Source organism: Pseudomonas sp. NPDC087690, assembly GCF_044743175.1.
Taxonomy (GTDB): domain Bacteria; phylum Pseudomonadota; class Gammaproteobacteria; order Pseudomonadales; family Pseudomonadaceae; genus Aquipseudomonas.
In genome coordinates, this window is sequence record NZ_JBIUVX010000017.1 from 35,073 (window position 1) to 92,743 (window position 57,671).

Annotated in this window: 41 protein-coding genes and 1 pseudogene (1 of these 42 only partly in view); 23 read left to right on the forward strand and 19 right to left on the reverse strand. The window is 59.6% G+C overall.

Annotation, left to right across the window (positions count from 1 at the left end; all coding sequences use genetic code 11):
- Nucleotides 1-573: 573 nt before the first annotated feature.
- From ACIPIZ_RS17295 to ACIPIZ_RS17305, 3 genes are read left to right on the forward strand one after another with little or no spacing between them, the layout of a single operon-like run.
- Nucleotides 574-1,680, forward strand: a complete 1,107-nt coding sequence (locus tag ACIPIZ_RS17295) for a diguanylate cyclase (RefSeq protein ID WP_064391847.1) — start codon at nt 574-576, stop codon at nt 1,678-1,680.
- On the forward strand, nt 1,673-2,608 hold the full coding sequence (locus ACIPIZ_RS17300; RefSeq protein WP_122662898.1) for an iron-sulfur-binding ferredoxin reductase: 936 nt from the start codon (nt 1,673-1,675) through the stop codon (nt 2,606-2,608). The genes ACIPIZ_RS17295 and ACIPIZ_RS17300 overlap by 8 nt, the downstream gene beginning before the upstream one ends.
- Nucleotides 2,609-2,636: 28 nt before the next feature.
- Nucleotides 2,637-3,386 (forward strand): enoyl-CoA hydratase-related protein, encoded by a 750-nt coding sequence (locus ACIPIZ_RS17305; RefSeq protein WP_064391843.1) that lies wholly within the window; start codon nt 2,637-2,639, stop codon nt 3,384-3,386.
- 179 nt (nt 3,387-3,565) lie between these two features.
- Here ACIPIZ_RS17305 and pyk read toward each other — a convergent pair whose 3' ends face one another.
- The gene (gene pyk / locus ACIPIZ_RS17310) at nt 3,566-5,017 is read right to left on the reverse strand and encodes a pyruvate kinase (protein WP_034153448.1); all 1,452 of its coding nucleotides are present in this window, start codon (nt 5,015-5,017) and stop codon (nt 3,566-3,568) included.
- 172 nt (nt 5,018-5,189) lie between these two features.
- On the opposite strand from pyk, the gene ACIPIZ_RS17315 reads away from it, so the two are divergent.
- From ACIPIZ_RS17315 to ACIPIZ_RS17340, 6 genes are all read left to right on the forward strand, one after another.
- A complete protein-coding gene (locus tag ACIPIZ_RS17315) occupies nt 5,190-5,576 on the forward strand; it encodes a tol-pal system YbgF family protein (protein WP_064391841.1) in 387 nt (128 codons plus the stop codon).
- Nucleotides 5,577-5,804: 228 nt separating this feature from the next.
- Entirely contained in the window at nt 5,805-6,164 is a 360-nt protein-coding gene (locus tag ACIPIZ_RS17320; protein ID WP_401166272.1) for a PilZ domain-containing protein, read from the forward strand.
- 308 nt (nt 6,165-6,472) lie between these two features.
- Complete coding sequence (locus ACIPIZ_RS17325; protein ID WP_401166275.1) at nt 6,473-10,588, forward strand: hypothetical protein; 4,116 nt, start codon at nt 6,473-6,475, stop codon at nt 10,586-10,588.
- A gap of 275 nt (nt 10,589-10,863) precedes the next feature.
- Nucleotides 10,864-15,471 carry a Tc toxin subunit A gene (locus tag ACIPIZ_RS17330; RefSeq protein ID WP_241091060.1) on the forward strand — a complete coding sequence of 1,536 codons (4,608 nt, stop codon included), beginning with the start codon at nt 10,864-10,866 and terminating at the stop codon, nt 15,469-15,471.
- A 2-nt stretch (nt 15,472-15,473) separates the two neighbouring features.
- Nucleotides 15,474-20,000, forward strand: coding sequence for a neuraminidase-like domain-containing protein (locus tag ACIPIZ_RS17335; RefSeq protein ID WP_401166278.1), 4,527 nt, complete (start codon nt 15,474-15,476; stop codon nt 19,998-20,000).
- Complete coding sequence (locus ACIPIZ_RS17340; protein WP_401166281.1) at nt 19,997-23,569, forward strand: Ig-like domain-containing protein; 3,573 nt, start codon at nt 19,997-19,999, stop codon at nt 23,567-23,569. Before ACIPIZ_RS17335 ends, ACIPIZ_RS17340 begins: the two co-directional genes overlap by 4 nt.
- Here ACIPIZ_RS17340 and ACIPIZ_RS17345 read toward each other — a convergent pair.
- The 6 genes from ACIPIZ_RS17345 to ACIPIZ_RS17370 all read right to left on the reverse strand — a co-directional run bounded on the left by ACIPIZ_RS17345 (nt 23,566) and on the right by ACIPIZ_RS17370 (nt 30,401).
- Nucleotides 23,566-24,897: a DUF58 domain-containing protein gene (locus tag ACIPIZ_RS17345; protein ID WP_401166284.1), complete on the reverse strand. Its 1,332-nt coding sequence runs from the start codon at nt 24,895-24,897 to the stop codon at nt 23,566-23,568. The two genes, ACIPIZ_RS17340 and ACIPIZ_RS17345, sit on opposite strands and share 4 nt — an antisense overlap.
- Nucleotides 24,898-25,000: 103 nt before the next feature.
- Entirely contained in the window at nt 25,001-26,002 is a 1,002-nt protein-coding gene (locus ACIPIZ_RS17350; protein WP_064391832.1) for a MoxR family ATPase, read from the reverse strand.
- A complete protein-coding gene (locus tag ACIPIZ_RS17355) occupies nt 25,999-27,162 on the reverse strand; it encodes a DUF4350 domain-containing protein (RefSeq protein ID WP_401166288.1) in 1,164 nt (387 codons plus the stop codon). The genes ACIPIZ_RS17350 and ACIPIZ_RS17355 overlap by 4 nt, the downstream gene beginning before the upstream one ends.
- Complete coding sequence (locus tag ACIPIZ_RS17360; RefSeq protein ID WP_401166290.1) at nt 27,159-28,715, reverse strand: DUF4129 domain-containing protein; 1,557 nt, start codon at nt 28,713-28,715, stop codon at nt 27,159-27,161. The genes ACIPIZ_RS17355 and ACIPIZ_RS17360 overlap by 4 nt, the downstream gene beginning before the upstream one ends.
- Entirely contained in the window at nt 28,702-29,679 is a 978-nt protein-coding gene (locus ACIPIZ_RS17365; RefSeq protein WP_105707256.1) for a stage II sporulation protein M, read from the reverse strand. Before ACIPIZ_RS17365 ends, ACIPIZ_RS17360 begins: the two co-directional genes overlap by 14 nt.
- Nucleotides 29,676-30,401 carry an RDD family protein gene (locus ACIPIZ_RS17370; protein ID WP_401166293.1) on the reverse strand — a complete coding sequence of 242 codons (726 nt, stop codon included), beginning with the start codon at nt 30,399-30,401 and terminating at the stop codon, nt 29,676-29,678. Before ACIPIZ_RS17370 ends, ACIPIZ_RS17365 begins: the two co-directional genes overlap by 4 nt.
- Before the next feature lie 181 nt (nt 30,402-30,582).
- On the opposite strand from ACIPIZ_RS17370, the gene sbcB reads away from it, so the two are divergent.
- Entirely contained in the window at nt 30,583-32,013 is a 1,431-nt protein-coding gene (gene sbcB / locus ACIPIZ_RS17375) for an exodeoxyribonuclease I (protein WP_105707047.1), read from the forward strand.
- 98 nt (nt 32,014-32,111) lie between these two features.
- Here the strand turns inward: sbcB and mvaT are convergent, their stop codons facing one another.
- Complete coding sequence (gene mvaT, locus ACIPIZ_RS17380; protein ID WP_064391821.1) at nt 32,112-32,489, reverse strand: histone-like nucleoid-structuring protein MvaT; 378 nt, start codon at nt 32,487-32,489, stop codon at nt 32,112-32,114.
- A 338-nt stretch (nt 32,490-32,827) separates the two neighbouring features.
- On the opposite strand from mvaT, the gene purU reads away from it, so the two are divergent.
- Both purU and ACIPIZ_RS17390 read left to right on the forward strand, forming a co-directional pair.
- Nucleotides 32,828-33,676, forward strand: coding sequence for a formyltetrahydrofolate deformylase (purU, locus tag ACIPIZ_RS17385; RefSeq protein WP_007912774.1), 849 nt, complete (start codon nt 32,828-32,830; stop codon nt 33,674-33,676).
- Between the two features lie 84 nt (nt 33,677-33,760).
- Nucleotides 33,761-33,937: a hypothetical protein gene (locus tag ACIPIZ_RS17390; RefSeq protein ID WP_163024097.1), complete on the forward strand. Its 177-nt coding sequence runs from the start codon at nt 33,761-33,763 to the stop codon at nt 33,935-33,937.
- 100 nt (nt 33,938-34,037) lie between these two features.
- Here ACIPIZ_RS17390 and ACIPIZ_RS17395 read toward each other — a convergent pair whose 3' ends face one another.
- The 5 genes and pseudogenes from ACIPIZ_RS17395 to ACIPIZ_RS17415 form a co-directional block, all read right to left on the reverse strand.
- The gene (locus ACIPIZ_RS17395; protein ID WP_401166298.1) at nt 34,038-35,033 is read right to left on the reverse strand and encodes a YbhN family protein; all 996 of its coding nucleotides are present in this window, start codon (nt 35,031-35,033) and stop codon (nt 34,038-34,040) included.
- Entirely contained in the window at nt 35,030-35,806 is a 777-nt protein-coding gene (locus ACIPIZ_RS17400) for a DUF2334 domain-containing protein (RefSeq protein WP_401166301.1), read from the reverse strand. The genes ACIPIZ_RS17395 and ACIPIZ_RS17400 overlap by 4 nt, the downstream gene beginning before the upstream one ends.
- Nucleotides 35,799-36,920: a glycosyltransferase family 4 protein gene (locus ACIPIZ_RS17405; protein WP_401166304.1), complete on the reverse strand. Its 1,122-nt coding sequence runs from the start codon at nt 36,918-36,920 to the stop codon at nt 35,799-35,801. Before ACIPIZ_RS17405 ends, ACIPIZ_RS17400 begins: the two co-directional genes overlap by 8 nt.
- Before the next feature lie 280 nt (nt 36,921-37,200).
- The gene (locus ACIPIZ_RS17410; RefSeq protein WP_371043227.1) at nt 37,201-37,965 is read right to left on the reverse strand and encodes a methyl-accepting chemotaxis protein; all 765 of its coding nucleotides are present in this window, start codon (nt 37,963-37,965) and stop codon (nt 37,201-37,203) included.
- A 93-nt stretch (nt 37,966-38,058) separates the two neighbouring features.
- Nucleotides 38,059-39,090: pseudogene (locus tag ACIPIZ_RS17415) on the reverse strand (cache domain-containing protein); the annotation flags it as partial.
- A gap of 188 nt (nt 39,091-39,278) precedes the next feature.
- Between ACIPIZ_RS17415 and ACIPIZ_RS17420 the strand changes: the two are divergent.
- Complete coding sequence (locus ACIPIZ_RS17420) at nt 39,279-40,766, forward strand: helicase HerA-like domain-containing protein (RefSeq protein WP_105707252.1); 1,488 nt, start codon at nt 39,279-39,281, stop codon at nt 40,764-40,766.
- A gap of 108 nt (nt 40,767-40,874) precedes the next feature.
- Here ACIPIZ_RS17420 and ACIPIZ_RS17425 read toward each other — a convergent pair whose 3' ends face one another.
- Nucleotides 40,875-41,330 (reverse strand): DUF721 domain-containing protein, encoded by a 456-nt coding sequence (locus ACIPIZ_RS17425; protein ID WP_401166307.1) that lies wholly within the window; start codon nt 41,328-41,330, stop codon nt 40,875-40,877.
- A gap of 308 nt (nt 41,331-41,638) precedes the next feature.
- Here ACIPIZ_RS17425 and secA point away from each other — a divergent pair, with 308 nt between their 5' ends.
- The 4 genes from secA to ACIPIZ_RS17445 all read left to right on the forward strand — a co-directional run bounded on the left by secA (nt 41,639) and on the right by ACIPIZ_RS17445 (nt 47,449).
- Entirely contained in the window at nt 41,639-44,374 is a 2,736-nt protein-coding gene (secA, locus tag ACIPIZ_RS17430) for a preprotein translocase subunit SecA (RefSeq protein WP_401166310.1), read from the forward strand.
- Nucleotides 44,375-44,496: 122 nt separating this feature from the next.
- Complete coding sequence (argJ, locus tag ACIPIZ_RS17435; RefSeq protein WP_401166312.1) at nt 44,497-45,714, forward strand: bifunctional glutamate N-acetyltransferase/amino-acid acetyltransferase ArgJ; 1,218 nt, start codon at nt 44,497-44,499, stop codon at nt 45,712-45,714.
- Nucleotides 45,715-45,872: 158 nt separating this feature from the next.
- A complete protein-coding gene (locus tag ACIPIZ_RS17440; RefSeq protein WP_401166314.1) occupies nt 45,873-46,505 on the forward strand; it encodes a glutathione S-transferase family protein in 633 nt (210 codons plus the stop codon).
- Nucleotides 46,502-47,449, forward strand: coding sequence for a Nudix family hydrolase (locus ACIPIZ_RS17445; protein WP_122662879.1), 948 nt, complete (start codon nt 46,502-46,504; stop codon nt 47,447-47,449). The genes ACIPIZ_RS17440 and ACIPIZ_RS17445 overlap by 4 nt, the downstream gene beginning before the upstream one ends.
- A gap of 120 nt (nt 47,450-47,569) precedes the next feature.
- Here the strand turns inward: ACIPIZ_RS17445 and ACIPIZ_RS17450 are convergent, their stop codons facing one another.
- Genes ACIPIZ_RS17450 through ACIPIZ_RS17460 form a run of 3 tightly spaced genes read right to left on the reverse strand, consistent with a single transcriptional unit; the run spans nt 47,570 to nt 51,157 of the window.
- Nucleotides 47,570-48,154: a cob(I)yrinic acid a,c-diamide adenosyltransferase gene (locus ACIPIZ_RS17450; protein WP_401166316.1), complete on the reverse strand. Its 585-nt coding sequence runs from the start codon at nt 48,152-48,154 to the stop codon at nt 47,570-47,572.
- A 3-nt stretch (nt 48,155-48,157) separates the two neighbouring features.
- The gene (locus ACIPIZ_RS17455) at nt 48,158-50,194 is read right to left on the reverse strand and encodes a PAS domain-containing sensor histidine kinase (protein ID WP_105707026.1); all 2,037 of its coding nucleotides are present in this window, start codon (nt 50,192-50,194) and stop codon (nt 48,158-48,160) included.
- A gap of 45 nt (nt 50,195-50,239) precedes the next feature.
- Nucleotides 50,240-51,157, reverse strand: coding sequence for a putative 2-dehydropantoate 2-reductase (locus tag ACIPIZ_RS17460; RefSeq protein WP_401166319.1), 918 nt, complete (start codon nt 51,155-51,157; stop codon nt 50,240-50,242).
- A 140-nt stretch (nt 51,158-51,297) separates the two neighbouring features.
- Here ACIPIZ_RS17460 and ACIPIZ_RS17465 point away from each other — a divergent pair, with 140 nt between their 5' ends.
- Both ACIPIZ_RS17465 and ACIPIZ_RS17470 read left to right on the forward strand, forming a co-directional pair.
- On the forward strand, nt 51,298-51,783 hold the full coding sequence (locus ACIPIZ_RS17465; protein ID WP_007912755.1) for a YajQ family cyclic di-GMP-binding protein: 486 nt from the start codon (nt 51,298-51,300) through the stop codon (nt 51,781-51,783).
- A 138-nt stretch (nt 51,784-51,921) separates the two neighbouring features.
- Nucleotides 51,922-52,764: a mechanosensitive ion channel family protein gene (locus ACIPIZ_RS17470; RefSeq protein WP_064391795.1), complete on the forward strand. Its 843-nt coding sequence runs from the start codon at nt 51,922-51,924 to the stop codon at nt 52,762-52,764.
- Between the two features lie 118 nt (nt 52,765-52,882).
- Here the strand turns inward: ACIPIZ_RS17470 and ACIPIZ_RS17475 are convergent, their stop codons facing one another.
- Complete coding sequence (locus tag ACIPIZ_RS17475) at nt 52,883-54,232, reverse strand: OprD family porin (protein ID WP_064391793.1); 1,350 nt, start codon at nt 54,230-54,232, stop codon at nt 52,883-52,885.
- 898 nt (nt 54,233-55,130) lie between these two features.
- Here ACIPIZ_RS17475 and ACIPIZ_RS17480 point away from each other — a divergent pair.
- The gene (locus ACIPIZ_RS17480) at nt 55,131-55,556 is read left to right on the forward strand and encodes an HIT domain-containing protein (RefSeq protein WP_401166324.1); all 426 of its coding nucleotides are present in this window, start codon (nt 55,131-55,133) and stop codon (nt 55,554-55,556) included.
- Nucleotides 55,557-55,559: 3 nt separating this feature from the next.
- On the forward strand, nt 55,560-55,766 hold the full coding sequence (locus tag ACIPIZ_RS17485; protein WP_064391789.1) for a SlyX family protein: 207 nt from the start codon (nt 55,560-55,562) through the stop codon (nt 55,764-55,766).
- A gap of 66 nt (nt 55,767-55,832) precedes the next feature.
- On the opposite strand, the gene ACIPIZ_RS17490 is transcribed toward ACIPIZ_RS17485, so the two are convergent.
- Nucleotides 55,833-56,435 carry a cold-shock protein gene (locus ACIPIZ_RS17490; protein ID WP_064391787.1) on the reverse strand — a complete coding sequence of 201 codons (603 nt, stop codon included), beginning with the start codon at nt 56,433-56,435 and terminating at the stop codon, nt 55,833-55,835.
- Nucleotides 56,436-56,747: 312 nt separating this feature from the next.
- Between ACIPIZ_RS17490 and ACIPIZ_RS17495 the strand changes: the two genes are divergently transcribed.
- Together ACIPIZ_RS17495 and ACIPIZ_RS17500 are read left to right on the forward strand one after the other, a co-directional pair.
- A complete protein-coding gene (locus ACIPIZ_RS17495; RefSeq protein WP_053123088.1) occupies nt 56,748-57,218 on the forward strand; it encodes a Dps family protein in 471 nt (156 codons plus the stop codon).
- A 188-nt stretch (nt 57,219-57,406) separates the two neighbouring features.
- On the forward strand, nt 57,407-57,671 hold the 5' portion of the coding sequence (locus ACIPIZ_RS17500) for a ribbon-helix-helix domain-containing protein (protein WP_064391785.1). It continues 71 nt past the right edge of the window; 265 of the gene's 336 nt are visible here — the first part of the coding sequence; it begins with the start codon at nt 57,407-57,409; its stop codon lies beyond the right edge, outside the window.

Here is a 57,671-nt window from a genome sequence, read left to right on the forward strand (position 1 = left end):
GTCATGAGTCGCGCTCCTCTAAAAGACGGGAACATTCAATAAGGTGCCTGCGGCTTGGGTACATCGGTCGGTCGCAAGCACCTTTCAAGGCACGCCGGGGCTGCTGGCGCGACGCTAAAAAGGCGCGGCAGTATACCCCGCCTCGATGGGGCGTACACGCGCCGGCAGTCATTCGTTGGTCGCATGGGTGGGCGAATATCGGACAGCGGGTTTGCACTTCAGCATTTACCCGCTCCCTCTCCCCCAAGCGGGCGAGGCGGATAGGGAGCTGATCTTCGTGCTGTTCAAACCTGAGTTCAGCCCGGGAAAGGGAGCCGATCTTATGTTGTTCAAACCTGAGTTCGGCTCGGTATTTCAGGTCGGCGTATTGCCAGCAAACAACTCGGTCAGTCCCCTCTCTCTCTGGGAGAGGGCTAGGGTGAGGGGCTTTTGGCGGTATACGCAGGCCACACTTTTGACGTCAAATTTCGAGCCCGAAAATCGGTGGTCATTTATCGACTACGCCTCTAAAGTGGCAGCCGGTCTGTAGAGTAGGACACTCAGTCAGCCTCCTATCGCACGGTGAGTCAACGATTGACCCATAACGCCATTCAACGTCTTTTACTAAAACGTTTTGCCCTCGCTGCAGCCACCTACGGATTGGCTTTGCTGCTGCTGTGGCTGGCGTTTTTTACCGGGCATTACGACCAGACCCTCAGTTCCGTGGCCATTGGCAGCGCCTTGGTGGTGAGCAGCCAGGCGACCCTGTTCGTGCTGTTCTGGACCGGACGTAACCAACGCTTCGCCGACCCCAGCCTGACCGAAGTGCAAGTCCTCCTCGGGCTTGGCTGGCAGACCTGGCTGATCGCCCATCTGGATGAAGCGCGCGGGGCGTTTCTGGTCTTCTATGTTTTGATTCTGCTGTTCGGCCTGTTCCACCTCACTCGGCGTGCATTCATTCGCTGTGCGCTGCTGGTGTTCTTCAGCTTTTGCGCGATCACCCTGTGGGACGGTTATCACTTTCTGTTGCCGGAGCCTGCGCTCGCGGCGTTGCAGGTGTGCATTCTGGCGATGGTGCTGGCATGGCTGGTGCTTTATGCGCGCTTCGTGCAGGTCTCGCGGCAACGCCAGCGCCAGCGTCGTTTTGCCTTGCAGGCGCATCAGGACACCCTGCGCGGAATGATGCGCCAACTCGAAGACCTGGTGGCCACCGACGAGTTGACCGGGCTGTTCAACCGTCGGCATTTCCTGCGTCTGGCTTCACGCGAACTGAATGCGATGGACAACGGTGTGGCTCATGGTCTGGCGCTGATCGACCTCGACCACTTCAAACGCATCAACGATCTGCACGGGCATGCCGCTGGCGACCAAGTGTTGCAGGCTTTCGCCGGTGTCGCCGGCGCCTGCCTGCGCGACGGCGATGTCCTGGCGCGCTATGGTGGTGAGGAATTCGTGGTGCTGCTGCCCGATTGCGATGCCGACCGATTGACCGCGTGTTGCGAGCGTCTGCGCATTGCCTTTACCGATGTCGAACTGGTGGGCCTGAATGTGCGCAACCTTAGCCTGTCCGCCGGCATGACCCTGCTGGAACTGGGCGATGACCTGGACGATGCCTTGCAGCGCGCCGATCAGGCGCTGTACCGGGCCAAGCGTGACGGTCGCAATCGCTGTGCGGCGGCGTGGGAGAACATCGATGCCTGAACTTCGTGTCGGTGATCGGCACTGGTCGGTGGTATCGGGCACCAATCTGCTCGATACGCTGAATCAGAACGGTGTCGCCGTCCCCTACAGTTGCCGCGCCGGCAGTTGTCATGCCTGTCTGGTGCAATGTGTGCAAGGTTCGCCCGCCGACAGTCGCCCGGATGCCTTGAGCGCGGAGCAGCGCCAGGACGGTTGGCGCCTGGCGTGCCAGTGTCAGGTCATCGAAGACCTGCAGCTGCATACCTTCGACCCGCTCACCGACGGTCGCCCGGCAACCGTCGAAGCGCTGGACTGGCTCAGCGACAACGTCCTGCGTTTGCGCCTGACCCCGCAGCGGCCATTGCGCTACAGCGCCGGGCAACATCTGGTGCTGTGGATCGATCACATCGCCCGGCCGTATTCGCTGGCGAGCCTGCCGGAAGAAGACCGCTTTCTCGAGTTCCACCTCGATTGCCGACTGCCCGGTGAATTCAGCGATGCCGCGCGGCGCTTGCAGATTGGCGATCCGATCCGCCTCGGCGAGCTGCGTGGCGGCGCACTGCATTACGATCCCGACTGGCACACGCGACCGCTGTGGCTGCTGGCCGCCGGCACCGGACTGGGCCCCTTGTTCGGCGTATTGCGCGAAGCCTTGCGGCAGGATCACCAAGGCGCGATCCGCGTCATTCACCTGGCTCATGACGAGCGCGAGCACTATCTGGCCAAACCCCTTGCCGCGCTGGCCGCGCAGCGCGAAAACCTCAGCGTCGAGCTGTGGACGACGGCAGAGTCAGCCGCCGCTTTGGCGCAACTGCGCCTTGTTTCCCGGCAAACCCTGGCCTTAGTCTGCGGCTCGACCGCCAGTGTCGATGCCTTCGCCCGACGTCTGTATCTGGCTGGATTACCGCGTAATCAACTGCTGGCCGACGTCTTTCTCAGCCGTGGTTGAGCGCTGAACTTGCGATGCGAGAGCCACCATGACTGACGCCATCCTGCTTGAACGCGAACGCGGTCTGCTGACCCTGCGCCTCAACCGCCCGGACAAGAAAAACGCCCTGACCCGTGCGATGTACAGCCTTCTCGCCGAAGCCCTGCAACAGGCCGACAGCGACCCCGCCATCAACGCCGTGCAGATCACCGGCAGCGCCGAGTGCTTCACCGCTGGCAACGATATCGCCGACTTCGTCCAGCAACCACCGAGCGACCTCGACAGCCCGGTGTTTCACTTCATGCTCAGTCTGCTTGAGTGCCGCAAACCGGTGGTTGCCGCTGTGGCGGGCGCTGCCGTGGGTATCGGCACCACGCTGTTGCTGCATTGCGATCTGGTCTACGTCAGCCGCGATGCGCGTTTGCGTATGCCGTTCGTCAATCTTGGTTTGTGCCCGGAATTTGGCTCCAGCTTGATCCTGCCGCGTTTGCTCGGGCAGGCCAAAGCGGCGGAGTTGTTGTTGCTCGGCGAAGGTTTTAGCGGTGAACAGGCCGCGCAGTGGGGGATTGCCACCGAGGCGTTGGGCAGTGGTGATGCGGCGTTGCGCAAGGCACGGGAAGTGGCTCTGCGTTTCGATGAGTTACCGGCCGAAGCGGTGCGCATCAGCAAGCAATTGATGAGGGCGCCGGATCGCGAGTTGATTCGTAAGGTGATCGAGGAGGAGGGCGCATTGTTCACTCAAAGACTGCGCTCGCCGGAAGCGTTGGCGGCGTTGACCGGGTTTATCAAACGGCATTGATAGGTTCGCTGACTGGATTGACGCCATCGCGAGCAGGCTCACTCCTACAGGAGAATGCATTTCAACTGTAGGAGTGAGCCTGCTCGCGATGGCGTCGGATCAGTCGACACATCTCCTGGATCAGAAAACAAAAAGCCCCGGCACTCACATGCCGGGGCTCTTGTTTTTCAGCGCGTCACTCAGACCTGCGGGTCGCCCACGTGCAGGATCTTCATGCCGTTGGTACCGCCGGTGGTGTGGTAGCTGTCGCCCTTTGTCAGGATGACCCAGTCGCCTTTTTCCACAACGCCACGCTTGACCAGCTCGTCGATCGCCTTCTGGCTGACTTCGTGCGGTTCCAGCGAAGCCGGATCGAACGGTACGGTGTACACGCCACGGAACATCGCTGCACGCGCCTGAGTTTCACGGTGCGGCGAGAACGCGTAGATCGGCACCGATGAACGGATGCGCGACATGATCAGCGGGGTGTAGCCACTTTCGGTCAGCGCGATGATCGCTTTAACGCCCGGGAAGTGGTTGGCGGTGTACATGGTCGCCAGTGCGATGCTTTCGTCGCAACGGGTGAATTCCTTGCCGATGCGGTGGCTGGAAGTCTTGCCGGTCGGGTGCTTTTCAGCGCCGACGCAGATGCGCGCCATCGCCTGCACAGCTTCCAGCGGGTACAGACCTGCAGCGGATTCGGCAGACAACATCACGGCGTCGGTGTAGTCGAGCACGGCGTTGGCCACGTCGGACACTTCAGCGCGGGTCGGCATCGGGTTCTGGATCATCGACTCCATCATCTGCGTCGCTACGATCACAGCCTTGTTGTGGCGGCGTGCGTGCAGAATGATTTTCTTCTGAATGCCCACCAGCTCGGCGTCGCCGATTTCCACACCCAAGTCACCGCGTGCAACCATCACCGCGTCGGACGCCTTGATCAGGCCGTCGAGGGTTTCGTCGTCGGCCACGGCTTCGGCGCGTTCGATCTTCGCTACCAGCCAGGCAGTACCGCCGGCTTCGTCGCGCAGTTGACGGGCGTATTCCATGTCGGCGGCGTCACGCGGGAAGGACACCGCGAGGTAGTCGACTTCCATTTCCGCGGCGAGCTTGATGTCGGCCTTGTCTTTTTCAGTCAGGGCCGGCGCAGTCAGGCCGCCACCGCGACGGTTGATACCTTTGTGATCGGACAGCGGGCCGCCGATGGTCACGGTGCAATGCAATGCGTCGTCAGTCTGGGTATCAACGCGCATGACCACGCGGCCGTCGTCGAGCAGCAGCTCGTCGCCCACGCCGCAGTCCTTGACCAGATCCGGGTAGTCGATGCCGACCACTTGCTGGTTGCCTTCGGTCAGAGGATGGCTGGTGGAGAAGGTGAACTGGTCACCGATCTTCAGCTCGATCTTCTTGTTGGCGAATTTGGCGATACGGATTTTCGGGCCTTGCAGGTCACCGAGCAGGGCGACGAAGCGGCCGTGCTTGGCGGCCAGGTCACGCACCAGCTTCGCGCGAGCCTTGTGCTCGTCGGGGGTGCCGTGGGAGAAGTTCAGACGGGCAACGTCCAGACCAGCCAGAATCAGCTGTTCGAGAACTTCCGGCGAGTTACTGGCCGGGCCAAGGGTAGCGACGATTTTGGTACGACGGACGGACATGCAAAGACTCCTGAGTTCAAGCGCTAGCGAAGGCTACTATGCTCTTGGGGTGTAGTCATTGTTCGAATGCACTACTTAATACTTTCTTTATTGAACGCGACAACTTTGGGACAAACGCGCCTGAAGATTTCCGACCCTGGGTCGATACATTGCTCAAGACAGGAGAACCCTCATGCGATTCGTACCCATTGCCGCCCTTGCCCTCAGCGTCCTCGCCGTCACGGGCTGCACCCGTTGGTCGATGAACCATCATTTGAACAACGCCTACAGCGCCTATGATCGCGGCAATTGCGAACAGGTCATGCTCGAGCTGTCCAAGGTCGAACGCGCCAGCCGCGCCCGCCCGTACGTGTGGCCGGAAGTGTCGATGATGCGCGGCCAGTGCCTGGAACGGCAAAAGATGTTTGTCGATGCGGCGCAGACCTATCAGTTCATCATGGCCTCTTACCCGAACAGCGAATACGCCTACCGCGCCCGGGCCCGTCTGGAAACCCTGGAAAGCCTGGGCCATTACCCGACCCGCAGTGCAGCCGCCGTGGTACGCCCGACGCGTTTCTGATGACAGATGTCATACAAACTCTGGCCGACTGTACAGGCTGAGCTATAGTCGAATGATCCGGTTTCAGCGCATTGGCGCTGATCCGGGGCAACACCTGCGACTGGCAAGTGGTCAAGTGACGGCGACGTAGCGACCGGCACACCGGAAGCGGGGAGAGCGAGGCTGCCCACAGGCTCGTTCCGAAGCACAGCGCGGCTCTGTGATGGAGCCTTGCATGGCGAACTGCGCATGTTTACCGACCGCCGGATCGAACGGCATCAATTGCCGTATTTCCTCAGAGTGTTCAACAGCGTCACCGACAAACCCATCGGTTTCATCGGCAACGTGTCCGAAGACGGACTGATGCTGATCAGTCAGTTGCCGATGATGATTGGTGTTGATTTCAAGCTGCGCCTGAAAATCCCCATGCGCGATGGCTGTCAACAGGTCATCGACCTTACGGCATGTTGCCTCTGGTGCCATGAGGACGCGACCCCGCAACACTACGACGCCGGTTTCAGCCTGCATCGACCGCCTGCCGAATATGCGCAACTGGTCAGGGCGTTGAAGCAGTATTTCAGCTTCCAGCCATTGCCGGCCTCGGCCTGACACAACACAGGCAAAGATCGCAACCTGCTCTCCGGTAGGAGCTGCCGCAGGCTGCGATCTCTTGATCTTTTCCGCTTACGACAATCGGCCACTTACTCTCCAATACCTGCTCCGCCAACATGCCTGTCTTGCTCAGATGCTGCGTGTTCACAATTAGCGCGCCGCAACGGTGATTTTTAGTAATTAGCGGCTGGCTTGTTAGACCGAACGGTTCTTTAAACCTGTCAGTTATGACAGTGGTTGCCCACGATCAGGCTACGTATCTTGAATCACAACTTGATTCCTACATTGCGCGGGGCATCGCTGACATGAAAGATTTCGTCGAAAATGGTGAAACAGGCAGGATCTGGCTGGATACCGAAGACGTCCAGATCAGCTCTGCACAGGTCACCGAAGAGCAGAACGGCTTGTTGCGAGAGCCGGGCGAGCGTAAGCAATCTTCGGCGCTGTTCTGGAGTGACGCGATCACCACCACACTTCATCAGACCCATCCGCGCGTCCCGTCGCTGAAAACCGAGCTGGAATGCCAGTACAAGTTCGAGGGTGGCCGGATATTTGTGCGGACGCTGCGCTACAAGATGACCACTCGCTATGGCAATTGGGACAGGGCCAACATAGATATTGCCCTTAACGCCGCCAGTTATGTACGCGTTAACTCTGATGACAATCTGATTCAAGACACCCGGTGGCACGACCATGAGAAATACCTCGACTCCACGCTTGCTGCCCCCGGTTTCAATATGTATCTGGTTATTCGCGTCAATTATGACGGGAAGAATAATGATGTCGGTGCAGGTGAGGGATGGGGAGTTCACATTCGCCCCGCACAGAAGCCACTCATACAAACACCGCAGGCTGGTTCAGTGCAAAGGATGCCCTTTGCCGTTTCCGGAAAAAACGGACTTCTGAACGGCAGGATCCATTTGTCATGTCTGCAAAATGGCAATGTGCACTCGCTCGGCTCCGTCGATGCCAGAGCCGACGGTGCCTGGGATACCTCCATCTCTCTGCCATCTGGCGTCACGTCCTTTTATGCCGAACAAGTCATCGTCAGTCAAAACTCCGGAAGGTCGGATCCCGTCTCCATCAAATGGTATGTGGCGCCACGCATCGACTCACCTGCCAAGAATGCGGTTGTTGCTGCCGGTAGCCCGTTTTCTTTGAGGGGGCAGGGTATTTCTGGCGAAACCATCGGGGTTTTTACGCCGGGTGGAGCTCACGAGCATGCGACGGCCGTCGTTGGTCCCAACGGTACATGGGAGGCTCTGTTCGACCAAGGCTATTACCCGCGCGGCGGTCTGGTCAGGATGACCGCCGGCCACAGGAACAGGAATGACTGGTCTGAGGAACAATCCTTCAAGTTGCTTGGCGCTCCGCCCCTCACTTCTCACACCGCCAATCAACAGGTGGAGCGGCAGATTACCGTAGGCGGCACGTTGGCCGATCCATTCAAAGCTGGGAGGGTCTCCGTCTACAGAGACAGTACCAACACATTACTCGGAGGCGGGGACGTGGCGGCCAGTGGGAGTTGGTCGGCACCCATCATATTGAATCCGGGGCCCGACACCGTGACGGCCAGTCATGTTTATTCGTCGGTGCCGTCGGTGCGTAGCGTGCCCGTCAGGCTGCTGGTCCGACCGCCTCAACCGACCCTCGAGTCCAAACTCGTCGGTGGCAGGGTCGAGTTGTCAGGTACCGGGTATAACGGAACCGGTGTACGCATGGACATACATTTCAGCGGAGACCCCACACCGTACCTCGATGCAGTTGTCTCAGGGGGCAACTGGTCGAAGGTAATTCCAGCAGATCTGCTGCCTGGCAATTACCGCTTCGGCGGCCGGCAAAGCGTCTCCGATGGTGGCAGCGGGCGGATCTACAGCTCAGACTGGATACTGCGTGAAATTACAGTCAACATTCCGACCCCGATACCCACATCAGTCACCGTCTCGGTCAGCGGGCAACGAGCTACTTTCAGGGGCCGGGGTAATCAATGGAGGACGAATGCAGTTGAAGTCTCCATCTTCAGCAACGGTGAAATCCTTGCGAATGTGCCCAAGGCCAATGTGCAGACCAGCCTGAACTGGGAAACCTCTGCCACCGCTGACCTTCCTCCAGGCAATTACGCCCAACTGACGGCCCGGCAACGGGTGAACAATCAGTGGTCTGCCAACAGCACCGTGTTCTCCATGACGGTGGCGTGTCCGCCCCCGTCGTTTTTCGAACCGGTTACGCCCTCCGGGCAGCGTCCACGAATCAGTGGTACGGCCTGGCCCGGTTCGCAAGTCATTTTGAGGATTCCGGGCAAACCCGATGTGCCACTGACAGCCAATAATAGTGGGAACTTCGAAAGGAACGCCGCTGAAGAGTGGGCGCCTGCCACGTACACACTCACCGCAACGGCAGCCTTTGGCGGGCGGACCTCGACGGTCGCCAGCCGGACGTTCACGGTGAAAACTCCGCAGCCGGGCATCACCACCGCCGCCAATGCCGAAGTCGATCTGGTCCCGATCATCGAGGGCACGGGGTATCCAGGCTGCTGGGTGGTGATTTATTCAAACACTACTCACCAGTCGATAGGCGCCGGCGCCGTAAACCAGGACAAGAAATGGCAGGTCACACTGGTAGACCAGGTGCCGGGGAATCTGTCTTTCTACGCTGTCCAGCAAGAAACTCGGGACAGCAACAACCATTCTGACCGGACGACTCCACGCACGGTCAAGGTACGGGTGCCAAAGCCGCGGATCACGGTGCCGGTGCAAAACGGTAGACCGGCGCGCGTGTCGCAGTTTTCCGGTGAGGGCCAGTTTCCCGGTTTCGTCGAGTTGTCGATCAAGGGGCAGAACACGCCGTTACTCAAGGATATCGAAGTGAAAGCCGACGGTACCTGGCAGGTGCAGGTGACGCTGCCGGCGGGCGGGCCCGTGACGCTGGAGGCGAGGCAGCGGCAGCGCGGCTACGCCAGTGATGCGCTTGAGCGTGTGGTGACTGTGGTGCCCGCCATACCTTCGGTCGACACACCGCGGGCAGGTGAGAATCTGGGGCGTGAGTTGCGAATTTCCGGATTCGGATTTGCAGGAGACACGATACTCATCTATCGGCGCGGGAGTGTGTCGAGTACGTTGACGCAGACCCCGGTATTGGCAGATGGAACGTGGTCGGCAACGGTTGCTCACAACTTGCTCGCTACGGACGGCATCAATGTGTTGGCCTCTGCCGGTCAAGGTCTGAATTCTGCCCTTTCGCCGGTCGTCACTTACACTTTGCTAGGCACTCGTCCGTCCCTCACCGAACCACTGTCCGGCGACTGGGTTGGCGTACGCCCACTTTTCAGCGGCCTGGCAACACCCGGGGCCACCATCACTGTGGCCTCATGGTCTAACGCCGCTGACGTGCTGGCCCCGGCGGCGATTGCGGATACCGATGGACGCTGGTCGGTTGTCGGTAACAAGGATCTACCTGAAGGCCCCATGCGTGTGGTGGTAAGTCAGAACTTTAACGGTGTCCGATCGGAAGGGTTCGAGAGTGCCCGCTTCATTGTGGAGCGCAAGACGGCCGGATTCGAGGCGCCCAGTGTGAATTACCCGCTCGCCGGCCAGTCGGTCGGGCGCTATCCGATGTTTTCAGGTTCCGGAGAACCGGGCGCTGAAGTCTTGATCGTCAAGGAAGGTTCGGTGGCAACTGAACTCGGCAGGACCCGGGTTGGTCGCGACGGGCGCTGGGCCCTGCACTCGCAGATCCAGTTGCCGGTTTCCGCTACGCCCTATGTCTACTCGGTACGCCAGTCGCGCGACGGTGCCGTTTCGGCCTGGTTGTTGCCGCATCGCAGTCTGGTGGTGACACAGGTTGAAGCGGGATTCGAGAGTCCGCTCATCGACGAGCCTTACGACGATGCCAATCAGATATTGGAGAGCCAACCGCTGCTCGCTGGCAGGGGAGTACCGGGCGCGGGCATCTATCTCAAATATGATGATGAAGAAACCCAGTTGGCAGCTACACAAGTGAATGCCGATGGCAAGTGGTCGGTTCGCACCCGAGTCCCTTTACCTCCACGGGATGCGCCATACCGAATCTCGGCCAGGCATGGCATGGATGGTCAGGTGTCGCAATGGTCATCCACGACCAGCTTCAAAGTCGATGACAGGCTGGCGCTATTCGTGGTCAGTAGCCCCCAGCGCGGGGCGGGAGTATCGCCGCGTGCGGTGTTTCGCGGTACGGCAATGCCAGGTGGCGAAGTGCGCCTGTATCAATGGGGATACCCCGCCAGGATATGGGGGCGGGGCATCGCTGATGCACAAGGACAATGGGTGATTGTGACTGAAGCCTTGCCGCTGGGGCGTTTCGTGATGGGGGGGCGCCTTTACAAGGGCACCGTTGTCTCCCCAGCGCTTCCCGAGTTCGAGTTGAACGTCATCGACGCCGGTTGATTGTTCGCAGTCTGTTCACAGGCCCTGACGAGGGGCCTGTGTTGCCGGCCTATTCATTCGCACTTTACGACCGACGGTCAAAAAAACTGTCAGATATGACAGTGGTGCGTTTCGCGCATCCAGCGCTAAATCGACGTAACGCCAGCCATCGGCCATCGCGCCGGGCGAGTCGTTGCAGGTGTTTTTTGCCAAGGGGAAATACAGCTATGCATGCATCTGACGATCGCCCGGTCGATATATTGGTCAGGGCTGTGCTGGGTGAGAAAGACCCGAGCGTGCCCCGTCCCCTTGATGACTACCTCGACCGGCATCCCAGCGTATTCGAACTGATCAAGCTGCGGCCGGCGCAATTGCACGACCTCGGCCTGACACGCAAAGAAACACGCACATTGCTGGCCCGTGGCAACGCTCTGGCGTTGTACATGGCCCGGCTGTTTCGCGAGCAAAGCCTGCGTCCGCAACCGGCGCTGCCTGTGGCAGATACTCTGGTGCCCTTGCCTTCCTACATGGATATGTTCCAGCCGGATGTCGATGGCGCCGCGCCGCCAGGCAGTCCCGAACACAGCGCTTCGACCACCGCCTACATGGTGGCGTTACGTGAATGGATACGCGACAACATCGAGCCATACGGTGACAAGGCGCAGACCATCAAGTTGCCCGAGCGGCGACCTGATGTGGATGAGTTGTTGATTGATGAAATGGCAATTGCCCGCGTGCAATCGCGTCTGGAAATTGCCAACTCGGTGCTGGAAGCACAGATTCTGGCCAGCCCGATCGGACCTTTTCCCGACGTCAAATCGTACCTGCGCACGATACGCTTTCATAACAGCCTGCCTTACGACCATGACTGGGCGAGCATTGCCCATGTCGTCGGTACCGCGCTTAAGGATGGCGCTCTGGGCGGCATCATTCGCCGGGTCGATGTCGATTATCCGTATTTCAAGAATGACGGCGCCCGGGGGGCGCGCGCCGATGTCGCGATGCAACTCGACAGCGACATCGGGCCACTGCATCTGTCGTTATTGCTGGAAGATCCGTACTTCCCGCTCAATGCGGAAATGGCCGCGGCGCCCCTGCGCAGAGTGGATCCGTTGACGCGGCGTGTCGATCCACATCCACTGCGTTCTGCGGAGGATTTTTATCCTGCCAACTTTGGCAGTCTGGCGAACTTCCTCGATAGCCTGCGCATACTATGGATCTTCAGGGATGCAACGCGTCTGGATCAGCATGAGGTCGATTGTCTGCTGGGGCGCGGCGTCTTCACGCCGAAATTGTCGGCCAACGCGCCCGCGCTGGGTGACCCGGATACGCCGCTGACGGGAGAGGTGGCCGGCGCCCGATATATCCATGGCGCAGAATCGCCGGCTATCGGACTGGTGCCTGCGGATATCGGTGGGAAATTTGAACTGGTACATGTGGGGGAGACCAAGTTCGAAAAGTTGGAACACCGTATGGACCGGATCAATCGCAAGTGTCGACTGGACCGCATGCTGGGACTGCCCGCACATCACGTCGATCAGTTGCTCAGCGCCGCGATGCGCGCCGAACATCGTGGCACTGGCGAGCCGTCTGTGTGGATCCGCCCCAATACCTTGCGCTGTCTTGGCCTGTACAAGGATCTCAATCGTGCTTACGGGTGCAAGGCCGAAGAGTTTGCGGCGCTGATCGACGTGCTGTCGGTCTACGGTCAGGACGGGCAACTGTCGCACTATGACCGCGTGTACAACCGTGCAGCGTTATATGAAGAGCCGCTGCGCATCGACAACGGCGAGTTTGCAATCGTGCCACTCACCTCGGCCGAACAACAAACGGTGCATCAGATCTGCAGCGCGCTGGAGATCAACTTCGAAACCTATCGTTATCTGGCCACGGTGATCGCCGAGGCATTTGGTCTGAAAACACATTTGAGCCGCAGCCTGGAGATTCTCTCGAGTTTCTGGCGCCTGGTGTTCCTCGGTCGAATGTTCGACCTGACGCCGATCGAGTCGACGGCGCTGCTGCAGACCTTGAGCGCGGGAGAAGGCCTGGCGGCGCAACTGGCGGGCAAACCGCAAGTATCCAGTTACGGCTCGACGGATGGTGCCGACGCCCTCAGTGCCATCCGCGGTTTGATGACCTGCACCCAATGGTGCCAAGAGCAGGATCTGTCGCCGCTGTGGCTGGTGCGGAACGTCAATCCGGTCTACGTACCGACGGTCTGGAGCGAATCCCAGGAACAGTTGCTGCGTCAGATGCGCAGCAAGGTACAGGCAGTGCGGCTGGAGCCGGCGACACTGCTCGAGGAAGGTGCGCCGCAGCGCGATGACAGGCAACAGCTCATCGACTGGCCAGCGGCGCTGGAAAACCTGGTGGACAGCGATGGCCTGGTGATCGGCCGTATTGGCGAAACCCAGGCCGAGTACCTGGAACGCGCCACTTTTCTGATCAAGGATGTCGTGCAGACGATCTATTCAAGACCCGATAATCAGCTGCTGCGTGAACCGTTGGAAACCCTTCTGCTCACGATTGTGCTGCGTATTCGCGACGAGCAACGGGTTGTGGTGGAGAGCGCTCTCTCGGTCTATTTGAAGCTCGACGCGTTACTGACCGTGCAAGTGCTGGCGTGGGCTCAAGGCCAGGCCTATGACTTCCTGAAAGAAGCCATGAGCCTGCCGAACCTGAAAAACTCGCGGGTACTGGAGCAGCCGGATTCATTTCTGCAAATGCTCGCCGAGCTTGAACGGCGCGGGCGGATTGCGGAAAAACTGCAACTGACGCCAACCCTGCTCGCGACGTTGCTTGCGGGTGAGCAGTATGAATGGTTCAGCCTGGAGAACCCGTACCAGATTTCGATCCGTGTGGTGTATTACCTGACGTTCTATCGGCGCCTGGTATCGCGGGCCCGACAGCCTGAAGAAAAAATCCTCGATTACCTTACCCAGGTCAATCAATTGCCCGCTGACATGAGTGAAGACGGCCTGCGCCTGGCGCGTGACGCGGCGGCCGACAAACTGGCCAGCTACCTGGGCTGCGGTATCCGTCACGTACTCGAGTGCGCCGGGCACATCAGTCATGAGAGCGAAGACAACGGCAATCCGGCCTGGCCGATCCTGCGCAATCTGGCGCAGCTGGATTTGCTTGACCGCACGTTCGACCTGGCTCGAAGCGGAATGGACATCACCGCCGCCCTCAGGCTGGGATCGTTGAACCCGCTGGATCCGGAGGCGCTGTACGCAGAGGCGGCGCAAAATGCCCTGGAAAGTCTGGCCCGGTTCAACACCACGGGTATGTCGCACGATTCGGCGGAAGTCGGCCAGAGTTTCACTTCTCGCTGTGTAGTGGACAATCCGCAACTGATTGCCAATCTGTCACAGGAGGTCGCGGAGTTCGAAATTACCCTGCTCGATCTCTACGGCGAACCACTCAAGGGGGTGGTTCTCGATGTGGCAACCGACCTGGGCGCGGTGCTCACGCCAGTTATCCGCACGGATGACATGGGGCGCGCCCGGGCGCAATTGCAGGCAGGGGCCCGGGTCGGCACCGCGCATCTGCATTACAGAGTGCTGATGTACAAACCGGTGCACGCCCCGTCGGTGACCATCGACTGTGATGAGGCGACGCTGAAGTTCAACTCCGAGTTGAGCGATTTGCCGCCACGTGATCCGGTTCCGGCCGGACGCCTGTGGGAGCAGCCGATATACGCGGTGCTGATCGACGATTACGGCAACCGCGGCGCTCATCGGCAAGTGGCATGGTCGACGACGCTTGGCGACATTCGTCCGAGCCAGACCTACACCGACAAGGATGGCCTGAGTCGGGTGTGGATCTCCAGCCTGAGCCCGGGGAATGCATCCATTACAGTCGGCAATGTCGAGGGCAATCACAGTTTCACCTTCAGTCGGCCGATCGTGTTTGCCGATAAGCCGCGGATTTTCAGCGCTCCGGTCATCTCTGGGGTGGCGTTGGTCAATCGTGCATTGCCGGTACGCTGCCGGGTGGTCGCGCTGGACGATGCACCTCTCGACGGTGAGAAGGTGATGTGGTGGACCAGCGCGGCGGCGGACAAGGTTGAGGTGCCGAGTGACGGGGACGGCTACTCGGTGTTTTCCGTGGCGCAACCGCCGGTGGGTGCATTAACGGTCTATGCGCAGTTGGGCAGCGACCCGGTGGTCGAAGTCAGCGTGTGGGTGGCCAGTGATGCACTGATCCACGACTTCTCGCAGGTGATTCGCTACCCGATCGCCAATGCTTCGCGCCCGACTTTGCTCTGGGTCGATGTGAAGGAGTCCGCAGCAGCGAACGCGCAGCCGGTGCCCAATTATCCGGTGCAGTGGAAGGTCAACAGCAACCCTGCGCAGGAACTGACGATTGTCACCGATGCTCAGGGGCGTTCGGTGTTCCCGTTCAATTCAGCAAGCGCAGGCGACTTCATTGTGACCGCCGACTTGACGCTGCATGCCGGGAAACAACAGGCATTCACGCTGAAGGTACTGCGAGCGTTTCAATGGAAGGTGGAGCTGGTCGTCATCGAGGCCGGTGGGGAAACCCGCACGCCGATCATCCCGGGAAGCGACGAACTCACCCTGTTCAGGGAAAGTCATTATCGCCTTGAGATTTCTCCGCTCGACACCTCGCAACTCAGGGGCAGCGAGGGGGCGATGGGCTGGAGTTCCGAGTACACCAGCCAGGCACTGGGCATGACCTTCACGCCACCGCTGGCGACGCGTTTCACCTTCGCAGACAGCCCTTATCAGGTGGATATCCGCACCGCCAACATCCGCAATGGCCGCTTTCAACTGAGTCTTTTCAGTGATCGCCTGAACGAGGCGCTGGTACTGGAAGGCACGCTGGGCAAACGCCCCGTCACCCGCCTAACCCGCAATCGCGTCGAGACAGGGAGATAACCATGCAAAACCTGCAGATCAATGAACTGACAGAACGCTACACGGCGGCCATGGTGGAAGCGGTGCTGGGACAGAAACTCTGGTCCGGTGCAGTGACGTTGAAAACCGCCGATGATTTGAGCCGCTATCTGATGCTCGACACCCGTGACAGCGCGCAGCTGCAAGCTACCCGGACATCCTCGACCGTGCGCTGCCTGCAAGAGCATATCCAGTCGGTATACAGCGGCATGGAAAAGGGTTACGAAGGCAGCCATTTCGAAGACGACGACTTGCAGTACTGGTATCAGTTTCTCAGCCACTACAGCACCTGGTCGGCCAATGTGCTGCTCAAGGATCAGGCGGAAAACTACATCGTGCCTTCGCTGCGTCTGAAAAAAACCACCTTGTTCCGTGCCCTTGAAAACAGCCTGAACCAGATGCGTTTGACGAGTGCGTCGGTGCAACAGGGCTTGATGGAGTACACCCAGGCTTTCCAGCGCCTGTGCGATCTGGATGTGCTCAGCGGCTACATCGATGGCGAGAATGTTCAGGACGCCCGCTATTACCTGGTGGGCCAGGAGCGGACGGCGCCATTCGCCTATTTCCTGCGAAGTGTGAAGGTCGAGCTGGACAAAGACAGCCGCAAGATCAACCCCGCCGCCTGGGGCGAGTGGCAGAAGGTCGAACTTGCCACAACCGGTAGCGTCGTCGATATCCGCTGTGTGAACTGGCTCGGGCTGCCGGTAATGGTCTGGTGCGAGTGGCGTGATCGTCAGATCGACAGTAACGGTGTGGTGCAGACCCCGTGGTCGCTGGAGATCAAACTTGCGTTCAGCGCCCTGAACGGCCAATGGTCAGCGCCGCTGTCGCTGCATAAACGCGATTGCGAGTACGACGTGTCCAACGGACGGCTGACGGTCGTGTCGCTGGGCGACGGTGATCCCCGAGATGATCGACTGGCTGTCTGTTACACCAATCGGCACAGCCTGGACGGGCAGATGCCGCGGCACGACATCGAGATCCATGAAACCCGCGACGCGCTGTTTCGTAAGGTCAACGATGATACGGCGACTTTGCTGGCAATGACATTCGGGCGTTTCAGTGATGTGGCCAGCCTGCAACAAAAGGTGGTGCCGGCCGACTACTCGACAGTCAAGGTCAGCAGCACAGTGGAAACGCCCGGCAGCATCAACGGTAACCTTGAGATCGACGCGATCTATACCCGCGAGCGTGCAACGGACGGTAACTTTTATGAAGTGCTCCGAGTGCGCGGGCGCTGCGATGCGGTCAGGGAGCAGGGGCGAGTGCTTGAACGCCTGTCGCTCGGTTGGCGAGCGACCACAGCCAATACCTCCTTCGACATCCGCATCGTCGAGGCCGGCGAGCAGCAACTGCGGATCAGCCTGACCACTCGCCGGATGCCGGTAGAGGCTCACACCGTTGAGTTGATGGCGGGTTCGGAGAGGGAAAATGTCCACTCTTTTGCCATCGCTGATTTCGTTGAGACGACACCCGGCGACGGCATTTGGCTGGCCGAGGCCGTCGCCCCCCTGACCAATGAATTGCTCGCGGTCCTGCTGAACAGAACCCAGGACGAAGTGCGCGCCGGCGCCGGTTTTTCCATCACCGGTCTGGGCGATGCGGTTTTGAATGAGCAGAACCAACTGCTGCCCAGGATCCTTTATACCCCGGTGATGTTCAGTCTGGTGTTCGGTGCCCGGACTCAGGACGATCCTGCGGACTGGGTTTCGACCGGCTTTCTGGATGGTCACTATGCGACAGCTTGGCGTACCTATCGTCGTCAAGCGCCATCGCTGGGCATCAACAATTTTCCGATCGACACGCCGATCGAATTTGCTTTCGGTGAGGTGGCCGAAGGGCAAAAAGGTCATGGCCGCAGCAAGTTTGCCGTCACGCTCAAGGAGCGGCCGCGGTTGTACCTGACGCCTTCCATCGACAAGAGCAGCAGCGAGGGCGCGCAGTTCCTGAGTTTCAACAACAGTGCTCAGGCGCTCAGGTTTTCGCGCTTGAACTCCACGTTCGGCCCGGTGCTGACCAGTCGCGCGGCGGTCTCGGTGGATGCGCTGCTCGCCTGGGATACCCAGCATGTCGAGGAGCCGCGCATGCCTGATGGCAGTATCGAGGAGAACGGGCCGTTCGATGGCTGCAACGGTTTGTACTTCTGGGAGCTGTTCTTTCATACGCCGGATCTGGTCGGTGCGCGCTTGTCGGCAGAAGATCGCCAGCGCGAGGCGCAAGGCTGGTACGAATACGTGTTCGACCCGCTGGCGCGCAAGGTGGTGGCTAGTGTAAGTCCTGACCCCGAAACCCCTCCGATGATCCCGGCACCGGCCTATTGGCGCTGCCGCCCCCTGCAGAACGAAAACATCGAGTGTTCGTATGAAAGCGCGGCGCCTTCAGACCCGGATGCCATTGGCTATTGCGCGCCGGTGCATTTCAAGATCGCGATTTTCCTGCGTTATGTGGAAAACCTGATCGCGTGGGGCGATGCGCTTTATCGCCATCTGGATTACGACAGCATGGTGCATGCGGGGCTCAATTACAGCAGAGCGCTGACCTTGCTCGGTGAGGAGCCGATCACACGCACAGCGAGCAAATGGCAGGCGAAAAAGCTCCGTGACGTCCTGAGTCTGGTCAGCCGGCGCGATCCGCTCAAGGCATTTGAAGCGAGCCTTGCACTCACTCCGGCCGATGTACCGTCGTCGATGCCGATCACGCCTTATTTCGATCTGCTGGGCTCGGAAGCATTTCGTCCCGGGATCAATGAAAGGCCCAAAGCGCTGTGGAATCTGCTCAACTCGCGGCAGCACAACTTGCGCAACAATCGTTCGATCGATGGCCAGCCCCTGTCGATCCCCTTGTTCAGCCGGACGATGGATCCGCTGGAGCTGTTGCGCGCTCAGGCCAATGGCGGTCAGGGCGTGGCGCGTAATCCGGGAGGCCAGGTGCAGGTGGTGCCGTACAAATGGCGAGCCGTTTATAACCTGGCGCTACAGGGCGTGGAATTTCTGATCCAGCAGGAAGATCAGTTGCGTACCTGGCTGGAATTGCGCGATCGCGGTGAGCTGGAAACGCTGCAGCAAAGTCATCTTATCGAGCTGGCCGATTACACCATGGCGATCCATGAATCGACGATTGCCCAGATCGAGGCGACTGCCGCGTCGTTGCGCCAAAGCGAGAGCATGGTCAACGCCCGCGCGCAGCACTATGAGACGCTGGCCAGGGAAGGGGTTTCCGAGGCCGAGAATCTTGTTCTGCAAAAAAGCCGATCGGCCCGGGACTGGGCGGTAGGTGTCCAGACCAGCCGGATATTGGGGGGGGCACTGGATACGCTGCCCAATATTGCCGGGGCCTCTTTCGGCGGCTACCGTCTTGCCGGCCCGTTCTATGCGTTGGCCGATAGCCTTCAGATCGGTGCAGACAACTTGCGCGGCGAGGCCGAAGAACTCGGCGTCATCGAGCAGTACCGACGCCGCCAGCAGGAATGGGAGTTGGCCCGGGATCAATCGTTGGCCGAATTGCGGGTGCTGCGCGAACAGTTGCTGGCGCAGGAACATAGCCTCGATGCGGCCCGTGCCGGTTTGCAGCAGAGCCAGATCGTCAACAAACAGGTCTTGGCTGTATATGCGTTCTATCAGAGTCGCGCGACGGGCCCAGCGCTGACCAACTGGGTGGTCGGCCAGGTCAAGACCTTGATTTATCAGGTCTACGATGTCGTCGCCGGTCTGTGCCTGTGCGCTGAAACCTGTTGGCAGTATGAATTGGGCGATTACCAGAGCCGGTTCGTCCGACCCGATGTATGGATGGACGCCTGCCACGGATTCACCACCGGCCAGTCGCTGAAACTCGATTTGCTGCGCATGGCCGCGGCGCGCATCAAACGTGACGAACACCGGCTGCAACTGGTCAAGACGATATCCCTGCGCACACTGGATTCGGCCGCTTGGGCGGACTTCAAAACATCGGGGACGCTGGCAATCAAGCTCAATGAAAAACTCTTCAACGAAGACTATCCGGGGCATTACTGCCGGCAGGTCATAGGTTTGTCTCTGACTTTTCCCGGTCTCCTGGGGCCGTATCAGAATATCTGCGCGACGTTCGTACAAATCACCAGTTCCACCTTGCTGGAACCAGACCTTGAGGCGGTCAAGTATCTGCATGACCCGGCCAGCGGCAATCCTGCGCCCGGCACGCTGGTGCAGAACCTGCGGCCTTACCAGCAGATCGGTCTGTCCCTGGGGCTGGACGACAACGGTATCGCCATGCGGATCGACGATGAGCGTTACCTGCCTTTCGAAGGCACCGGCGTGCACGCCGAATATGTACTAACCCTGCCGCGCCATGACCAACTCGCTCAAGCAAGCCTTCTGGGTTCATTGACAGACGTCATTCTGACGCTGGTGTATCAGGCGCGCGATGGTGGGCAGGCGTTCGCTGCTCAGGTCGAAGAGTTACTCCAATCCAGCCCCGTCAACTATCCGCCCGCTACGGCCATGCGCGCCCAACGGGCAGGGAAGCAACTGCCATGAGTGAACACACTATCCACGCCCGCCACAACTTCATCGTTAACGGCGATTTCATCCAGGACCTGAGTGACTGGAAGATCAATGACGAACGTAAGGTCAGCCGCCAGGAAGGTTTGTGGCAGGGCCAAACGATCGGCTTCATGAACGCCACGAACATGGGCGAAGGCTTGCAGTCCATCTCACTGGCAACGCGGCCGCGCCCTACACCGCGCAGGGCCGAATACAAATTGCTGTTTTCCTACGAGGCAGTCCAGGGCGCGGAAGGTACGTTGCGGATCAATCCCGGACTCGGCGGGGAGGTGGATCTGCGGCTGGTGCCTTCACGCCAGAGGGCGACTGAGTTGCAAGTCAGCCCTGACGGCCTGCTGCTGGATCTTAATCTGGTCGAATATTCGCACACGCTTGCCCTGGAGACTGAAGAGCAGACCGTCACCTTCACCGTTATGAGTCCGGACAACGGCGGGCCGGGTCGCCCGGGTGCGGTACGTTTCACCTCGGCGCGCGTCGAGTTGTTTCTTGAAGACTTGCGACTGGACAGTGTGTCAATCGACGGTGTCGCACAACCGTCCGACGACAGGCTGCACCTGTGCTTCGGTGCCGTGCATGAGATGACTCTGCAACTGGCCAGCGACAGTGTCTGGATCGATACGCGGGCGGGACTGCTCGTCGACGATGCGGAGCAGGATCCCGAGAATATTCTGACTGCCGGTCCGCTCTGGGGGCGGGAGCATCCTGTGACCGATCCCTGGGCGATCAACTGCGCCGGGATTACTCAGGACACAGAAATCGAGCGCACCCTGGGCGTGCGAAGTGAGTACACCGCTGACACCTATGCGTTGCCGGTGGTTTGCGGGCATTTCCAGCTCGACGTCATCGCGTTGCAGGAACCCGAGTGGTATCCGGTGATCGACCTCGCGCAGCACATGGAACTTTCAGTCCGTGTGCAAGCGCATTACACCGAAGCAGCGCTGGCCAACCGTGAGGTCACCTGGACGCTCAAGGGCACCAATGGCGAAGATGATGTCGTATTGGCCGTTCAGCCTTCGGATCCCAACGGCGAGTCGCGTTTGATCTGGACGCCCGACATTGCTGGTGAGTGGCTGATCGAAGCGTCGGTCGACAGTTATTACGCAAAGGAAGAAGCCCGGCATGTGTTTGCGGTCCGGGTACTGAAAGAGGATCCCTGGGTGAGCGCCCGGTTTGCCCTCGACGGGCCTCCACGCGATGGGATCTGGGGCAGCGCGACGGCCCATCCTTGCCGGGGCGCGAACCATGCGGTGTCGCTGGCATTTGCAGAGAAGCACTTCCTGGCCGACACCGAACTGGCGTTGCATTGGGCTGGGGAGGACACTCCGGACGGACTGGGCATGAACTTTATGCCGCTGCTGGACGACGGCAACCCGCTGCAGGAGCCAGGACAGGTATGGACGATGGCGTGTGGCAATCTGCGCGACAGCTTTTTCACATTCAATGTCAGTTGTTCGAAGTTGCTGCAGCCTTCGCCCCCGCAGGCGCTGGCACTGGCGCATAACTGGCTGGAACTGGGGGAAGTGAAGCTGCCGACCCGCTTTCCTTCGGTGGGTGGGGCGGCGTTGCCGGTGCAGATTCAGGTGCTGTCGAGGGTTCCGGGTGTAGGGGCCGTTAGCGGCGTCGGTGTACAGTGGTTTCTTGACGGCACGCTGGACCAGACGCTGTCGACGGGCGCCGACGGTTGGTCGCAGTACGCCTTCAACCCCCAGGAAGAAGGCTCGTCTACCGTTACAGCGAGGATTGTCAGTCACTATGACCAGCAAACCCTCGAATACCGGTTCGAGATCACCGTGTTGCCGGAAAATCCGCTAGCGCAATTGACCGCGGTGACGTTGGCAGGCGAGGCCGCCGGGACGGTTGGCGTGCTGTGTGCGCGCAATGCCGAACCGGTCGAATTGCTGGTCAAACCGGTGGGAGAGACTCTGGTTGGCGAGCCGTTTTATCTAAAGCTGATAGGTGAGGACGGCTCCGTTGTGGATTTTCAGGTTGAGCCTGATCCGGGTATTCCCCGACTTTTGCCGAAAGAAGGTTTGTCCTGGCAGGTCAGTTCTACGTCCAGTACCAGTGGCCGTTTTCTGTTGTACCTGTGTCATGAAGAGATCACGCCTTATGAATTGGCGGGTAGATTGTTCTCCTCGGTTCTGCAAGACGAGGGGATATTCAGCTTTGATGAACGACCGCTGGACGGCACCAGTACTTCCTATCCCTGTCTGGGCGGTCAACATCGCCTGCAATTCCTGCCCAATCCCGAAAGCGTGTTGACTGGCCTGGATGTCACTGCCCGATGGGTGAATGACGCGAACCTATCGCTCAATGCCACGCTTGCTCCTGACTATGCGCGCGAGTTGCCCAGCAATGGCCTGGACTGGACGCTGGATGCAGTCAACAGTACTGAGCGCGCAGAGTCGGCGCTGGCGGTGACCCTGCCGCAGGCGCACTTCGACTATCCGCCAATGAAGATGTTGCTGGACCATAACCGGCTCGAAATCGCCGAAGTGCGCGGGCCGACGTTTGACCTGTTTATCGGTGAAAGCACTTTTCTGGAAGTCAGGAGTCGCTCTTTCTACACCGGTCGCGCCGTACCGGGAACGGAAGTCAGCTTTGCCTATCAGGGGGCTGAAACCCCCGTGCGGACTGAAGATAATGGCTGGGCCCGTTTTGCATTTACCGCCACGCAACCGGGCAGCATTACGGTAGTTGCCACGGTGCCGAGCCCGTACGACGAAACAGACGTCGCACCTTCATTCACCTTCGAGTTCACGGTGCTGGCGGCGGTCGTTGCACCGGATACCGCAACGGCGCTGCCGGACTCGAACCCTCTTGAGGAAATTGTGGATACAGCGCGAGACCAACAGCCCAAGTCCGTGAGGGCCGAGATTGCCGAGGTACGAGAACCTACGTTCGACCCGCAAGTAGGGGAAAGCGTAGTAATGGGCCTGAAGATTCGCTTGTCGGACACTCGCCATGCGGCCTCCGGTGTTGAAGTGATTTTCTGGACCGGGCAAAGCACTGTTCGGGTGGTGACGGACAGCGAAGGCTGGGCGTTTTTTTCCTGGCAGGTGGTCTCGGCCGGGGATATTGAGGTGCTCGCCACACTGGATCAACTCGATGAGGCGCTGAATCCGGCTCGCTCCCATCTGTTCAAATTCACATCAATGAATGCCAATGTCTGGGACGATGCACTGATTCAGTTGAACGATGTCGGAAAAACGGTCTGGGGCGAGAAAACCCTGTTTCCCCGAACTCAGCAGGTACACACCATCTGGTTATCGGTCGACAACGCCACCAGTCACCTGCTCAATCGCGACATCTGTCTTGGATTGAAAGGCTACTCAACGGCTCTGGAACTTGGGTTGACCAGCGTGCAACCGGCATTGGGCACGTATCGCCGATTGACCAGTGCGGGTTTGAGTTGGCAATGCACGGGAACCATTGGTGGGGCTTATGCCCTGCAACTGGAAGCTTCGCGCCTGCTCAAGCGATCGCCGCTCAATCCGATGTCTTTGGGGCCGGCGCCGTCGGCCGGGCAGAGTGAGGACTAGAACAGCGCTGCTTTTTTCAAGCTCAGGTATTGCGTCACCAGACCCGGCCCGAACGCCTCGGGCCGGGTTTGCAGGACCGAAATGCCATGCGCGATCAATTGCTCTCGGCATTGCGCACTGGCATTCAGGTAGTCGACCGTGGCGCAATAGGTCAACGCTTCATCGAGGCTTTGCACCGGCTGCTGACGCAACTGGTCCAGCACCTCCTCCTGAAGACTGGCAACCAGCACCCGGTGCTGGCTGCTCAAGCGTTTGACCGTGTCCAGCAGCTCTTCATCATCGACATCACGCAGATTGGTGACCAGTATCACCAATGCCCGACGTTTTTGCCTGGCCAGCAACTGGCTGGCCGCTGCCCGGTAGTCGGCCGGCCGTTGGCCGCTGTCGAGATCGTAGACCGAGTTGAGCAGGTCGGTGAGTTGTCTCGAGCCTTTGGCTGGCGCCAGATAACGCACTTGATCGCCGGCAAATGTACACAGGCCCACAGCATCGCCCTGACGCAAGGCCACGTAACTCAGCAGCAGGCAGGCGTTGAGCGCATGGTCGAAGTGCGACAGCTCGCCATCCTGACTGCGCATGCGTTGGCCACAGTCGAGCAGAAAAATGATCTGCTGGTCGCGTTCGTCCTCGTATTCCCGGGTAATCGGAGCGCGCTGGCGGGCAGTGGCTTTCCAGTCGATCTGGCGCAGGCTGTCGCCTTCGCGAAATTCGCGCAGTTGATGAAATTCCTGGCCCTGGCCGCGACGCTGACGCTGACGCACGCCGAGGCGGTTGAGCCAGTTATCCACCGCGAGCAACTCACCGCCGTAAAGCCGGGCGAAATCCGGGTAGACGCGGGTGTGGTCGGTGAGGCCAACCAGGCGTTTTGCCGTCCACAGGCCAAAGGGGCTGGGCAGGCTGATTTCGCAGTGTTCGAAGGTGAAGTGACCGCGCTTGAGCGGGCGCAGGCGATAGCCAGCCTGGCAGCACTGGCCCGGTTGCAGTTCGACTGACAGCGGCAGGTTTTCGCTGGCCAGGCCTTCCGGCACATGGTCAAACAGTTCGATGCGCAATGGCTCGGCAAAGTCGTGTTCGATACCGAGGTGTATTTCACCCCAGCGCCCCAGCGCCAGGCTGCCGGGGACTTGCCGGTCGAGCCGTGGCGAGGGCCGGCGATACAGCCGCACCGCATCGAAAATTGCCAAGGTCAGCAACGCCAGCAGCAAGCCCCAGTTGATCGACAGGATGCTGGCGGGCACCTCGATGGCGAGAGCTCGCAGCGTGCCTGTCAGCACGCCGATGACGCACAGAACCGCGAGCCAGATGAGCAAAAGGCGCGAGGGTTTCATGGCGCGGTACCGCAAAGATCAGCGCCCGCGACAGCTCCTGCACCGGTCACCATGCCCCGCAGGAGCAGCCGACGGCGATGATCTTTTGAGCTTGCAAAGATAGTCACAGGCGCGGCGCCGGCGTCTGGTCGAGTAATTGCTGCAGCACCTGATCGACCTGCAAACCTTCAATATCCAGCTCCGGCGCAATGCGCACACGGTGACGCAGCACCGCCAGTGCACAACCCTTGATGTCGTCCGGAATCACAAATTCACCACCGCGCAATAACGCACGAGCCCGGGCACAGCGCACCAGCGCGATAGACGCCCGAGGCCCGGCACCCAGAGTCAGGCCGGGCCAGCTGCGGGTGCTGCGCGCCAGGCGCACGGCATAGTCGAGCACCTGATCGTCCAGCGGCAAATCACTGGCAATGCGCTGCAGGGCCTGCACGTCCTTGGCTTGCAACACCGTGCGCAACGGCTGCACATCGAGCATGTCGGCGCGGGTCGAGCGGCTGACCTGACGCACCATGTTCAGTTCCTGATCGGCGTCCGGGTAATCCATGCGAACCTTGAGCATGAAGCGATCGAGTTCGGCTTCCGGCAGCGGATAGGTGCCTTCCTGTTCGATCGGGTTTTGCGTGGCGAGCACCATGAACGGCTGAGCGATGGGCAGCGCCCGACCTTCGAGGGTGACCTGGCGTTCCTGCATCGCTTCAAGCAGTGCCGCCTGGGTTTTCGCTGGCGCACGGTTGATCTCGTCGGCCAGCAGCAGGTTGGTGAACAGCGGTCCCTTGCGCAGCTTGAACTGCTCGGTGTGCAGGTCGTACACCGCATGACCAGTGACGTCGCTGGGCATCAGGTCGGGGGTGAACTGGATGCGCGCGAACTCACCGCCGAAGCAACGCGCCAACGCCCGCACCAGCAAGGTCTTGCCCAAACCGGGCACGCCTTCGAGCAACACATGACCACCGGCAATCAGCGCGGTCAGCACATCATCGATCACCGCCTCCTGCCCGATCACGGCCTTGTGCAATTCGTTGCGCACTGCTTGCGCCAACTGGCTGGCACGCTGGCGTTGCTGGGCGACGTGACCGGCGCTGCCGGGCTCGATGTGTTCACTCATAGCGTGTTCCTCAAGGTTTGCAGGTGGGCGACCTGGCGGCTGAAGTCAGCGGCGGACATGCGCTGTTTCGGCGCTGGGCTCAGGGCCTGACTGATAGCGCGGGTCGGTTGCCGGGTCAGGCGCGACAGCACCAGCCATTGCTCGGCAACGTTCAATTGGTCGAAGCCGGGATGCCGGCGCCGCGCGCGGCGCAGTACATCCTGTTGCAAGGCTTGCAACAGCGTGTGCTGGCCGTTGTGGCGCAGGATGAAATCGGCACTGGCGCGCAGGTGTTCCCGTAACTGTCGACGACCTGCCGGGGCCGGCGCCTGAACGGGCCCGTGGCGGACAGCGACGTGCCAGAGCCACAGGCCGATCAGCGCCAGCAGGGCGACGATAGCCTGCGGAAAATAACGCCAAAGCAGGCTCGGCAGGCCCTCGTGTTCTGTGTTGTAGATGAGGGTGACGGCAGTGTCGGCGCTCAGATACCAGAGCAGCCAGGCGTTGTCGTATTTGGCAATCGACGGGGTTTTCCACAGGTCGGCATCGGTGACCACGGTGACGGTGCCGAGGCCGTAGGCCAGTTGCATCATGTGGGTGGCCTTGGCGCTATTGGCCCAGGCCTGCGCGAGATTGTTCGGGTCTTCGAGGTGAAAATCGGTGTCGAAACCGGCGTAGGCCGGTGCGTCTTCGTCCTCCAGATACAGCTTGGTCAGTTGCGCAAAGCGGTCTTTTTCCTGATCTTTGGGTGGATCCTTCAAGTCCTTGCTCAGGAACTGATGCAACTGCACCCGATCGAGCAGTAAATCATTGCTCTGTTTGCTGCGCTCATCCCACAGCGATTCGGCGACAAACACCAGTCGACCACCCGCGCGGGTCCAGTTGAGGACTTGATCGATCTCGCGTGGCGGCATCTTCGAGCGCTCACCGAACAGCAGCAGCGTGTGGCCATGCGGGTCGATATCGGCAAGTACCGACGGGCTTTGGGCATGACTGACGTTGAGGCCACGATCTCGCAGGAACATTTCTGCCGCCAGATAAGGATTGGCCTGCGCGGCTGGCGAGGGGCCGTGATCGACGACTTCCTGATAAGGCCGGGCCTTGATGAACAAATAGATGCTCAACGTGCCCAGCAGCACGACGATCAAAGCGCCGGTCAGCCACAGAGAACGCCGGTTCAACGGGCCATTTCCTGATCGAACAGGGCGCGCCAGCCACTGCACAACTCTTGTTGCAGGTGTGCCGGTGGAATCCGGTGCCCGTAGGCCATGTTCTGCCAGTGCCGGGTCAGGCTGTGGCTGTAGAGAAGCAGTTCGGGACGTTGCAATTGTTCAATGCGGGCCAGTACCTGGTTTTCCGTGTCGGCGGGTTTCAGTGTCAGGGCAAAATCGTGTACCAGTTGGCTGAGCAGGCCTCGATAGAGCAGTCCCAACGCGGCACGCGGATCGCTCAGCCAGAGTTGTTCGGCGCTGCCGGCAATGTCGCCGGGCAGGGTTTCCCGGTTCAGGTCCAGGCCGAAGGCTTGTTGTGGCAGCGGGCGTTTGATGCGCGTTGGCAGACTCGGCTGGCGACTGACGAAGGTGCGCAGAAACTCGCGATAGCGCCAGATCAGCCAGCCGAGTGCTGCAATCAGCGTGGCCCACAACAGTACTTCAATGACCTTGGCGAGAACGTTGAAATGCTGACCGTCGAGCCAGCCCAGCAAGGTTTTCAGCCACTGCGGGGCTTCACCGGGTTTGTTCTCCGTGGCCGGTGCAGCCGGGTCGTCGCCAAACCGGTAACGGGTGACGGACTCCTTGTTCTTGAACGGTGCCTGCTCCAGCAGCGCCTTGATGCTGTCGTGCGAGGCCTGGCTGGTCAGTGGCTGATTGAGCAGGCGAGGAGCGCTCGGGGCATCGTCAGTATTGGTGGTTTCAGCGGCCCATGCCGGTTGCAGATTCGGCAGCAGCAGACAGATCACCAGCAGCAGGCCGAGCGCACCGTTGTTCAGGCGTTGGCGCAAGCGACGAAACACCAGTTCAATGTCCCAGGCTTCCAGCTGCGTGCGGCGGTTGAGGTAAAGGCTGAAGCCGCAGGCGACATAGACCGGTTCCCAGAGCACGAGGATCAGCGCGTAAAAAGCGTTGGTCAGATGTTCCAGCCAGCGCCAGTGATGATCGGCGGAGAGGATCAGGGTCTGCCAGTCCCAATCGGTTTCGATCTGCTGTGGCAGCAGCATGTAGAACAGCACCATCAAGCCGATCCACAGCGCGGTTTCCAGGTGCACGCCAATGATGGTCAGCCATTGCGCGGCGCCCGCATTGCGTTGCAACAACACTTGCAGGCGTTGTTGACGAGCAGTGCCGTCGAGGCCCTCGAGTTGCATCACCGGCATCGAAAAGCTGCGGCTCAGACTCAGGCGTCGCCAGGTCAGGCTGGCCAGCAGTTGTGGCCTGAGCAGGCGCGGCCATTCGCGCAGGGCCTGTTTGAGCGTAGGCGTTTCGCCGAACAGCGCTTTTGACAGGATGTACAGCGGCAAGCGCTCATAGACAGGTTTCAGCCACCAGAAAATGAATACGGCCAGCGACGGCGAATCCCACAGCAGCAGGCTGAGCAAGATAAACAGGGGCAGGGTGACGATCGCCCAACTGCTCATCAGCAGGCGTCGATGGCGCTGGCTCATGAGCACGCCGAGGTCCATGGCTTCCCAGGTGGTGCGCGGGCGGATCACTACGGTGGCGTCACTCAGGCGCATGGCGGGTCCTTCCGGCGAACAGCAGGTACATCGCCACCAACGCCCAAAGCGCTGCGCCAACGGCATATTTGGTCAGCGGCGTGACAGTTGTTTTCGCCGACCAATAGGCCTCGATGAAGGCGGCAATCAGCAGGAACAGCATGACCCCGCAGATCAGCAACACGCTTTTGCGCGCGGCCAGTCGCAGCGCTTCGCCGCGTGTCAGGCGTCCCGGCGCTATCAATGCCCAACCCAGTTTCAAGCCGGCGGCACCGGCGAGGGCAATGGCGCTGAGTTCAAAGGCCCCGTGGCCGATCACAAACGGCCAGAATGTCTGGCCGAAACCGATTTCGCTCAGGTGACCGGCCACGGCGCCGATCACCAGACCGTTGTAGAACAGAAAGAACGCACTGCCGACACCGGCGAGCAATCCGCTGGCGAAGGTCTGAAAAGCGATGCCGATGTTGTGCATCACGTAGTAACCGAACATCACCCAGTCTTCGCTGGCCGCGCGTTCGGTGGTTCGCCCGAGGTGCCCGGCGACCGGATCGTACATACCTTGCATCTCGCGCACCTGATCGGCGGGAATCAGGTTGTAGACCAGTTCGGGAAACGCATGAACCAGCACGCCGACACCGATCAGGCTGCCGAAAAACAACAGGCCGGCAACCAGCACGAAGGGCCATTCGCTGCGAACCAGTCGCGGGAAATCAGCGAGGATAAAACTGAGCAGATTGGCGCCGAGTCGACTGCGATGGCGATAAAGCTGCTGATGGCCGCGCAACGCCTGTTGCTGCAATGAGTCGATCAGAAAACTGCTGTAGCCACGTTCCTGCGCCAGTGCCAGGTGCTGGCAAAGCCTGCGATACGCTTTGGGGAAACCGCTGACCTGCGAGGTTTGCTTGCCGCGCTCAAGGTGTTCGAGTGCCAGTGCAAAGCGCTCCCATTCGGCCTTGTGACGACTCTCGAAAAGGCTCTGTTTCATATCGGGCCCAATAAGCCGCGAGCGATGCCGTTGAGTTCCGTAACCGCTTTCGGTGCGCTGATATGCAGGGGCTGGGCGAGCAGTGCCGCCAGCTCATTGACCCTTGCCGGTGATAACTCCCCCTGACGCTCGGCAAAACCGAGCACCGCGCGTTGTTCGTTGAGGGTCAGCGGGACCGGTGCACGCCGAGGTTCGGCGCCGGGCAATTGTGGACGGTTGAGCGCTCGTTCGGTGTAAACCACCAGCGTGCCGGCGGCGATGTCGCCGAGGCGTTTGAAGCTCGGGTGCTGCAGGCAACTGACGGCGCCGAAGAAATAGCCGAATGGCAGCAAGTCGACAAATCGCAGGAGGTTGCGCAGCAGCGAGGCTGACCAGCCGATCGGTGTGCCGTCATCGTGGACCACTCGCAGACCCATCCACTGCTTGCCCGGCGAGCGTCCCTGGCGCAGTACTTCGAACAGCACCATGTACCACCAGCTCACGGCAAACAGCAGCAGTGAGCCGAGGCCCATGCCGAGTTTGCCAAGGAAGGCGAGGGCGATGAACAGGACGCCGATGATCACCCCGCGCAAGCCCAGGTCGATCGTGAAAGCCACTCCACGCACCATCAACCCGGCCGGACGCAATGGCAGGTCGATGCCTTCCGGCGTTTCGACCTGGTGCCGCGTATCCAGCGGCGGGGTCAGCGGTGCTTTCCTTGGCGGTGCTGTGGGCTCGAGCATGGGCTACCTGATGTTCGCCTGTTCGGGGTGCAAGTGGGGCCGATGCTAGCAGCCTCTCGGGGGAAAACGACATAACTATGTATTGCACATCGTGTGGCACAAGGTGCTTGAATGACGCGAGGCTGGCCGCGACCGCGGTTGAACGCCTAGACTTCGCCGATCTTCAGTTCAGGAACCGCCCGTGACTTCCATCTTCTGGTACGACTACGAAACCACTGGCATCAATCCCCGTAGCGACCGCCCGTTGCAGGTCGCCGGGATTCGCACCGACCACGACCTCAACGAAATCGACGAGCCGGTCAATCTCTATTGCCAGCCCAGCGAAGACATCCTGCCGCATCCGGCGGCGTGCGCGATTACCGGCATCACCCCGAGCCAGCTCGCCGACAAGGGTTTGAGCGAAGCCGATTTCATGACCAGGGTGCATGCGCAACTGGCGGCGCCCGGTACCTGCGGCGCCGGTTACAACACCCTGCGTTTCGACGACGAGATGACCCGTTACAGCCTGTATCGAAATTTTTTCGATCCCTACGCCCGTGAGTGGCAGGGTGGCAACAGTCGTTGGGACCTGATCGACGTGGTGCGGGCCGCCTACGCATTACGCCCCGACGGGCTGGTCTGGCCGACCGATGACGAAGGCCGCGTCACCCTCAAACTCGAGCGCCTGACCGCCGCCAACAATATTGACCATGGCCATGCCCACGAAGCGTTGTCGGACGTACGCGCAACCATCGCACTGGCGCGGCTGATCCGCGAGAAACAACCCAAGTTGTATGACTGGCTGTTTCAGTTGCGCAGCAAACAGAAAGTCATGGACCAGATTCGTCTGTTGCAGCCGATGGTGCATGTTTCCGGGCGCTTTTCGGCAGCGCGCCATTACATCGGTGTGGTGCTGCCACTGGCCTGGCACCCGAAAAACCGTAATGCCTTGATCGTCTGCGACCTGCACCTCGACCCGCAGGGTTTGCTCGACCTGGACGCACAAACCCTGCGCCAGCGCCTGTACACCCGCCGCGATGACTTGCTTGAAGGTGAGTTGCCGGTGCCGCTGAAGCTGATTCACGTCAACCGTTGCCCGGTGGTGGCGCCGCTTGCGGTGTTGCGTCCGGCAGATCAGCAACGCCTGGGCCTGGACATGGCGCTTTATCAGGAACGGGCACTGCGGCTAACTGACGCACAACTAGTCTGGAAAGATAAAGTTGCGACTATTTATGCCAGCGAAGACTTCACCCCGAGCGAGGATCCGGAACAACAGTTGTACGACGGATTTATCGGTGACCGTGATCGACGTCTATGTGAGCAAGTGAGAACCGCCGACCCTGCGCAATTAGCGCAAGAGCAGTGGCCTTTCGATGATGAACGTTTGCCCGAGTTGCTCTTTCGATATCGAGCACGCAACTTTCCCGATACGTTGAGTTTTGAAGAGCAGGAACGCTGGCGAATATTTTGTCAGCAGCGTTTGTGCCAAGCCGAAATGGGTGCACCCAATACCCTCGATTCTTTTACGCAGGCGTTGGAGCAATGGATGCTTAATGCTGCGCCGATGCAAAGCCAGGTACTCGGTGAATGGCAGAATTATGTCGAAGCATTGCGCAAACGTTTGAATCTTTGAAATCGAACATGTCCGCCCGACAATAGCGGGAATAAAAAAACGCCAGCGCAAGCTGGCGTTTGTTTTTATCGCAGAACGTTCTGCGAAGGCATTGCGGCTTAGCCCAGCAGGGTAGCCCAGCCTTCAACCACGTCACCGCCCCACTTGGCTTTCCACTCTTTCAGAGTTTTGTGGTTGCCACCTTTGGTTTCGATGACTTCGCCATTGTGCGGGTTTTTGTATTGCTTAACTTTGCGTGCACGTTTGGTGCCGGTAGTTTTTACTGCACCGCCACGTGGAGCTTTGGATTTTGCATCCGGATCCAGCAGGGCAATGATGTCACGCAGGGACTTGGAGTATTCGCCCATCAGGGTGCGCAGTTTGCCTTCGAATTCCAGCTCGGCTTGCAGTTTGTCGTCTTGCGACAGGTTCTTCAAACGGGCTTGCAGCTCTTTGATAGCTTCTTCGGTGGCGCGATATTCGTTGATCAAGGACATGATTACTACCTTAGTAGGATGCTGAATGGCAGGGGACAGTGGCGCAATAATAGTCAGGGTGTTTCATCAAGTAAACATTTAACCGGAGTTTTTATTTGAATTAGTTGCAGGGTATTAGCGACAAACTGAATATTCAGTTAAATAGTGTGATGCAGTCATCACAGATATTCACACTTGTCTGATCAAACGGTGCTGTCGGCGCGCCATCATGCTGACGATTATCCCCGTGAAAACGTCGTACGCCGTGGCCGCGCCCACGCCAGCACTCATCGATACTGCAGTTTTCCTGCGCAGTCGCTAGAATGGCGGCCTTTGCGAAGTTCTGGAGTTTTCCCCTCATGCGCACTTTTCGGCTGGTGATATCTTGCCCGGACCGCGTTGGCATCGTTGCCAAAGTCAGTAATTTTCTGGCAGCCCACAATGGCTGGATCACCGAAGCGAGCCACCACTCGGATAATCAGGTCGGCTGGTTCTTCATGCGTCACGAAATTCGTGCCGATTCGCTGCCATTCGGTATTGAAGTATTGCGCGAGAAGTTTGCGCCAATCGCCGAAGAGTTTTCGATGGACTGGCGTATTACCGATACCGAGCAGAAAAAACGCGTCGTGCTGATGGCCAGCCGCGAATCTCACTGCCTCGCCGACTTGCTGCACCGCTGGCACAGCGACGAACTGGACTGTGAGATCTCCTGCGTGATTTCCAACCACGATGACCTGCGCAGCATGGTCGAGTGGCACGGCATTCCTTATTACCATGTCCCGGTCAATCCGCAGGACAAGCAACCGGCCTTCGACGAAGTGTCGCGTCTGGTCAAACAGCACGATGCCGAAGTGGTCGTGCTGGCGCGCTACATGCAGATCCTGCCGCCGGACATGTGCCGTGAATACGCGCACAAGGTGATCAACATTCACCACAGCTTCCTGCCATCGTTCGTTGGCGCGAAGCCGTACCACCAGGCTTCCCTGCGTGGCGTGAAACTGATCGGCGCGACCTGCCACTATGTGACCGAAGAGCTGGACGCCGGCCCGATCATCGAGCAGGACGTGGTACGCGTCAGCCACAGTGACAGCATCGAAGACATGGTGCGTTTCGGCCGTGACGTCGAGAAGATGGTGTTGGCCCGTGGCCTGCGTTATCACCTCGAAGATCGCGTGCTGGTGCACGGCAACAAGACTGTGGTGTTCTGATCGAGCGCCCGCAGGCTTGAAGAACCAAGGGTCTGGGCGTTCAATTGTCCAGACCCTTTGTCATTTCTGCTTTGAGGAAAAGCCATGACCGATCCACTGGACAAAGCCACTTCCAAAGCACCGGCGACGTTGGGCGAGGGTTGTTTGAGTCGCTACGACCCGGAGGACATGAGCTCGGAGGATGGCACCGAGTTTCCCGGTGCGGCTGAATTGTGGGAGCAGGTAAAACCAGAGTCGGACGATGAAACAGGCGAAGCCTGAAAAGATCGTCCGATCGCGGCCCGAGCCTTCGGCAGCTCCTGCAGGTGTAAGCGTTCAATATAGGAGCTGCCGAAGGCTCGGGCCGCGATCGGACGATCTTTTAAGCTTGACGCACTTTCATCAGTTTCCTCAGCAACGGCCGCCCCAGCATCAACAAAAACACCGGGCCACCCACCAGCAGATAAAAGTAATACGTCACCACCCGCCAGATCAGAATCGCCGCTGCTGCCGTCGATTTCCCCACCATCGGCGCCAACAGCGCCGCCGAGGTCAATTCCGCCGCCCCCGCGCCACCTGGCAACAGACTGAACTGCCCGGCGCCGAGCGAAAGCATCTGCACCAGGAAACTCCAGGCCCACTGCAAGTCCGCGCCAAGCCCGCGCAACGCCAGATACAACACGCTGTAGCGCAGCAACCAATGCACGCAGGTCAGGGCAAAGACTTTGACCAGTGTCTGCCATGGCAACTTCAAGGTGTCGGTGAATGCCGCGAGAAAGTGCAGCAACTTGCGCGCCCAGCGCCGTCGAGTAATGGCGCTGACGTTCATCCTGGCCAACAAGCGGCCGCTGAGGCGAATCAATACGCGGTGATAACGCGCCACCAGCACGCAACTGAACAAGCCACCCAACAACGAAACCGCACTGACCATCAGCAGCCATTCCAGGCGATCACTGAGGTGCTGAAACAGCGCGTAAATCAGAATCCCGCTTAGCGCACAAAGAAAGAACAGCAGGTCACTCAGTTGATCCATGGCGAACACAGCGCTGCCCCGCGCCGGGCGCACGCCGCTGCGAGCGAGCAGGGCCATGATCGTCAACGGCCCGCCACTGCCGCCGGGTGTGGCGCAATAGGCGAATTCGGCAGCCATCACCACGCCGAGACTTCTCATTGGCGTGACCCGGTCGCGTTGATCGCCGAGCAACAGACGCAAGCGCAGGGTGTTGATGCCCCAGCAGAGCAGAATCATGCCGAACATGATCAACAACCACAGCAGCGGAAAACTTTGCAGGCGCGACCAGGTGTCGCCACCGCCAAGCACGACCGGAATCAGCACGGCCGCGAGCAGGCCGATCAGCAACAAAATACTGCGGCTCACGCGGCGTGTTCCCGTTGACCGCGCTGTCGGGCGAGCCAGTTGATTTTGGTCATCGGTTTGCGTCCTTCGTCGAGCAAATGTTCAAGGGTGTGCAGCCAGTAATCACGGGAAAAACCGTGGCGCATGTCCACGGGGTGCAAGCCTAGCCGAATCACCGGTGCCTGACGCCAGCGCTGCTGACGCTGCTCGCTGACTATTTTTGACAAACCCCGACGCCAGGCGCTGCGGGCGCTCCAGACCAGCCCCGGCGCGTCGATGGCGGTGAAATCCGGTAATCGATAAAGATGCTGCGGATCACTGGTGTAGCTCAGCGGCAATTCACGCAGTGCCTGACGGGTGCCATCGCTCATCAACCACGCCGGGGCGACGAAGCCGTGCAGCGGCCAGTCATGGCGCTGGAACACTTCGATACCGGCGCGCACACGGGCGAGGGCGGCTTCACGGGACAAACGATAGAACTCCCCTTCATGGGTGTAAACACGGCGCATGAACCAGTCGCGCGGCGTGGTCGGGGCAGGCTCTTGGTCGTCGTGGAAATACCCGTGCAACGCCAACTCATCGCCACGGGCGACACGCTTATCGAGCATTCGACAAAACGCCGGATGATCGTCGAGGGCATCGTGCCGGTGGAAATCGGGCACCACCAGCCAGGTCAGCGGCACATTGCCCAGTGCATCGACCGCCTCGACAAAGGTCTGATAGTCCGCCCACGTCGACGGCGCTACGTCATGCAGCACCAGCAATACGGCGGGCGCACGCGGGGACTCAAGCATTGGCCACCCGTGGCAAGGTGTGGCCGAGGGCGGCGTGATAATGACTGAGCAGGCTGTCGACGACGGTGTCCCAGGCGTAATAGCGTTCGACGTGCTGACGCGCTCGCTGGCCGAGGTTTGCGCAGCCGCGGCTGTACAACTCGCGCACGGCATTGGCCATGGCCTGCGGATTGTTTGGTGTGCACAGCAGACCGCAGGATTCGTCGACGATTTCTTCGAACGCTCCGGCAGCGACGGCGACCACCGGAATGCCGCACGCCATCGCTTCGAGGATCACCAGACCAAAGGTTTCCTGATCACCGGCATGCAACAGCGCATCGGCACTGGCCATCAGGCGTGCGACCTTCGGCGCCGGGCAGAATTCGTCGATCACCGTCACGTTGTCCGGCACCAGCGCCGGCATTGATGAGCCGACCAGCAGCAGGTGATAGCGCGGGCCGAGGCGCTGCATGCACTTGAGCAGCACCGGCAGGTTTTTCTCCTTCGAACCACGCCCGGCGAAAATCAGCAGGCGCGTGTCTTCGGCCAGACCCAGTTCTGCGCGCAGACCAGGGTCACGAGCCTCGGGGTGGAAGGTTTGCAGATCCACACCCAATGGTTGAACGTAGACATTGCGCACGCCCAGGCCAATCAGTTTGTCGGCCATCACCTGGCTTGGCGCGAGCACGCGGTCGAAGTTGCCGTAAAGCCTGGTGACATAAGCCTCGACATTCGGCGTGACCCAATGGCCCATGCGATTGCTGACCAGCAACGGCAGGTCCGAGTGATAGAAGCCGATGACCGGCACGTCCAGCGTCCGCCGTGCATCCAGAGCGGCCCAAGCCGTAAGGTAGGGATCGCCGACTTCAATCAGATCCGGCTGCAAATCCTCCAGGACATTTCGCCAAGGAGCCAGACGCAGCGGAAAACGGTAACCCTTGCCGAAGGGCAGGGCCGGGGCAGGCACCGTGTAGAGGCCGTCGTGTTCGCCGAAGTCGGCGCCGGGGATCAGCAGGCTGTGGCGAATGCCGGGCCTGACGCCCAACCGGCGGTGCTTGGCATCCAGATAAGTGCGCACGCCACCGCTGGCCGGGGCGTAGAACATGGTGATGTCGGCGATGTGCACGGTGATCAACCCTCCGCTGCGTGGTTCTCCCTTGGTTGACCTTTATCAAGAATAGATGTTCGGTCGGGATTGCGCGGTGGAGCTGAAGAGCTTCAGAGCCCCTCACCCTAACCCTCTCCCGGAGGGAGAGGGGACTGACCGAGGTGTCTGGGCTTGATTCATCGACCTGAACGTCTTCAGTCGAACTCAGGTTTTGAACAGCATGAAGATCGGCTCCCTTTCCCCCTCGCCCTCTTGGGGGCGGTCCGACGTTTCGGGAGGGCTGGGGTGAGGGGGTAGGCTTTTGATCTTAAATCCGGAAACTACCCACAAGCTGTTTCAACCGCGAAGCCTGCTGCTCCAGATCCGAGCAAGCCCGCAACGTCGCCTGCAAGTTCTCCACGCCTTCCTGGTTCAGCGTGTTGATCTCGGTGATGTCGACGTTGATCGACTCGACCACAGCGGTCTGCTCCTCGGTCGCGGTCGCCACCGACTGGTTCATCCCGTCGATCTCGCCAATACGCTGGGTCACGCTGTTCAAACGCTCCCCGGCGAGGTTGGCAATTTCCACGCTGTCCTGGCTGTGGCGCTGGCTGTCACTCATGGTGCTCACCGATTCACGGGCGCCGACTTGCAGCTCCTCGATCATCGTTTGCACTTGCTGCGCCGATTCCTGGGTACGATGCGCCAGATTGCGCACTTCATCCGCCACCACGGCGAACCCACGGCCGGCCTCACCGGCACGCGCAGCTTCGATCGCGGCATTGAGCGCCAGCAGGTTGGTCTGCTGGGAAATGCTGGTGATCACTTCAAGAATCTGGCCGATGTTCACGGTTTTGCTGTTCAGCGATTCGATGTTGCTGCTCGACGCGCTGAGCATGCTCGACAGCTGATTCATCGCCTTGATGCTGCGATCCACCACTTGCTGGCCATCTTCCGCCAGACCGCGAGCATCGCTGGCCTGGTTCGAGGCCTGCGCAGCGTTGCGGGCGATTTCCTGTGCCGCAGCGCCGAGCTGGTTGATCGCTGCAGCCACGCTGCTGGTACGCGAGGCCTGTTGATCAGAGTTGTACATCGACGAGTTCGACGCAGCGACCACGCGCAGGGCGACTTCGTTGACTTGCCCGGTGGCCGACGACACTTCGCGGATCGAGCCGTGGATACGCTCGACGAAGCGGTTGAATGCGGTACCCAGAACACCGAACTCATCGTTATTGACGATGGTCAGGCGTTTGGTCAGGTCGCCTTCGCCGTCGGCAATGTCTTCCATGGCGCGGGTCATGACGTGCAGCGGCTGGATCAGGATGCGAATCAGCATGCCAAGCAGAGCAAGGATGATCGCCACGGCAATCACCGTGGCAATCACCGCCGACGTACGGAACTCGCTGAGCATCGCGAACGCCTGATCCTTGTCCACCGACAGACCGATGTACCAGTTCACTGACGGCAAGCCTTTGATCGGCGCGAAGGTGACGATGCGGGTTTTGCCATCAACGGTGACTTCACTGAAGTCGCTGCTGATGCGCGGGGTGTCCTGTGGATAAGCTTCCTTGAGTGATTTCATCACCAGGGCTTTGTCCGGGTGGACGAGGATCTTGCCGTCGGCGCTGACCAGGAACACATAACCCATGCCGTCGAAGTCGCGGGCGGCGAGGGTGTCGACCAGCGATTGCAGGCTCAAGTCGCCGCCTACCACGCCGACGCTCTGGCCGGCCTTTTTCGAGGCGGTGGCGATGGAGATGATCAGTTGCCCGGTGGCGGCGTCGATGTACGGTTCGGTCAGGGTCGAGGTGCTGCTGCTCTCGGCACCTTTATACCAAGGGCGCACGCGTGGATCGAAACCGTCCGGCATCTTCGTGTCCGGGCGGATAGTGAAATGCCCGGTGGCATCGCCCAGATAAGTGGCCATGAACGTCGAGGTCAGGGTCTTCTGTTCGAGCAGGCTGGCGACGTTGGCGGGTTCGGGATTGATCGAAATGTTCTGGGCGGCGTTCTCGATCAGCAGAATGCGACCGTTGAGCCAGGTCTGGATGCTGCCGGCGGTGACCTCGCCCATCTCGTTGAGATAGTTGTTCAGGTCATCGCGGATCGCATTGCGCTGTAGCCAGTCGTTGTACAAGGTAAACGAGGCGAAGGCGGCAATGACGATGAGGGCGGCGGCAAGCAAGATTTTATGGCTGAAGCGCAGATTTTTGTTCATGGCTTGGGGTTCCGCTAAGGTCTTAGTGTCCAGGGCGTGCTTTTATAGAGGCGCGCGAAATGGGCAACGGTGAAAACAAGCTGATATTTCCGTCTCTCCTTAGGGAAATGTCCGGCCCGACTTATGGTCGGGCTCTCACCTTTGTGTATCGGCCATGCAGAATCAAAGATTAACCATTGGGTGACAAAATGCCTGACTCATCGCAACTCGTTATCGGCGCGGACCTCGCGGGGCAACAGCTTGGTCAGGCCATGCGCCTGGCGAACCGCCACGGGCTGGTCGCCGGCGCCACCGGTACCGGTAAAACCGTTACCTTGCAACGTCTGGCCGAAGCGTTCAGTGACGCCGGGGTCGCGGTGTTTGCCGCTGACATCAAGGGCGATCTGTGTGGCCTCGGTGCTGCCGGCAACCCGCAGGGCAAGGTTGCCGAGCGCATTGGCGGGATGCCGTGGCTCAACTACAAGGCGCAGGCTTATCCGGTGACCTTGTGGGATATCCACGGCGAATCCGGTCATCCGTTGCGCACTACGTTGAGTGAAATGGGCCCGTTGTTGATCGGCAGCCTGCTGGAACTGACCGACAGTCAGCAGGCGGCGCTCTACGCAGCGTTCAAGGTCGCTGATCGTGAAGGCCTGTTGCTGCTGGACCTGAAGGACCTGAAAGCGCTGCTCAATCACCTCAAGGACAACCCGCAACTGTTGGGCGAAGACGCTGCATTGATGACCACCGGTTCCAGCCAGGCGCTGTTGCGCCGCCTGGCGACACTGGAACAGCAGGGCGCCGAAGCCTTGTTTGGCGAGCCGGCGCTGCAACTCGAAGATATTCTGCAACCGGCGGCTGATGGCCGTGGGCGCATTCATCTATTGGACGCCAGTCGTCTGGTGCATGAGGCGCCGAAAGTCTACGCGACGTTCCTGTTGTGGCTGCTGGCTGAGCTGTTTGAGCAACTGCCCGAACGCGGCGATGCCGACAAACCGCTGCTGGCGTTGTTTTTCGATGAGGCGCATTTGTTGTTCGGCGATACGCCCAAGGCTTTGCAGGAGCGTCTGGAACAAGTGGTGCGGCTGATTCGCTCGAAAGGCGTTGGCGTGTATTTCGTCACCCAGTCGCCAGCGGACTTGCCCGATGATGTGCTGGCCCAGCTTGGCCTGCGAATCCAGCATGGCTTGCGCGCCTTCACCGCCAGGGAGCAGAAGTCCCTGCGCGCGGTGGCAGATGGCTTCCGGCCGAATCCGGCGTTCGATACGTTGTCGGTGTTGACGGAGCTGGGGATCGGCGAAGCGTTGGTCGGAACCCTTGCCGAGAAGGGCACGCCGGAAATGGTCCAGCGTGTGCTGGTGGCGCCACCGCAATCGCGAATCGGGCCGCTGACCGAGACCGAACGAACCGTGCTGATTGCCGGATCGCCGTTCAAGGGCCGCTATGACAAGCCGATCGATCGTGAGTCGGCGTATGAGATTCTCATGGGGCGTAAAGGCTTGGCGCCTGACGCCGAGGCACCCGCCGGCAAGCCTGCGGTTGAAGAACCAAGCCTCGCCGACAGGGCCGGAGAGTTTCTCGGCACCGCTGCCGGGCAAGCGCTGAAATCCGCCATGCGCCAGGCGGCCAACAATCTGGGCAAACAACTGGTACGCGGCCTTATGGGCTCTTTACTCGGTGGCAGCAAACGCCGCTGATCCAATGTAGGAGTGAGCCTGCTCGCGATTGCGGTATGCCAGTCACGACAATGTCGACTGTTTCACCGCTATCGCGAGCAGGCTCACTCCTGCAATTATTGATAGCTGTCAGGTTTTGTCTTTCGCGTGCGCCGCCAGGCGTTCCAGCGCCGCGCGCAACCCCGGATCACTGATCCCGTCTGCTGTCGCCTGAATCGTCGCCGCCGCATCCGTCGACAAATCCATGGTATGCCCGGTCGCTCCGCGCTGCACCGTCGGCGGCTGCACCTTGAACAGAATCCGCGTCAAACTGGCGAACTCATCGAACATCTGCAGTTGCCGCTGCAAACGCTTTTGCTGGTAGCGCAAGCGTGTGGCCCAATGGCCATCGGTGATAATCAGCAGCAAACTGCCCTCGCGCCACGACGCCACATGGCAGTGTTCGCGGGCGGCGGGTTGCAGTTGACTTTCGAGCAGGCGCTGCAAATGGCCCAGTCGCTGGGCATGGCCGAGGATGGCCTTGAGCGGCTTGGCTTCGCGCAAGAGAACGGCGGGTGCTCTGGCCGTAAGAGGGCGAAATGCCATGATCGAACACCTGAAGTAACAGAATCGCCATGGTAGCAGAAAGGCCGATCTCACTCGCCCATTGCTTTTGCCCCCGCTTTACCCATTAAATCAACGACTAACTTCTGCCTTGTATGACTTGAAGTTGAGCAAAACGCCCCTATTTTAAGTGAGCCCCGTCAAAGCGCAGTGCCAGCATCGTGGAACATCGCCACTTTCCTCACTTCCGTTTCCGGGTAGAATGCTCGTTCGCATGCGGCCATGAGGGCTGCACGGGCGACGCTCACGGGGCCGCCCTCCATCCCTTTAGTGTGGAAGATCCTGCCGATATGTTTGCGCCTTTGTTAAAGAAACTTTTTGGAAGCAAGAACGAGCGTGAAGTCAAACGCATGCTCAAGACGGTGCAGCTCGTCAATGCCTTCGAAGAGCAAATGGTGGCCCTTTCGGACGATCAATTGCGCGCCAAGACCAATGAGTTCAAGGCCCGCATCGCCAAAGGGGAAACCCTCGACAAGCTGTTGCCAGAAGCTTTTGCGGTCGCCCGCGAAGCCGGCAAGCGCATCATGGGTATGCGTCACTTCGACGTGCAGCTCGTCGGTGGCATGACCTTGCATGAAGGCAAGATCGCCGAAATGCGCACCGGTGAGGGTAAAACCCTCGTAGCGACCCTGGGTGTTTACCTCAACGCATTGTCCGGCAAGGGCGTGCACGTTGTGACAGTGAACGACTACCTGGCGCGTCGTGACGCCAACTGGATGCGCCCGCTGTATGAATTCCTCGGCCTGACCGTCGGCGTCGTGACGCCGTTCCAGCCGCCGGAAGAGAAGCGTCTGGCCTACGCCGCCGACATCACCTACGGCACCAACAACGAATTCGGTTTCGACTACCTGCGCGACAACATGGCGTTCAGCATGGAAGAAAAATTCCAGCGCGAACTCAACTTTGCCGTGATCGACGAAGTCGACTCCATCCTCATCGACGAAGCGCGTACCCCGCTGATCATTTCCGGTCAGGCCGAGGACAGCTCCAAGCTGTACATGGAGATCAATAAACTGATCCCGCAGCTGGAGTTGCACGTCGAAGAAGTCGAAGGCGAAGTCACCAAGGCTGGCCACTACACCGTTGACGAGAAGACCCGTCAGGTCGAACTCAACGAAGCCGGTCACCAGTTCATCGAAGACATGCTCACCCGCGTCGGCCTGCTGGCTGAAGGCGAGAGCCTGTACTCGGCACATAACCTGGGCCTGTTGACTCACGTGTATGCCGGTCTGCGTGCGCACAAGCTGTTCAACCGCAACATCGAATACATCGTGCAGGACGGCCAGGTCGTACTGGTCGACGAACACACCGGCCGTACCATGCCGGGTCGTCGTCTGTCCGAAGGCCTGCACCAGGCCATCGAAGCCAAGGAAGGTCTGAACATCCAGGCCGAGAGCCAGACCCTGGCATCGACCACGTTCCAGAACTACTTCCGTCTGTACACCAAGCTGTCCGGCATGACCGGTACTGCCGACACCGAAGCGTTCGAATTCCACCAGATCTATGGTCTGGAAGTGATGGTCATTCCGCCAAACAAGCCGTTGGCGCGTAAAGACTTCAATGACCTGGTGTTCCTCACCGCCGAAGAGAAATATGCGGCAATCGTTGCGGACATCAAGGAAAGCATGGCGGCCGGTCGTCCGGTGCTGGTGGGTACTGCCACCATCGAAACCTCCGAGCACATGTCCGCATTGCTCGTGAAGGAAGGAATCGAGCACAAGGTTCTCAACGCCAAGTTCCACGAAAAAGAAGCCGAGATCATCGCGCAGGCCGGTCGTCCGGGCGCTCTGACCATCGCCACCAACATGGCTGGTCGTGGTACCGACATCCTGTTGGGCGGTAACTGGGAAGTTGAAGTCGCGTCGCTGGAAAACCCGACCCCTGAGCAGATTGCCCAGATCAAGGCCGACTGGCAGAAGCGTCACCAGCAAGTGCTCGAATCGGGCGGCTTGCAGGTTATTGCGTCCGAGCGTCACGAATCCCGTCGTATCGACAACCAGCTGCGTGGCCGTGCCGGTCGTCAGGGCGATGCCGGTTCGAGCCGCTTCTACCTGTCGCTGGAAGACAGCCTGATGCGCATTTTCGCCTCTGACCGGGTGAAGAACTTCATGAAAGCCCTGGGCATGCAGCCGGGCGAAGCGATCGAGCACCGCATGGTGACCAACGCAATCGAGAAGGCGCAGCGCAAGGTTGAAGGCCGCAACTTCGACATTCGCAAGCAACTGCTCGAGTTCGACGACGTCAACAACGAACAGCGTAAAGTGATCTATCACATGCGTAACACGTTGCTGGCCGCTGACAACATCGGTGAAACCATCGCCGATTTCCGTCAGGACGTGCTCAACGCGACCGTCAGTGCGCACATTCCACCGCAATCGCTGCCAGAGCAGTGGGACGTGGCCGGTCTGGAAGCTTCGATTGCCAGCGACTTTGGCGTGACATTGCCGATCCAGCATTGGCTCGACGAAGACGATCACCTGTACGAAGAAACCCTGCGCGAGAAGCTCATGACCGAGCTGATGGCGGCGTACAACGAGAAAGAAGATCAGGCCGGTGCCGAGGCACTGCGCTCGTTCGAGAAACAAATCGTACTGCGCGTGCTGGACGATCTGTGGAAAGACCACCTGTCGACCATGGATCACTTGCGTCACGGTATCCACCTGCGTGGCTATGCCCAGAAGAACCCGAAGCAGGAGTACAAGCGCGAGTCGTTCACGCTGTTCTCCGAGCTGCTCGATTCGATCAAGCGCGACTCGATCCGTGTGCTGTCGCACGTTCAGGTTCGCCGCGAAGATCCGGAAGCCGAAGAGCAACGTCTGCGTCAGGAAGCCGAAGCACTGGCCGCCCGCATGCAGTTCGAACACGCTGAAGCCCCGGGCCTGGAGCAACCGGAAATACTCGGTGAAGAGGTCGATGTGGCCCTCGCCACTGCGCCGGTTCGCAACGAGCAGAAGCTGGGCCGCAACGAACTGTGCTACTGCGGTTCGGGCAAGAAATTCAAGCATTGCCACGGGCAGATCCAGTAAAACCCGTTTCAATCGCTGAAATACCCGCGCCGCGACCGGCTCCTGCCGTCGCGGCGTTTTGCCATTCAAACCACCGTCGCCGCGAGTGACGGTGCTGACTTCATTGAGTAAGGAGCGCATTCATGGCTGTTGGTCTTGGTCCTTTGCCAACGTTGCACCCGGTTGCCGGTTTTGAACTCGGTATCGCCTCGGCCGGCATCAAGCGCCCCGGGCGCAAGGATGTCGTTGTGATGCGCTGCGCCGAAGGCTCGACCGTTGCGGGCGTGTTCACCTTGAACGCGTTTTGCGCGGCACCGGTGATCCTGGCGAAAAAACGCGTGCAGAATGCTGTGCGCTATCTGCTGACCAACACTGGCAATGCCAACGCTGGCACCGGTGAGCCGGGGCTGGCCGCCGCTGAACGCACCACTGCGAAGCTGGCTGAGCTGACCGGCGTTGATGCCGGCCAGATCCTGCCGTACTCCACCGGTGTGATCGGTGAGCCACTGCCAGTCGAGAAGATCGAAGGCGCGCTGCAAGCCGCGCTGGACGACTTGTCGGAAAACAACTGGGAAGCCGCCGCCACCGGCATCATGACCACCGACACCCTGCCGAAGGGCGCCAGCCGTCAGTTCGAACATGACGGCGTGACCATCACCGTTACCGGCATCAGCAAAGGCGCGGGCATGATCCGTCCGAACATGGCGACCATGCTCGGATACATTGCCACTGACGCCAAAGTCTCCCGCGAAGTCCTGCACAATTTGATGCTCGACGGCGCCAACAAGTCGTTCAACCGCATCACCATCGACGGCGACACCTCGACCAACGACTGCTGCATGCTGATCGCTACAGGCAAGGCTGCACTGCCGGAAATCACCCGCGCCGAAGGCGAGCTGTTCGCCAAACTGAAGCAAGCGGTATTCGAAGTGTGCATGGACGTCGCCCAGGCCATCGTGCGCGACGGCGAAGGCGCGACCAAGTTCGTCACCGTTGAAGTGAATGGCGGCGGCAATTACCAGGAATGCCTGGACGTTGGCTATACCGTGGCGCACTCGCCGCTGATCAAGACCGCGCTATTCGCCTCTGACCCGAACTGGGGTCGCATCCTGGCGGCCGTCGGTCGTGCCGGCGTGCCGGATCTGGACGTGAGCAAGATCGACGTGTTCCTCGGCGCCGTGTGCATCGCCAGCCGTGGCGCCCGCGCGGCGACCTACACTGAAGCGCAGGGTTCGGCGGTGATGCAGCAGGAAGAAATCACCATCCGTATCGAACTGGGTCGCGGCGATTGCAGCGAAACCATCTGGACCACTGACCTGTCGCATGAGTACGTGAAGATCAACGCCGAATACCGCACTTGATTTAACCTGAGACCGAGTCGCCTGCATCGCGAGCAGGCTCACTCCTACAGTGGTTTGTGAACGCCACAGATCACCTGTAGGAGTGAGCCTGCTCGCGATGGCGACCTGTCAGGCACCAAAGATTCTGGACTGTTCCTCCTGATGAAAGGCACCCAACCATGTCCCTGCACCTGATCATCGGCGACAAACTGCTTTCCTCCTGGTCCCTGCGCGCCGCCCTGGCGCTCGAACTGACCGGCGCACCCTACAGCGAAGAACTGATCAAGCTCGGCAAGCCCGACACCCGCGAACTGCTGCTCAAGCATTCGCCGACCGCCAAAGTCCCGCTGCTGCAAACAGCGCGTGGCACCATTGCCGACTCACTGGCCATTGCCGAATACCTCGCCGAGACATTCCCGTCCGAGCAACTCTGGCCGACGGATATTTTCGCCCGCGCTCAGGCCCGATCTGCCTGCGCACAAATGCACAGCGGCTTCTTCGCCATGCGCAATCACATGCCATTCAACCTCCACCATGACGCACCGCTGAACCCGGTACCGCCAGAAGTGAAGGTCGACATCGAACGCATGCTCGCGCTGTGGGCCGAGTGCCGCGCCGCCGCCACCGAGAGCGGACCTTATCTGTTTGGCCGCGTCAGTCTGGCCGATGCCTTCTTCGCGCCGATTGCCGTGCGCCTGCGCACCTATCAGGTGCAACTGCCGGCCGCCGACGAAGCCTATGTTGAAGCCGTCTACCAATGGCCCGCCTTCAAGGCGTGGCAGAAGGCCGGACTGGAGGAATTGAATCCGTGAAACGTGTACACGTCGCCGCCGCCGTCATCCGTGACGACAGCGGCAAAATCCTCATCGCCCGCCGCGCCGACTCACAGCATCAAGGTGGGTTGTGGGAGTTTCCCGGCGGCAAGGTCGAGGTGGATGAGACAGTTGAAAGCGCACTGGCCCGTGAGCTGCACGAGGAGTTGGGCATCGTCGTTGTTGCTGCCCGGCCGTTGATCAAGGTGCGTCACGACTACCCCGACAAGCAGGTGCTGCTGGATGTCTGGGAAGTCTCGGCATTCACCGGCGAACCTCACGGTGCCGAAGGTCAGCCATTGGCCTGGGTCGCGGCGAAGGAGTTGGTGAACTACGAGTTTCCCGCGGCCAACCAGCCGATCGTAGCGGCGGCGCGTTTGCCGGCTGAATACCTGATCACCCCGGAAGACCTGGAAACCCCGGCGTTACTGCGCGGTATCCAGAAGGCGATTGCCGGTGGGATCAAGTTGATTCAGCTGCGCGCGCCAAATGGCTATGACCCCAAGTATCGCGATTTGGCGGTCGATGCGGCCGGCCTGTGTGCGGGCAAGGCGCAGTTGATGATCAAGGGGCCGTTCGAATGGCTTGGCGATTTCCCGTCGGCCGGTTGGCACATCACCGCTGCGCAATTGCGTAAGTACGCGGCGGCGGGGCGTCCGTTGCCGGCGGAGCGCTGGTTGGCGGCGTCGTGTCACAACGCTGAAGAGTTGGCGCTGGCCGAGCAGATGGGTGTGGACTTTGTGACCTTGTCACCGGTGCAGCCGACGCTGACTCACCCGGATGCGCAGCCGTTGGGCTGGGATCAGGCTGCGGCGTTGATCGAGGGATTCGGTAAGCCGGTGTTTCTGTTGGGTGGGGTAGGCCCGGCGGAGCGCGAAAAAGCCTGGGGCGTTGGTGCACAGGGTGTGGCGGGGATTCGCGCGTTCTGGCCTGATTCTCTGTAAAGGCAGCAGGCCTCATCGCTGGCAAGCCAGCTCCCACAAGGTTTTGTGTCGTTCACAAATGTTGTGTACAACTCGAAACCTGTGGGAGCTGGCTTGCCAGCGATGGCGGCCGGTCAGGCGCTACATCTCTGTCGGTTTTGGGGCCGGTTGCCAAAGAATCTCCGCAATCCCCTGCCGCCGCGCAATCAACCGCGCCGCCACAAACAACAAATCCGACAACCGATTGATATACGCCAGCCCGACCCCGGCCAATGGCTCGATCGCATTCAAGTGCTGACACCGCCGCTCGGCACTCCTCGCCAGGCTGCGACATACATGCGCCTGTGCAATCAGCATCGATCCACCCGGCAAAATGAAATTCTCCAGCGGCCCCAGCTCTTCATTCCAGACATCGATTGCTGCTTCCAGCCGTTCGATTTCCGCCGCGTTCAACGCCTGATACTCCGGCATCGCCAGCTCGCCACCGAGATCGAACAGCCGATGCTGACAAGGCGTAAGCACCTCGATCAATTCGTTCAGCCCTGGAAACGCCTCCCGCTCGGCAATCAACCCAGAGAGCAATACGCCGACCTGACTGTTCAGTGTATCGACCTCGCCAATTGCCTCGATGCGCGGGTGATCCTTTGGCACGCGACGGCCGTCGCCCAGGCCGGTTTCGCCTTTGTCGCCAGTGCGGGTGTAGATCTTCGACAAGCGAAAGCCCATGGGTTACCTCGGTAGTTGACTGGTTTCGGCGCCGATGGCTGCAGGCGGCGTCAACGGCAGACGCAAGGTGAAGCAGGTGCCCTGACCGGGCGCGGACTGCACTTCCATCTGGCCTTTGTGATTGTTGGTGATGATGAAGTACGACACCGACAAGCCAAGTCCGGTGCCCTGACCAATTTCCTTGGTGGTGAAGAACGGCTCGAAGGTGCGTTTGCGCACGTTCTCGCTCATGCCGATGCCATTGTCTTCGACTTGAATTTCAGCCCACGGCGGATTGAGTCGAGTGCGCAGAATGATCCGCCCCGGCTCGCTGTCGTCTTCGCGCTGGTGAATCGCCTGCGCAGCGTTTTTCAGAAGGTTGAGCAGCACCTGTTCCAGTTCGTTGGCCGTGCCCGGAACCGGGCCGAGTGCCGGGTCGAACTGGCGGATGATCGCCTGCCCCTTGAAGTCGAAACCGATGGCCAGATCGAAGTCGTTGCCAGCGATCTCTACCGCTTGATCGATCAGCGCCGGCAGATCGCACGGCGCCATCTGGCGGGTGCTGCGGCGACTGAAACTGAGCATGTGCGTGACGATTTTCGCCGCCCGTGCGCCGGCCTGCTGAATGCCGTCGAGCAGTTGCGGTACTTCGCGGCCTTGCAGATAACGGTTGACCGTTTCGATTTCAATACCGAGTTGCTCAGCGGTTTCGAGGTTCTTCGGCAGGTCGGCCGAGAGCCGCCGGCGAATGTTTTGCACGTTATGCAAGATTGCGCCCAGCGGGTTGTTGATCTCGTGGGCCATACCGGCGGCGAGCCCTCCGACCGAGAGCATTTTCTCCGACTGCACCATCATTTCCTCCAGCGACAGGCGCTGGGTAATGTCGTCGATGCGGATAACCACACCGCGTCCGGCACCGCCCATCAGCGGATAAAACGTCAGCGCATAATGCTTGGGCTCATCGTCCTTGAACCATGTTACCCGCTCGATCTTCGCCACAGTGTGCTGTTCGACGGTCTGCTTGAGCTGTGGCAAAAACGGCTTCAACGGTTCGAAGGCGAGGAAAATCGGCTGGTTCAGCGCCTCGTCCAGTCGCGTGCCCGAGAGGGCGCTGGCTTCCTGGTTCCATTGGGTGACGTAGAGCTGCTCGTCGAGGGCGATCAGCGCCGAAGGCATCGAGTCGATAATGCTGTTGAGGTAGTTCTGAAAGCCGGTGAGTTTCTTCTCGATCTTGCTGCGCACCTGGACCTCCAGCTCCAGTTTGCGATTGGTGTGACGCGTTTCCTCGGCCAGTCCCTGTGCCTGATCATAAGCTGCTTGCGAGTCGTCGCGGGCGCGCTTGAGCTGTTGCTCGCGGGCTTCGATGCGCGAGAGCATGGTGTTGAACGCCTCGGCGAGGCTGCCGATTTCGTCGTGGTTGCCGCGCGAGGCGCGCAGGGCGTAGTTCTCTTCGCGGGTGACCTGACGCGAGAGTTCTTCCAGTTGATGGATCGGCCGGGTGATCAGGCGTTTGATCTGGCGGGCAATCACTAGCCACAACAGCACGCTGAAGATCAGGATGCCGAGACTGGCGGTCAGGGTGCCGGTGTAGAACGCCATCGGCAGTTCGCTGCTCGCCACCAACAGCAGATGGCCGGGCGCGGTGCCGGGGCGGGGCAGGGTGATCAACTGGTTGCTGCGAAACTCGGTGAGTTGCCAGGCTTCGATGTGCCGATAGCGTTCCGGCAATTTGAGTTTGTCGCCGCGCTGCACCTGCGCGAGGCGTTCGCCTTTGCCGTCATATATCGCAGCGGCGCGTAATGGCGAATAGCTGTCGAGCTCCTTGAGCAGGCGTTCGGCGCTCTCCGGCGATTGCAGGGACTCGCTGACCAGGCTCGGGTTGGCGATCAGTCGGCCGATGGTCTGCAACGCCTGCGGCGCCATGCTCTCCTGAGAGATGTAGTAGGCGGCGCTGATAAAGGTCAGGTTGGCGACCAGCAAAACCGTGGTCAACAACACCAGCAGGGCGGCCAGCAGTTTCTGGCCGACCGGCAGGTTTTCGAGGCGCTGGCGCAATGGCATCAGGTTTATCGCAGCAAAGGAACAAGTGGCCAGCGTAGCCGCTGCTCAGTCGCTGGGCAATCCAAGGCTGTGCAGATGCGCGACCAGTCGCTGCTGCATTTGCTTGAGGTGCGGCAGATTCAATTGATGGCGGATGGCAACTTTGCAGGCGTGGCCCAATAGATAGCTGATTTCGGTGCGTCGCCGGTTGGCCACGTCTTGGTACATCGAGGAGTAATTGGCCGCCGTCGCCTGAATCACCCGTTCGACTTCTTGCTGCAGGTTCTCAGCGGCAGCGGGTTGGCCGCAGCGCTGCAGCAACTCGGCGAGTTCGGCGCACAGCGTGGCGACTTCGCAGTGATGATCCTGCAAACCACCGTTGCGGCAGTGGTGCAGCACGGTCAGTGGATTGATCGCGCAGTTGAGCGCCAGTTTGCGCCACAGCCGTGTGAGGATATCGGTACTCCACTCGTGGGGAATGTTCGCGGCTTGCAGATCCTCCAGCCAGATCGGCGCGACCGGATGAGTGACATCACCCAGCCAAGTGAAGCCGTGACCGGCGAACACTACGCGCCAGTCGCCATCGCGAAAGGCGCCTTCGGTGCTGGAAGCGCTGATGCAGCGAGCCTGGGGTATCAGGGTGGCGACGGCGTCCTGACTGCCGAGGCCGTTTTGCAGCAGGATCAGCTCGGCATCCTCTGTCAGGCGTGGGGCGAGGCGGGCAACAGCGCTTTCGGCGTCATAGGCTTTGCAGGCGACCAGCAAGCGCCGAATCGCCGAAGGGCTGTCCGGCGTTTCGCCCGGCACTGCATAGGTACTGGCCTGGCCTTGTTCAACCAGGGTCAAGCCGCCGGCGGCTTCATAGCTGCGCAGGCGCTCGGTGTTCCGCAGGATCAGTCGGACCGGCAAGCCGGCACGGGCCAGGCGTGTAGCCCACAGCGTGCCGAGACTGCCGGCGCCGAGAATGTGCCAGGTGGTCGACATCAGTTTTTTGCTCGATTGCGTACAGGCATGTGTGGCTCGCCGTGTTCGTAGGAAAAGACCCGTTATAATGAGCCCGATTTTAACCGCAAGCCAAGCGCGCTCCATCCACATCGAGCGCGCCTTTTTATTGGAGAGATTACATGCCGTCGTTCGACGTGGTATCCGAACTGGACAAACACGAACTCACCAACGCGGTCGAGAACGCCGTGAAGGAACTCGATCGTCGTTATGACCTGAAAGGCAAAGGCAGCTTCGAGTTCAAGGAAAAGGACCTGACCGTGAGCCTGACCGCTGAAGCCGGGTTCCAGCTCGAAGCGATGATCGAAATCCTCAAGCTGGCGCTGGTCAAGCGCAAGATCGACGTGCAGTGCCTTGAGGTCAAGGACGCTTACGCTTCGGGCAAGCTGATGAAGCAGGATGCCGTGCTCAAGGAAGGCATCGACAAAGAGCTGGCGAAGAAGATCGTCGGCCACATCAAGGACGCCAAGCTCAAGGTCCAGGCTGCCATTCAAGGCGAGCAGGTTCGTGTGACCGGCAAGAAGCGTGATGACCTGCAGGAAGCCATCGCTGCACTGCGTGCCAAGGAATTCGGCATGCCGCTACAGTTCAACAACTTCCGCGACTAAGCTTTCCGGTCGGGGGAACCTCTCGGCGTTTTCAGCGTCCGAGGCCCAAGCAGCGGCAGAAACGATTGAGCCCAGCAGGTTCGGTCTTTCTGCCGTTTATTTTTTAAGCCCGGGTAGCCGGAAATCAGGAGATAGAACATGGATTTGAATGCTGAGGTGGACAACCTGGTCAAGGCGTCCCAGGCGTGGATCCCGATGATCATGGAGTATGGCAGCCGTGTGCTGCTGGCGGTGATTACCCTGGCCATCGGTTGGTGGCTGATCAACAAGGTCACACAGAAACTCGGTGGTCTGTTGGCCCTGCGCAATGCCGATCTGGCGCTGCAAGGCTTCATCAGCAGCCTGGCCAACATCATTCTCAAAGTGCTGCTGATTGTCAGCGTTGCTTCGATGATCGGTGTCGAGACCACCTCCTTTGTGGCTGCCATCGGTGCTGCCGGTCTGGCCATCGGTCTGGCATTGCAGGGCAGCCTGGCGAACTTCGCTGGCGGCGTGTTGATTCTGCTGTTCCGTCCATTCCGTATCGGTGACTGGATCGAAGCGCAAGGCGTGTCGGGTACGGTCGACAGCATCCAGATTTTCCACACCGTGCTGCGTACTGGCGACAACAAGACCATCATCGTGCCTAACGGTAATCTGTCGAACGGCATCATCACCAACACCAATCGTCAGCCGACCCGTAAGGTCGTGTTCGATGTCGGTGTCGATTACGAAGCCGATCTGCAGAAGGCCCGTCAGGTTCTGCTGGATCTGGCCAAGGATGATCGCGTATTGCAGGATCCGGCACCCCAGGCCGTCATTTCGACTTTGGGCGACAGCTCGATCACTGTTTCCCTGCGTGTGTGGGTTAAAACCGCAGACTATTGGGATGTAATGTTCATGTTTAACGAACAGTCGCGTGATCGTTTAAAGACTGCCGGTATTGATATTCCTTTTCCACAGCGCGTGATTCGCGTGGTGCAGGAGTCGGCAACACAATGATAGGTTGCTAATTAATTGCCTGACTTATCGGTCAGGCAGTTAATTGAAGTCACAGGCAATAAAAAAGGCCCATCCGAAGATGGGCCTTTTTTTATGCTTCCAAACTAACCACTGACAATTACAAGATGTTCAGTGGGTATTCGGTGATCAGGCGGAACTCTTTGACGTCGCCTTCGCCCTGGTCGGCGTTGGCAGTGTGCCAGGCCTGACGAATGCGGAAGGACAGATCTTTCGCCGGGCCAGACTGCACAACATATTTGGCTTCGAAGTTGGTTTCGTGGTGTTTGCCATCTTCACCGTACAGGCCGGCGTAAGCGCTGCCAGCCGGAGTGTTGGTACCGTCGATGTCCCAACCTTTAACGTAACGAACCATGAAGCTCAGGCCTGGAACGCCGTACTCGGCCATTTTCAGGTCGTAACGGGCTTGCACGGATTTCTCGCCAGGACCGTTGAAGTCAGAGTACTGGATGGAGTTGGCGAGGAAGATCGAGTCGCCACCACGGTTGTTTTTACCCACACCGATGTAGTCGAACGGGGTGTCGCCGTTGACCTTCTGGAAACCCAGGGTGAAGGTATGAGCCTTCAGGAACGACAGTGCAGTTGCCAGGGAGAAGGTCGTGTTGCTGATGTCACCTGCCTCCTTGTCACCGGTGTCGGTGGTGCGGTAGATGTTGAAATCAGTGTTCAGCGAGGTGTCGCCACCGAACGGGGTGGTCAGGTTCACGTTCGCGTAGTACTGGTTCCAGATATCTTCCAGCTTGGCACCGTAGAGCGATGCGCTCAGGTTTTCGGTGATGCCGTACTTGCCGCCGAAGTAATCGATCGTGTTGGCTTCCACGCCCGCATAGTTGGCGTACAGGCCGCCATCACGTGCGTTTTTGTCCTGGCTGGAGCCGGAGTAGAAGTGACCGGCTTCGAGGTCAAGGTCTTTGACTTCGCTGCTCTGCAACTGGAAGCCAGTGGCGGTTTGCGGCAGGATGCGGGAACCGCCTACAGCGAACACTGGAGAAGTGCTTGGCTGCATGTCGCCGAATTTCAGTTCGGTTTTGGAAACGCGGAATTTGATCGACGCGCCGGCTTTGCCCTGGCTGTCGTTAACGTCGCGGGCACCGTTGTTCGGGTTAACGGTGTCGCTACGGCTCATGTTGCCTGAACCGGAAGTACCATCACCGCCATCCAGTTTCAAGGCCAGGTAACCGTATGCATCGATACCTACGCCAACAGTACCTTGGGTGTAACCGGAGGTGAAGTTACCGAGGAAGCCCTGAGTCCAGTCTTTCTGGTCGTTGCCGCCGTTCTTGTTGTCGCGGTTGAAGTAGTAGTTCTTCAACGTCTCGGTGAGTGTCGCGTCCTCAACAAAGCCTTTGGCTTCTGCCTGGTCACTTACAAACGGGGCGGCCGTAGCCAACTGAGAACTGGCGGCTGCAGCAACTGCCAGTGCGATCATGCTCCACTTCATCACGCGCATCGTGATTTGCTCCTTTGGTTTTAGAAGAGTACTGCCGTCCCACCTGTTTTATTATCTGGGCGGCTCTTTCTTTTTGTGTCGGCGCAAACTTATATCACGCCGACAATGTTGGCGATACTTGCTATTCCAACCTTTCAGCTTCTTTACGACGTTGTCGCAAATGGCGTGGTGGATGTCGCAAATTCACAGTACCGACGCAGCCGGACTGACAACTTTCTCGCTGTTTATGGGCCTTTTTGCATCGGTAAAAAAGAGTCCCTGGCAAAACACTTGAATCTCCATCGGGCAACCCTGCCACTGTTCTTATGGGGCTTAAGGCATCCACTTCCAGTGGTGCGCTTATAGTCCATATGGGTACGAATGCAACAAGCGTGCACAAACCGCATTTCTGTTGCGGTTATTTTTTCGATCACTCGCCTGTGCCTGTAAAAGCCTCATGAATACTGGGCGCCAAGCCCCTTTTTATCAGGGCTTGACGCCATTCTTGCTATGGTGTTGCCGCGCCGAAGATCGCGCGTGACAACCAAAAACGTTACCGGTTCACCCCGTCAGTGAGTATTCGGCGGATGCCCGACGCAGTGAGCGTAGACGCGCTGTGCGGTTTTGGTGCAAAAAATTTTACAGCTGTCCAGTATTCATACACTTCGCGCGGGGCGCTAAAAAGAACGCGAGCCGCAATATCGGTCATTTCTTCAGTTTTTCAGCCAGCGCCGGTTCCGTAGTGGTGCGCTCGGCAGATAAATGCCATATCTCGGGGCGTCGACAGTACAAGGGTATCGGCACTGGCAATCGTGAAGGCTGCTTCATTCGCAGGTATGCTGCCGTCCTGTCGCTTGGTGCGCCGCCGAAAGGATGGCCCGCTAAGCTGAATAATGTAGATCAGCCGGGAGTGCGCGCAGTGTTTGCTTTAGATCCACGACTTCAACAGGACACCCTGGTCATCGGCGATTTCCCGCTCAGTCGCCTGCTGCTGTCTAACGATGCCAACTATCCTTGGTTCATCCTGGTGCCTCGTCGCGACGATATCAGCGAGTTGTTTCAGTTGGATGTCGTCGACCAGCAACAACTGTGGCAGGAAACCACTGCGCTGGCCGAGTTGCTCAAGGATTTGTTCGATGCTGACAAAATGAATGTCGCGACCCTGGGTAACGTTGTCAGTCAGTTGCACATGCACGTGATCGTGCGCAAACGCGATGATGCGGCCTGGCCTGCGCCGGTGTGGGGCAAAGTAGCGGCCAAGCCGTACAGTGACGAGCAGGTCGCCGCGATTCGCGAATGGTTGCGTGCGGTCCTGACCGAGCATTTCACCTTTGTGGAGGGCTGAGTCATGAGTCTGGAAGATCGCGTGACCGATCTGGAAAGCCGTCTGGCGTTTCAGGATGACACCATTCAGGCATTGAACGACGTGCTGGTCGCCCAGCAGCGCGTGGTCGAGCGCCTGCAGTTGCAGATGGCGGCGTTGCTCAAGCGCCAGGAAGAGATGGTCGGCCAGTTCGGCTCTTTCGAGGAAGATGCACCGCCGCCGCATTACTGAGTCTTTTCTTCAGGCATAAAAAAACCGCGAACAGCCAGGCTGCTCGCGGTTTTTTTATGCCTGGAATCAGCGACGCGGCAATGCGGCGATGACGTCCTCGGCTTGCAGGCCTTTGTCCCGGTTCATCACCGAGAACTCAACGCGCTGGCCTTCGACCAGAACGCGATGGCCCTCGCCACGGATCGCACGAAAGTGCACGAAAATATCATCGCCGGAATCCCGGGAGATAAAGCCGAAGCCTTTGGAGGTGTTGAACCACTTGACGGTACCGGTATCGCGGTTGGTCATGTCATAGCTGGTTGGCGCGGTAGCCGGTGACGAACGATAAAAGCTGACAGCCAGGTGCAGGATGACGGCAACCAGAGCGATGACCAGGCTGAACAGCACGGCTGGCTGGCCGGCGATGACAGGCATTGGAGCGATCAGGGTCAAGGTTTGCAGGACGACAGTCAGCACCAGAAGTGCGCTGACCAGATTTTGCAGATGCTGGCGCGGGCCTTTGTTCCAGTAAGGAATCACTGGAGCGATGACCAGGTTCAGCAGGCCGAAAAAGGCCAGGTAAAGTGCATCGGGTTGTTGCAGGTAGGGAACGGCTTCGGATTTCAAGCTGGGTATGAACGACAGCAGCAATGCCGCTGCGCCCATTAGCAGGTGGACGATTTTCAACATTTTGATTGGCTCACGTTATGACGGCTCACAAGGAAGAGCTGAAGGTGGACGGTTCGCTTCGGAACAAAAATAAGAGGCGGTAGACACGTACACAGCATCAGCCTATGCGCAACGCCCCGGAAAATGGGGCATGGCGACACACTGCCTATTTAACAGCAAAGCCTGCGGCTACTCAAATCAGCCCGGCCAGTGGCATCGATGCGGTCGATTTGTCGCAGTGTGTAGGGCCGATCAGGGCTGCGGGGCGGTGTCAGGCTTGCTAGAGTGGGGTGGCACCTGCTGGATAAATTCAATCGCCGTTAGGGGGTAAGCATGGCAATCGATATCGGTATCAGTGAAGAAGACCGCAAGTCCATCGTCGAAGGGCTGTCCCGTCTGCTGTCGGACACCTATGTGCTGTATCTGAAAACCCATAACTTCCACTGGAACGTCACCGGTCCGATGTTTCGTACGCTGCACCTGATGTTCGAAGAGCAATACAACGAATTGGCACTGGCCGTGGACTCGATCGCCGAACGTATTCGGGCCTTGGGGTTTCCGGCGCCGGGCGCTTACGCGACCTATGCGCGTCTTTCTTCTATCAAGGAGGAGGAGGGTGTGCCGAGTGCCGAAGACATGATCAAACAACTGGTTGCCGGTCAGGAAGCGGTGACGCGTACCGCGCGCGGTATCTTTCCGTTGCTGGACAAAGTCAGCGACGAACCCACCGCCGACCTGCTGACCCAGCGCATGCAGGTGCACGAGAAGACCGCGTGGATGCTGCGAGCACTGCTGGAAGGGTGATCAGCGCGAGGCGCGGGTGTTTGTGGAGGGCCAATACCCGCGTGCTTCCGAAGTCTTACTTTTGATGTCGGCTTATCCTACGCAGATGGGCAAATAGTCATCTGGATATAACTTTGCGTCTGCGCTTTTATGAGGGCACAGGATGTTGTCTTTATAAATAGCAGCGATGACAAGGGAGTGTCAGCGATATGGTCGATGGAGACAGGCAAACCGAATGCTTCGGTTCACGGCAAGAGGGAAAGGTCGATCCGCTGGTCAGCGAGTTCGACATTGCATTGATTCAGCCATTGTCCAGGTCTGTGCGCCTGAATGGTTTTGCCACTTGCCTGAGGCTCGAGCAGGTCTACTGGAACATCCTTGGGCGCATGGCCGAGGATTGCGGTTGTTCGATCAGTACGTTGCTGTCCCATGTGGATCGGCAAGTGCACTTGCGCCACGGTGGGGTAAAAAACT

Coding starts and splice junctions, on each gene's coding strand:
- secA (WP_401166310.1), top strand. CDS start 41,639: ATGTTTGCGCCTTTGTTAAAGAAACTTTTTGGAAGCAAGAACGAGCGT.
- ACIPIZ_RS17340 (WP_401166281.1), top strand. CDS start 19,997: ATGAGTGAACACACTATCCACGCCCGCCACAACTTCATCGTTAACGGC.
- mvaT (WP_064391821.1), bottom strand. CDS start 32,489: ATGTCCTTGATCAACGAATATCGCGCCACCGAAGAAGCTATCAAAGAG.
- ACIPIZ_RS17390 (WP_163024097.1), top strand. CDS start 33,761: ATGACCGATCCACTGGACAAAGCCACTTCCAAAGCACCGGCGACGTTG.
- ACIPIZ_RS17320 (WP_401166272.1), top strand. CDS start 5,805: ATGTTTACCGACCGCCGGATCGAACGGCATCAATTGCCGTATTTCCTC.
- ACIPIZ_RS17460 (WP_401166319.1), bottom strand. CDS start 51,157: ATGTCGACCACCTGGCACATTCTCGGCGCCGGCAGTCTCGGCACGCTG.
- ACIPIZ_RS17365 (WP_105707256.1), bottom strand. CDS start 29,679: ATGAAACAGAGCCTTTTCGAGAGTCGTCACAAGGCCGAATGGGAGCGC.
- ACIPIZ_RS17465 (WP_007912755.1), top strand. CDS start 51,298: ATGCCGTCGTTCGACGTGGTATCCGAACTGGACAAACACGAACTCACC.
- ACIPIZ_RS17490 (WP_064391787.1), bottom strand. CDS start 56,435: ATGTTGAAAATCGTCCACCTGCTAATGGGCGCAGCGGCATTGCTGCTG.
- ACIPIZ_RS17300 (WP_122662898.1), top strand. CDS start 1,673: ATGCCTGAACTTCGTGTCGGTGATCGGCACTGGTCGGTGGTATCGGGC.
- ACIPIZ_RS17305 (WP_064391843.1), top strand. CDS start 2,637: ATGACTGACGCCATCCTGCTTGAACGCGAACGCGGTCTGCTGACCCTG.
- ACIPIZ_RS17335 (WP_401166278.1), top strand. CDS start 15,474: ATGCAAAACCTGCAGATCAATGAACTGACAGAACGCTACACGGCGGCC.
- ACIPIZ_RS17440 (WP_401166314.1), top strand. CDS start 45,873: ATGTCCCTGCACCTGATCATCGGCGACAAACTGCTTTCCTCCTGGTCC.
- pyk (WP_034153448.1), bottom strand. CDS start 5,017: ATGTCCGTCCGTCGTACCAAAATCGTCGCTACCCTTGGCCCGGCCAGT.
- argJ (WP_401166312.1), top strand. CDS start 44,497: ATGGCTGTTGGTCTTGGTCCTTTGCCAACGTTGCACCCGGTTGCCGGT.
- ACIPIZ_RS17450 (WP_401166316.1), bottom strand. CDS start 48,154: ATGGGCTTTCGCTTGTCGAAGATCTACACCCGCACTGGCGACAAAGGC.
- ACIPIZ_RS17410 (WP_371043227.1), bottom strand. CDS start 37,965: ATGTACAACTCTGATCAACAGGCCTCGCGTACCAGCAGCGTGGCTGCA.
- ACIPIZ_RS17495 (WP_053123088.1), top strand. CDS start 56,748: ATGGCAATCGATATCGGTATCAGTGAAGAAGACCGCAAGTCCATCGTC.
- ACIPIZ_RS17350 (WP_064391832.1), bottom strand. CDS start 26,002: ATGAGTGAACACATCGAGCCCGGCAGCGCCGGTCACGTCGCCCAGCAA.
- ACIPIZ_RS17485 (WP_064391789.1), top strand. CDS start 55,560: ATGAGTCTGGAAGATCGCGTGACCGATCTGGAAAGCCGTCTGGCGTTT.
- ACIPIZ_RS17455 (WP_105707026.1), bottom strand. CDS start 50,194: ATGCCATTGCGCCAGCGCCTCGAAAACCTGCCGGTCGGCCAGAAACTG.
- purU (WP_007912774.1), top strand. CDS start 32,828: ATGCGCACTTTTCGGCTGGTGATATCTTGCCCGGACCGCGTTGGCATC.
- ACIPIZ_RS17400 (WP_401166301.1), bottom strand. CDS start 35,806: ATGCTTGAGTCCCCGCGTGCGCCCGCCGTATTGCTGGTGCTGCATGAC.
- ACIPIZ_RS17315 (WP_064391841.1), top strand. CDS start 5,190: ATGCGATTCGTACCCATTGCCGCCCTTGCCCTCAGCGTCCTCGCCGTC.
- ACIPIZ_RS17420 (WP_105707252.1), top strand. CDS start 39,279: ATGCCTGACTCATCGCAACTCGTTATCGGCGCGGACCTCGCGGGGCAA.
- ACIPIZ_RS17425 (WP_401166307.1), bottom strand. CDS start 41,330: ATGGCATTTCGCCCTCTTACGGCCAGAGCACCCGCCGTTCTCTTGCGC.
- ACIPIZ_RS17325 (WP_401166275.1), top strand. CDS start 6,473: ATGAAAGATTTCGTCGAAAATGGTGAAACAGGCAGGATCTGGCTGGAT.
- ACIPIZ_RS17470 (WP_064391795.1), top strand. CDS start 51,922: ATGGATTTGAATGCTGAGGTGGACAACCTGGTCAAGGCGTCCCAGGCG.
- ACIPIZ_RS17475 (WP_064391793.1), bottom strand. CDS start 54,232: ATGCGCGTGATGAAGTGGAGCATGATCGCACTGGCAGTTGCTGCAGCC.
- ACIPIZ_RS17370 (WP_401166293.1), bottom strand. CDS start 30,401: ATGCTCGAGCCCACAGCACCGCCAAGGAAAGCACCGCTGACCCCGCCG.
- ACIPIZ_RS17345 (WP_401166284.1), bottom strand. CDS start 24,897: ATGAAACCCTCGCGCCTTTTGCTCATCTGGCTCGCGGTTCTGTGCGTC.
- ACIPIZ_RS17360 (WP_401166290.1), bottom strand. CDS start 28,715: ATGCGCCTGAGTGACGCCACCGTAGTGATCCGCCCGCGCACCACCTGG.